The following is a 57671-nucleotide window of genomic DNA, read 5'->3' on the forward strand; positions in this document are numbered from 1 at the left end:
GCGGTCAGACCGCACTCCAGTTTGAACTACCTGACCCCGAATGAGTTCGTGGCAGGATTGCAAAACGATTTATCAACTGAGACCAGAAAGTTAAGTTCTCAGTGGTAGGAAATTCCCGGGCAGGTCAGCATCGCCATTGTCGGCTCTGAGGTTGCCCTTTACCGGAATCTCAAGTTCACCATGGTGACCGAACGCCCAGAAACCCTTGCTCTGAAACGGAGACAGGGTATAGCTCAGGCAGTTGTGGCTGGACAGGTCATACACGCGCCGAGGTGTACCGTGCTTCGCGAGGTAATCCGGCGAGGCACAGATTTTCATGGGGCTATCTCCCAGGCGCCGCGCTCTGAGATCGCTGTCCGCAATATAGCCGACGCGGAAAATCAGGTCCCAGCTGCCATCAAATAATTGTTGAGTTGCACGTGCCGTAGCTCCCGTGCCGTTTTACGTTGTCGCGTCCCCGTCTCTCATAGGCCAAAAGACATCACCTGAATCTTTGGATGCCTTAGCTAAGCTGCCACTTTCAGTCCTGATCGACCGGAAAAATGGCCGCCCTTGGCCTTGGCTATTTGCCGACGGGCAAACGTTCACGCCCAGGCAGCCAGCGCTTATCCGTGATGATCCAGATACGGAATTGGAAGTCATCCTGGCAGGCATGTGTTTTGGCCAAATTCCTGCCTATCTGGCTGAGCCTCATCTGCGGTCAGGAAAGCTGGTTGCTGTTTTGGCTGATCTCGCTCCAGCGCCATGGGAACTGTTCATATACCGCCCACAGCAGGGTCCTGTATCGAAGCGGGGGCGATTGGTGTACGACCACCTTAAGCAGGCTTTCTCAAACCCCAGGCTATTTCCCCAGGGCCTGGGGAAATAGCCAGAGACTCATAGACAACCCTGGTGCGAAGCACGGCGCGGGCACAGCTGATCCAGAAGTGAGCTGCAAGGGCGTGGAAATATGCATACGTGCCGGAAAATGATAGCGACATATTGACATATTTAGATATTGCAAATAATATTAACCCACAACCCGTGCGAGAAACCTTAGGAGGTACCCCCATGAAAGATTCCAGCGATACCTACCATGAGATCTCTGCCCATGCCCCCTTTGGTGGCGATAAGAAATCTGACCCAGGACGGGAAACGCACAACTCAATATTGGAAGCCTACAGGCAAAAGAAGAACATCGCCGTCAGCCTCAACGAAGCACCGCTCGGGCTCTTCAGAGCTCGTTGATCCATGTTTTTTTGACTTACAGAATCGAATATTTTAGATATGCAGGTAAATGAAATGACACACTCAGAACTTTTTAAAACCACTCAGCTGGGCCCATACCCGACTTACAAACCCTAAGCGCTCAGAGCCACGCCCCATAACTCAGGGCGTGGCACAGCGTTTGCTGACCGAGGAAGTTAAGCATGTACCAACCGAGTACGATTCCCTACCAAGAGCATAGGGGATTCAAACAGACCTTCAGACAGGGTCATCTAAGCCTTGGGCTGTTCTTTCCCCTGGAGGCTTTCCAGGGTGACACACCGCGCATGCTGGATCAGGTCGCGCTGGCCAAACGTGCAGAGGCACTAGGTTTTTCGGCACTCTGGTTTCGCGACGTCCCGCTCAGGGACCCAAGCTTCGGTGATGTCGGCCAGGTTTTCGATCCTTGGGTGTATCTGGGCTACATCGCAGCCCATACAACAAAAATCGCACTAGGCACCGCCTCCATCGCCCTTACCTTGCGTAATCCCTTGCACACGGCAAAGGCTGCAGCGAGCATTGATCAGTTGAGCGGAGGTCGTTTGCTCCTGGGAGTAGCCTCTGGCGATCGTCCTGTTGAGTTTCCCGCATTCAGCGTTGATCCGGAAATGCGTGGAGAGACCTTTCAAGAAAACCTCAATGTGATACGCCAAGCCCATCGAACACACTTCAAGCCCATTCGCTGGAGTCATGGCGAGTTACTGGGGGCCGATCTCGTTCCCAAACCTACGACTCGGGAAATACCGCTATTCGTAACCGGACACAGCCGCCAGTCGCTCGATTGGATCGCGCGTGAAAGCCATGGATGGATCAACTATCCACGTCCGCCAAAAATGCAGCGACTCATCGTGGAAGATTGGCGACAGGAAACGGTTAAACAATGTGGCGCTATCTACAAGCCGTTCTTGCAATCGCTGTATATCGACCTGGACGAAAACCCATCCACGCCGCCCTCTCCTATCCATCTAGGATTCCGACTGGGACGTAACCACCTTCTGGCCTTGCTGGATACACTTCAGGAAATCGGTGTAGATCACGTCATCCTGAACCTCAAGTATGGTAAACGTCCCGCAGCAGAGGTTATCGAGGAGCTTGGCAAGCATATCGTCCCTAAATTCGGCGGCGCGCAGGTGCCCGATAGTCCTACCTGACAGGACACTAGGATTTCAGTCCAAGCCTGCCCATCACTGCGAAGGGCAGGCGGGGAGATCATGGCGAAGCCTTGCAATTTGACGCGTGAATCAGGAAGATATCCAGATATCGGAAGAATAGGTATAAGAATTAATGACTATTGACGTCAACGAAGCCCTGAAAGCATTGGCGAACCCGATGCGCTTTACTATCCTTAATTGGCTCAAGGAGCCCAGGACAGCCTTTCCCGAGCAGGAAGTCGACCCAGAAACGGTAGGCGTGTGCGTCAGTATTATCCAAGAGCGCACGGGCCTCTCGCAGTCAACGACATCGCTTTATCTCGCCGCTCTACAGCGCGCGCAATTGGTGACATCGCAGCGGATCGGCCCCTGGACCTACTACAAACGCCACGATGAGAATATCGACGCCTTTTTAAAGGCGCTGCAAGAAAGAATCTAGGTATGCAGACCCAGGAAGTCATGGTGCATTCTTCAGCCCTCATCAGGAGGATGCGCCATGGCTACAGGTCTTCATACTTTGACAGCCGCCAAGTAATACGCCGTCGTAGGCCATTATTTAGCGCCAACCAATGACTAAATTTTTGTTACCTTTCGAGTGCCCGGATACTTTTCGGATGTACGTCGAGGCCCATTGATAAACGAGGTATCTATATGGCACGCATTGTCAGAATTCATGAATACGGTGACGCCAGCGTTCTGAAGCTGGAGGATCTGGAAGTATCGGCACCAGCAGCAAACGAGGTGCAGATTAGTGTTAAAGCTATTGGCTTGAACCGAGCCGAAGTGATGTTCCGCAATCACGCATACCTACAAGAAGCGGAGTTCCCCAGCCGCTTAGGCTACGAGGCCGCAGGCATCGTAACGGCAGTTGGTAGCGACGTAACCGAGATCACTATTGGTGACTCGGTCGCTCTGATCCCACCTTTGGATATTGCTCGCTGGGGCACCTACGGCGAGTTGGCCAATGTACCAGCCCACCTGGTGGTAAAGAGCCCTGAGAACTTGTCCTTTGAAGAGGCTGCGGCGTCTTGGATGCAGTACGTCACCGCCTGGGGAGCATTGATTGAACAGGCGAAGCTACGGCAGGGCGATTTTGTCATCGTTACCGCCGCGTCAAGCAGTGTTGGCTTGGCCGCCTTCCAAATAGCTCGAATGGTCGGCGCCACATCGATTGCGATCACTCGAACTCACGCGAAGAAGCAAGCCCTGCTTGATGCAGGCGCTGCGCATGTCATCGTCAGCGATGAAGAGGATATCGTCGAGCGTGTTATGACGATAACTGCCGGTCAAGGCGCTCGCGTTGTATTTGATCCTGTAGGCGGGCCGTCCTTCGAACCTCTCACGCAGAGCATGGCGCGGGGCGGAATTTTGCTGGTGTACGGCGCACTCAGCTCTGAACCGACACCATTTCCACTGTTTACCGTGCTGGGCAAAAGCCTGACTTTGAAGGGTTATCTCTACGCAGAGATTGTGGCCGACCCTGAAGCCCTGGAGAGAGCGAAGGCTTTTATTCTGCAAGGGTTGAAGTCCGGCGCGTTGCGCCCGATCATCGCAAAGACATTCGCACTTAGCGACATCCAGGATGCCCATCGTTTCCTTGAAGCCAATCAGCAGATCGGCAAGATCGTGGTAACTGTCTGACCAGCAATTATGGGGCTGAGAGCGTAATCCTTCGGCCCCGACTCAAGCCAGCCCTGATGACCGCTATTGGCCGACTCTGTTGAAAAAGTAGCTGCTCCCCCATGCTGTCGGCAGAATTGCTCTGTCCGCTAGCGTGGGGACGGTGAGCCGCCGCGTCGCAACTCCCTGACACCCCGGCCCAGCTTGCGGCGCAGCAGGGCCCGCAGGGTCGCCCCATCCGAATACCCGACCCGTGTGGCGACCTGGTCGACGCTGGCGTTTCCGGTGCGCAAGAGATGGACGGCATGCTCCACGCGCAGGTCCTGGAAATACGACAGTGGTGTCTTGCCCAAAACGCTTTGCAGCCGCCGCGCCAAGGTGCGCTCGCTTGTGCCCGCGGCGCTGGCCGCCTCCGCCAGCGAGAACCCCTGCGCGAGCCGACGTCTGGCCCAGCTCTCGAAGCGCTCCACCATTGGGTCGGCATGCGCAAGGTGGTCGGGAATCACGAACTCGGCTTGCGAACTGCGTGCCTCGACCAGCAGATAGCGTGCCACCAGGGCCGCCAGCGCCGGACTGCGCCCCCGGATGATGTGCAAGGCCAAGTCAACGTGGGCCAAAGCGGCACCCGCGGTAGTGAAGCGTGTCGAGTTCACGATCATGCGTGACTCGTCCAACGTGACGTTCGGATAGCGCTGCCGAAACATCGGCCCCAGCCACCATGACGTCGTCGCACGATGCCCATCAAGCAGGCCACTCTCTGCAAGTAAGAAACTACCGGAGCAGGCGGCACCAAGGTGCGCGCCAGCGGTGGACCACAGCTGTAGCGCGGCGACCGCATCGGGCACGTCGGGGCCTGTGAGCCGAGCCGAGAGCGTGTCAGGCATCTTGTCACCAAACGCGGGCACGAGCACGACGTCTGGTTCCGGCACACCACGCGCAGTGACCACGGGGACCGTCAAGCCCTGCGCCGTTAGGATGCGACGCCGCACGCCCACCAGCGTGAGCTCTATGTGCGCGGGAGCCTGTGGCAGCGAGCTCGACATCGCATTGGCCAAGCCCACTGTGTCAGTGAGCGCCGCAAGCCCCAGATCAAACACGCCATCACAAACAAGGATATGAAGTTTCATGGCAATAATGATATCAAAGTTGTCATTTTTGTCTATATAAATGGTTGTCATGAAGACTTAGACTGCAGGCTCGTCGGTGCTTTCACCTAAACCATTTACCCAAAGGATTACAATATGACCAAGCTCGCCCTGTTTGTTCGCCTCGAAGCCAAACCCGGCCAGGAGGCTGCGCTTGCCGACTTCCTGGCCAGCGCACTGCCGCTCGCCAACGCCGAATCCGGGACCACTGCCTGGTTTGCATTGAAGTTTGGCCCTTCGACGTTCGGTGTGTTCGATGCCTTTGCCGATGAGGCAGGTCGCCAGGCACATCTGAACGGCCAGATCGCCGCGGCCTTGATGGCCAACGCCGCGACCTTGCTCAGTTCTCCGCCCAATATCGAGAAGGTCGAACTGCTTGCAGCCAAACTGCCTGCATGACAACCCGAGGCCGATTTTGACGAATACCTGAAGCAGCCTGGTTTCCCCAAGCCAAGCCCAGGCATGAGCATGTGATGTTGCCGATCTTTTACAGCCCAGAAGCCCCGTAAACAGGGGCCTTTGTTATTTCGTTGCCGATCTGATTGCCGATGTGGCAGGTAAAAATCATTCCCGCAAAAAAAATATAGACCCAGTATTCAAGCGGGTCTTGAGGGATTCAAAAAATTGATTTTGCGGGAAAATTTGGGTATTAAGTTAATGATTTTAAAGCGTTTAGCCCCGGCCTGTTAATCCGCAGGTCCCTGGTTCGAGTCCAGGTCGGGGAGCCAAATAAAAAGTGAAAAGCCCTTGCGGTGTAAAACCGAAAGGGCTTTTTTCTTGTCTCGAAATTCTTGAAAATTTCAAACCATCAACGCTTAATTTCAAGCAGTTCCACCTTGAACTTCAACACCGAGTTCGGGGGAATCACCCCGGGAATGCCGCGCGCGCCGTAGGCCGTGTCTGCTGGGCAGGTCAACGTGGCTTTGTCGCCCACCGACATGGTACTGACACCTTGCGTCCAGCAGGGAATAACACCGCTTAGTGGGAATGTGGCTGGTGCGCCGCGCTTGTAAGAGCTATCAAACACAGTGCCGTTTGTTAACGCGCCCTCGTAGTGAACACTCACGGTCGACGTACTTTTTGGCTTTTGTGCACCTGTTGATTTCCCATCAATGGCCACAACAACGCCAGAGGGAAGTTTGATTTCCTCGGCAGCGGCGGTTGTTGGGAAGAGCAACACGGGTGAGAGAACAGAAATTACAGACCAAATCATTGAATGCTTCATGTTGATCAAATCGCTATTAGAAGTTGGGTAGATAAGGTTAACGCGTTATTTACACCCAAAACAAACCCCCGCAACGTTTTCACGGGCGGGGGCTCGTAACCGATACCTGGAAGCAACGGTTTAAGGCATAAATGATGTGTGTCTTGATTTATTTCTTTTTCTTTGCTGGCTTTGTATTTACTTTGGTCTTCAGACTTTGGCCAGGTGTGAATTTAGGCACTACAGCTGCTGCAATCTTGATGGTTTCGCCTGTGCGTGGGTTGCGACCCTCACGGGCTGCACGTGCGCCGGTTTGAAATGTACCGAACCCCACCAAAACAACCTTGTCGCCATTGGCCATTTGCTGACTCACTGTGTCGATGAAGGCATCCAACATTTTGCCAGCAGCGGCCTTGGAGCATTCACTTTTTGCGGCGATGGCGTCAATCAATTCGGTTTTGTTCATTGTTTATAGTTCCAAAGAGTTAATGAGCGTAGCTAACATGCCATGGAAAACCGCATGTAGCAAGGGGGTTCAGGTTGTTTTCACCTCCCTATGGGCGGTTTATTTTATTGTTTACCCGGCCTGAACGGCGGCGCCTTGGGAAACTGAAAAACACCGGGCGGTATTTCCACCTCCGGCGCTTTTTCGCTGGTCCACACATGGGCCATGGGTTGGAATTCGAAAGGTGGCCCCAGCCTGTCGGCAGCTACACCCAGCAGGCCAGTCAGTGCATCCACCGTGGCATACACAAAATCATTGCAGTGGCTGCATCGGCGGTATTGCTTGGGTTTACCCGAGCCACCTGTCATCTCAATCGCCTTGAATTCGCCTTGTGCGCAGTGTTCTTCGGCTTTAAAAAAAGCGGCCTTTGCATAGGGCATGCCGCTAATGGTTTGGCAGTCACGGCAATGGCAGATCAGCTGCGCAACCGGCGCTTGGGTAAAAGTAACGGCCAATTGACCACATTGGCACTGCGCACGGAAAGTGTTGTTTATCATCATGGTTTGGAAGCCTTGGGTTTATCGCTCAAAATCCAGCACCACTGTGGTGGCATCGCTGTTCTCGGTTCTTCTCAATAAAAACATTCGCATCACGCCGTAGCTTTTGGCGGCCTGCGTTTGGCCCACATAATCGCAAGCGAATTCATGTTTGCTGTCAATCGCCAGCACTGCTGCGAAGGTTTCAGTGACGTACACGCAGCCCTCGGGCGTCACGGGTTCAATTCGTGCGGCGCGGCTAACATGTGCACCCATGGCGGTTTCGCGCAGGGTGATGGGGTCCAGGGTTAAATACACTGGGCCAAGGTGCAAGCCGATTCTCAAGGCCAGTTCGTCGGGTAAACCAAGTGCGGATCGATCAATGCTCGCCATGCTTTCCTGCATGGCCAGTGCGCATTCGGCAGCGGCGGCAACGTGGTTGAACACGGCGAATATACCATCGCCCCAGGTGTTGATGCTGTGTAGTTGCCGCTGGTGTTGCGCTGTTACTTTGGCCAGTCGCCCCATGATTTGTTCTACAAATGCGGGCAGTGCGGCATCGCCAAGCTTGCTGAAACCTTTCACGTCTGCAAACAGCATGGCTTTGCTTTCGCGGCCGTGTTGCCTGGTGATGGCGGCTGCTGCGGAAGGTATCAAGAGCGGGTTTGCGGGTAGTTCTTCCGTGAAACGGGCTTGCTTGCTGTTCACCAAATACTGGGGCAAGCCGGTCAACTTCCATTGTTGCAGGTCGGCCTCGGTGCCTGCCTGGCTGCTGCTGGCAATTTGCCCGTCCCACACGCCAATTTGAGCCACGGTGGTATTCAAGTGCCGCGCATTGAGTATGGCCAGGCCCATGGCAATTTGGCTGCAATAGGCAAACAGTTGTTCGTCTTGCAGGTAGGCGTCGTCGGTGGCCATTCGCACGCTTCGAGCCGAATTCAGGCAGCGCTCGAACCGTGTAGCCCACTGGGGGCCGCACTGTTGCACTGATACTTTTACAAAATCCTCGCGATCAAAAGGCAGCACCACATGAAGGTCTGCGCCGCGTTGAAGCAAACTTTCTGCAAACAGAATGTCGGCGCCTCCCGCTAATGATCCATAGCCAACCCCCACGTTGTACAAGTCGAGCAATTGTTGGATTTTTTCCTTTACGCGTGTTTCCTCGTGGTCTGGAAAACGCCCGGCAGGGCTGATCAAGTGCCCGGTGTAGTGAATGACTGTGGGTGGCGTTGTAAAACCAAGGCTGCTGAAATCATGCCCCAGGCAGGCGCACAGGCGTTGCAATTGCCGCAGGGTGGAGGCCAGCGAGGTTCGGTTTGAACCAATCAGCAATGTGGTTTGTGGCACAAGTGCGCGCGCTGCGCCCAGTTGCCCTTGAATGAGCAGTGCTTCAATGCGCGTGGCGTTGACCCAGTATCGCTCGCTTGGGTCGGCCATGTTGTGTTGTTGATTTTGAAGCTGATCGTGAAGCTGATTTAGCACCACATCAGCCCATTGTGTGGCTTGCTCAAATTTGCCAGAAAACGCGGCACAGGCCGCTGCGTTAATGGCTGGGTAGTAGGCCTGCGGTGAATGGCTGTGCATGCGCCAAGCTTGCTCGTACAGTTGAAACGCGATTAAAAAACTTGCCTTGGCGGCGTCGCCTTTTTGGGCAAAACCCATGTCTTTGTGCAGGCGGGCCAGCAGGCATTGCACGTCAAGGTCTTTGCTGTTGGGCAAACCCATTTCAACAAAGCGGGCCATGGCCAATTGCGAGGCACCTGCATTGGCCAGTGCCAGCAAAGCTCGATGTTGAAGTGCGGTGTTGTCGGCTTGGGTTTGTAGTGCTTGCACTGCTGCATCGTAGGCTTTGAAAAATTCGCCTTTGCTGATCAGGTCTTTAACCTCTTGCAATGTAGTGCTCATGGTTGTTCACCCATGGCCCACCAAATGGCTTGTCCGTTTGCACAACGGGCCAGCAAGTGGCTGCCTGTGTTGTTCAATGCCAGATCGATGGCCTGGCATTGTGGTGCATCCAGGGTTTTGATTCTTCGCAGTGTGCTGCTTTCCCACACATTGATCGAGCCAATTTCATCGCTGCTGATGAGCAGGTCGGTGGCCGGGTGAGATCGCAGTGCCAGAATTCGACCGCTGTGATTGGACAAGGCGCCCAGCGTGTTGCCAGTTTGCAAATCGCGAATTCTGTATTTGGCACCAAAGCGGCGATCGGCAATCCAGGGGGCTCCGCTCAGTTCGGTTTGTATGCCAAAGCCAAAACCGCTTTCATAACCGTCGTTTTCTTGAAATTCAGCCCTGGTGGCAAAGCGTTCAACAGGGGCGCATTGTTCTACATCAAAGGTTTGAATTCGACGGTTTTCCCAACCGGTGCCGTTGGTGAACAGCATGTCGATGTTGAGCACGGTTTGGTCATCCAGAAAGTAGGCCATGCCATCGTAAAACTGTTCGGTGTGTTCAAGCTTGCATCGGGTTTTGCCGGTATTCGCATCAAGCAACAGCACGCCTTGTGTACCCACCAGCAACAGGTGTTTTCCGTTCTTCGACACACTCACCGGGCGAAGGCGATTCAGCTCGGCAAGCCAATCCATGTCAACATTTTGTTTGTAATTCAAGGTGGCTTGCTTGCCCTGGATGGTCCACGCGAACAATTCGCCCTGGGCGTTCATGGCCCAGGCCCGCCCGCCTGCGGGCGACAAGGCTCCCGCCACCAGTGCGGTGTTGGCATTTGATGGGTCAAGGCCAGGAAGCTGAAGGGCGGTATTGGCTCCTTCCCAAGGTTGTTGCACCAACTGCCCCTGGGTTTGCAAAGCAAGAAAACCGGATTGATCCGGGGGCAGTGTGGTTGCAATTGCACTGGTGCGCCCCTGCTGCAATCGTGCTGGAATCGAGAAGCGGTGCAGGGTAACCGTGCCGTTGCCGCCGTGGTTCAGCGACAGCCCCAGAAGGTGCTGCCCACTGCCGCCCATCGCAAGGATGTTGTCGGACAGGCCGCCCTCAGTGCCCAGCTCAGAGTCCATGCTTGCAATCAGTTGTGCATTGATTGGTGACAGTGAGCGATTGAATTCACCGGGTGCAAACAGACGGCTGTCGTCCTGATCAAACACAGGGTGCAAGTCGCCGATAGAGATTGCGCCATTGCGCAATTCATGCAAGTTCTCTTGCAGGTCTTCCCGAAGGGCCGCAGGGTCTTGTCGAAGTGATTTGCCTTCACTGACCACCACGTCATCGAGCGAAAAGTACAAGATGCGGGCTTCATTGCTGGGGTCGACTACCGCTAGGCTATGCCCTCGGTTGGACAAAGCCACACCCGATTCATCGGCCACCCACACTTTGCCCAGGGGCTTGAGTTGACCAATGTCTGGACCCAATTGAAAACCGTGAACTTCTCGCTTCACGCGAATCGCCAGCACGTCGTCCTGATTGCGAAGCACTTGCCGAACCTGCCCTTTGAAGCGACCCAGCAAATGGTTGCTGCTTTGTTGGTGAATCCACACTTCGTATTGCCCATTGGCTAGCGGTGGTTTGCGATACAGCAAGTCGCCATTTGAGAAGGCGCGCAGAAGCTGCACACCATCCATTTTCAGAATGGGTTGTGGCAATACAGTTTGATCCGGCGCCCAGGGATACACCGCGACACCGCTGCTGTGTTGAATCACAATTTGCCGGGCGTTTTCCAGCAATGCGATGTGTTCAATCGCGGCTTGGCTTGCAATGCGGGGTGTGTCCTCCAAAGGGTTGGAGGAGGTGCGAATGCTGAACTGCGAGGGTGTCCACACTGCATGGTGCTTGCCTGAATCCGAAAGGCTGACTGCGTGGGTTTCGCTGTCGGAAAAACTGGCTGTTTCAAGCGGTTCATTCCATTGGTCAAGATTGAACAACTGCCCGCCTGAGGAGAAGCTGTGCAGCATGACCCAGTCGCCTTTCACTTCCAGTGATTCAACCTCATAGGCTCTCAGTTCCTGATTGGTTGACAGTGACTCGGCCTGAAACAGTCGCACTTGCAGGCTGGCCATGGGGTCTTTTTCCAGCCGGGCCGCGTTGGCTTTGGCGGTGTCCAGCATGCTGGACAAGTCGCCTGCCATGGCCAGTTGGTTCAAGCGGTTGCGAAGCGCTGACCTCGCTTCACCTTCGGCTTGAACATGCTGAATGTAGCCAAACGAAGCCGCTGCAATCACGGCCAACAAACTGCCGCCCAGAAAGCCTGCCAGTGTCATGCGCCTGCGGGATTGGGTTTGATCCGACACGGCAATCATCTCGATCAAGTCGGCACCCAAAGGTTTGTCCTTCAGGCTCGATTCTTCCAGCATGGCCTGAGCGGATGCCAGGTCTTTTCCGCGAAGCAGGAGGCTGGGGTCCTTTTTATTGTTCACCCATTGTTGCGCCCGGCTTGTGAGGTCGGTGTGCCGCTTGAGCCATTCTGGGTCCAGGTTGATGCTGCGTTCTATCCAGGCTGCAACGGTGTTGGCATTGTCAGTGTCACGATCCAGCTTGAACCATTGATAAGCATTCAAGGCGGCGGGTATTTGGTGTTCTTCGACCCGGCTGTCGATCACAGGCAACAAGCGTTTGCGCAAACGCTCAGCGCGTTCTACTTCAAACCGACAAGCCAGCGAATCCAGAAAGTGGGGCGTGACCAGCACCACGATGAGTTGCGCCCTAAGGATGGCGTCTTCAATTTCCTCTTGCCAAAGGCTTGCGTAGTCGAGTGCGTTGGTGTCGACCCAGGCATGAATGTTTTTGCTGGCCAGACTTGTGCTGATGGCCTGGACCCATTCAGCATCCTCGCGCGCGTACGATATGAAAATTGGAGTGGTGTTCATATGGACCGAAGCTTGCGAGAGAAAGTCGATGTGGACACAGTGTACCGCTATACGAACTGCCTGAATTGTTCAATTGCATAACTGGCCGCAGGCGACGGCGAGCGGCTGCTCAGGTTGACGATTGCAATGCTGCTGTACAGCGCCGGAAAGTCGACAGTGTTCAGCTTCACCAGGCTGCCATTGTCCAGCAAGGGTTTGGCTGCAAGTTCAGTGGAGGCCGCAATTGTGTTGGTGCTCAAGGCCACTTGATGCAACAGGTTGACGTCGTCACATTCCAGTGCAAGTTGAGGCAGGTTGCGGCTGTTTTGCCCCAGCAACTGAGCCAGTCCAGCCTTAAGCATGTCAGGTAATTTGACAGAGGCTATGCCGTATTCCCAGGCTTCTTCAAACCGGTGGGCTTTGCCAGCCAAAGGGTGCTTGGCATGTGCATACAAATGTCCGTACTGGCGCATCAGGGGCTGAATGTTCAAATAAGGCGCGGCTTTGAGTTCTCCCGTGTCGGCGACGAAGAAATCAATTTCTTCTTTCAACAACAAAGCTAACAGGTTTGCCGGGTTGTCAATTTCAGCACGCACTGAAACCTTGGGAAATTCAAGGCGAATTTTCTCAATGGCCTTCCCCGCCAACGTGACTGCTGGGAAGGGCCCCACGCCAAACACCAGTTCACCCACCTCGCCTTGTTGATAAAGGCCAATGTCGCGCTTCAGCGATTTGGCTTCGAGTACCAGAATTCGAGCACGCTGAATCAGAAACTGGCCTGCCGGTGTGGGGCGTATTTCGCCACCCTTGCGCTCGAACAGAACCAGCCCTGTTTGCTTCTCGAGCGCCTGGATGCTTCGGCTGAAAGCGGGTTGGCTTAGGTGAACCTTTTGCGCTGCTTTGGCGAAGTGGCGCGCTTCGTCGAGCGCCAAAAGATGTTCCAGCTGATGAAGATTGGTCACTGTGATGCACTGCTTGCATTGAAAGTGAATTAATTATGCATTGGACGAATGAAGTCGACAAGCATTACATTGAATACATCGATTAATTCCCGAGGCCGATCATGCAAATTTCGGAATTTCAAAACGTACTGATTTTGATTGCAATTGCAGGCTTTGCCTTGATGGAATTCACCACGCGCCGTTACCAAACCACGGTGAATGCCACGGCGAACGACACCAAGCTGGAGTTGTTCATGTTCATCAGCCTGGTGGCGGTGACCCAACCCTTGGTTATTTTGATCACACAAAACATAGGCGAGGCCTGGTTTGTGCAGTGGCAGGGCATTTGGGCTGACTGGCCCTGGTGGGCCATGTTTGGCGTGTTGTTGTTGGGGGATGATTTAACGCAGTACCTGTGGCACAGGGCTTCGCATTCGCCGTTGTTGTGGCCTTTGCACCGCGCCCACCACTCTGCGCAGTATATGAGTGTGCGCATGACCTTTCGCAACAACTTTTTTTATTACCTGATGATGCCTGGCTTGTGGATTGCCGGTGCCCTCTTGTTCTTGGGTTTTGGCGGCTGGGTGTATGCCAGTTACCTAACCTTGAAGCTGACCATCATTCTGGGGGCACATTGTTCCTGGCGTTGGGACGAACCACTTTACAAAATCAAGGCCTTGCACCCGGTGATGTGGGTGGTAGAGCGCACCATTTCAACACCCGCCACACACTGGGCTCACCATGCGCTCACCAACAAAGATGGCATTGGAAACTACACCGGCAACTTCGGCAACATGCTTTTTTTGTGGGACGTTATTTTTGGAACAGCTCACATTACCCGCAAGTACCCTGAACACATTGGTTTGATGGATGACCGTATTCACGGTCAGGAGCACTGGGCTCATCAAATGTTCTATCCACTTGCCCATTCCAAACGGGCCGATTCGGCCCTGCGGTTTGGTGGCACTATTTACGATGAAAACAAGAATCCAAACTAAGCATTCAGGTAGCTGACCACCATTTCCACCAATTCAATTTCCAGCTCCTCGTCTGTGATGAAAGGGCTGGGTTCACTGATGGCACGGATCATGGTGAACACAATTGCGTTGGCAATGATGAAGCTTCGAATTTGAAGCCGTTCAGGATTGTTGCTCAGCGGGTTCTTCAGCAAGTACATCCGCATGAAGTCCAACAGGGTGTCTTGCAACAGCCGAACCACATTCTGGGTGGGCAGGCGATACCAGTTGCGCACCAGCTCAATAGCCAGGCCATCGTCAGCACGCAAAAATGACATGCCGAAATGCACCGACCGTTGCACCATGTCGCGAAGGTCGGTGGTTTTCTCCAGCACCAGTTTGTTCAAGCCTTCACGAAGATTCAGTGTGACCATATCGAGCAGAGCCTCGATAAGGTCTTCTCGCGAATCGAAGTACTGATACAACGAGCCCACACTGACCCCGGCCAGTTCGGCCACATGGTGCGTGGTGAACTTGTCCATGCCTTGTTCCCGAATGGACTGGGCAGTGGCCTCAACCAGCCGTGCAACCAGTTCCTTGGAACGTTGCTGCTGCGGAATTTTGCGCATGGGCTTTAGAACTTGCCGATGTAAAAGTCTCGTTGAATTTCATCCGCACGCGCCGGGTTGTTGGCGTATTGCGTGAAATCCGATACCCCGGTTTCGCGCAGTACTTCTTCATCCAGCCAGCTGACCTTGGCAGCAAAGCGATCGCGCTGATTGATCAATTCATATGCAGCGTCGGCCATTACCTCGGGCTTGCGCGACACATTCAAACCTTCTTCGCCGCTGAACATGCCCACTGCCGCAGTGGCAATCAAGGTGGCAGGCCACAGGGTTTTAACCGCAATGCCTTTGGCTTTCACTTCCTGCTGAAAACCCATGCTGAGCAAGGTCATGGAATACTTGGTGCTGGTGTAGGGGATAAATGCACCCAGCCAGCCTTCGTCCAGGTTTAATGGTGGGCACAAATTCAGCACGCTGCCCTTGCTGGCTTGCAGGTAGGGCAGGCATTCGCGCATGGTAATTAAAGGTGCACGGGTGTTCAGCGCGTGCATCAGGTCGAATTTTTTGGTCTCGGTAATGCCAAGTTGGGTAATGCCCAAAAACCCGGCGTTGTTCACCAGCAAATCAATGCCACCAAACTGCTGCACCGTGGCTTGAATTGCACGTTTGGTTTGTTCCTCGTCGCGCACATCGGTGGCCACTGGCAGTGCTTTACCACCAGCTTCAATCACTTCCTGCGCAACTGAGTGAATGGTGCCGGGCAGCTTGGGGTTGGGTGTGTCTGATTTGGCTGCAATCGTAATATTGGCGCCTTCGCGCGCCAATCGCAAAATGATTTCCCGCCCAATGCCACGGCTGCCGCCGGTGATGAATACGGTTTTATTCGACCAGCTTCCCATAATGCCCCTGTTTTTTAATTCAAACGGTCGTTCAGTTTAATACGACTTTTTGTTCGTATTCAACTCGCATTGACGGAAACGGGTGGCACGGCCTGTTGAACTTGCCTTTGTTGAAGTTCGGCCACCGCAATTTCTTGTGATTTACGGCCTTGGCGAACATGCCATTTGGCCAGGCCTGGCGTGCATCGGCCCAACACATGCAGGGCAGCCCTTGCGGGCACAGCCAATAAGGCAATGAAGGGACCAAAGGGAGCGCGTAGCCGCAATTTGCGGAACATGCGCGGGCCCAGCAAATACCACGATGAACTCAAGTGTTTTTGATGGGCATAAGCCCTGCGCAGGTTTTGAAAATTGTTGTAGCCTCGGCTAAGCGGCTCACCTGCCAGTGCGGTGGCCAGGCGGTGGGTAGATTCATCGGGTGGGGAGTGGGTGAACAAAAACCGCCGCAACTGAATGAGCGCCTGTGCCTCGGTGTCAACCAGCCATTCTTCTTTCACGCCCATTTGCCAGCCGATCAACTTCCACAGTTGCATGACTGCTTTTGAATTGCGAGGTGTGACCACAATGCCCATTTTGCGAAGACCCAGCAACATGACGGCACTGAAGCCCAGGTAAGTGGCGGCCATGTCCACCTGGTTAATCGGAAGCCCCCATTGTGTGGCATCCCATTGCGAACTGTGCTGCAACTGCCTGCGCACCAGTGCATGCATCCATCGAACGCGCAGCGTGGACATGGCACCCGGGCCCCCTGCATGGTTGGCGTGGGGGTTGACCACTTTCAGCCACCATTGCGCTGTGCTGGCCAGCCGGGGGGCTGCGCCTTTTTCCAGTTCGCCGGTCAGTATCAGGGTTTTGTTGAAAGCCACCATCAAGTAGCCGCCCATCAAGGCCATGTCGCGCAGCACATCGGTGGCAGCGCGCCCGGTGCTGTGAATGAATTGCACGCCTTCCTCGATCAAGGCCCAGTCTGCCCAGTCCGGGTTGGTGCAGGTGAACTGCAACAAGGTTTGAAGTGCATCACTGCCCTGACAGGCCAGTGGATTGTTCAACTGCAGGGCTTGGTGAAATTCCCGCCAATCGGGGCGGTCTGGCGACGCTTTGATTCGCGCCTCAATGTATTGGTCCATCACAGGGTCACCTTCAAACAAACCTTTGTGCAAATCAAGGTACTGTTGCTGGCTTGGGGCAAATTGCCCACCCAGCAGCTGTTTGATGGGCCAGGGTGTGCGCACCTGGGTCAGTTCAAATGGCCGAAGCCGGCTGGGATGAGGATGCGCAGAGGTGGTCATGTGGCTGAGGCATGCTGTGACGATGCCTCAGACTAAAGCGAATTTTTAGTCGCATTCAAGTCGCGTTTTGAAACCAGCGTTTGTTCATGGCGATCATGTCGAATTCATAGCGATAAAACACATAGCCCTGTGCAAACAAATCCTGCTCAAGTGCCTGTAGTTCTGCGGCGCTCAGGTTCACAATTTCCAGGTTGATGATGCTTGGTTTGAACTTCGAGAAATCGAGTTGCTTGAATACGGTGTAGTCGTAGCCTTCGGTGTCGATCTGGAATACATCGATCTGGCTTAGGTGGTTGCGTTCAATCAAGGCCATCAAGGGCATGCATTGCACGTTTTCAATGGTGACATATTGCTGATAATTCTTCAGCTTGGTGTCGCTGAAGGTGGACATGCCTTTGAGCCAGTCGGGCAGTTTGTGTTTCACAATGACCTCGGGCGCAATGCGATACAGCGGCCTGGTTTCCACCTGCTCTGTAATGGCCACGTTTTCGAATGCCAGCCCGGTGCAGCCCTGGTAGTTGTTGCGTGTGCGTTCCAGCATGTCGGGCAGGGGCTCAACCAACACGCCGTGCCAGCCAAAGTTGCGAATGAAGGGGTGAATGGGATCGTAGCTGACGCCGTCCATCGCACCCACTTGCACGAATTGAACTGGCTTTTTTTGCTGACTAATGGCCCAGAAAGCATCGTTGGGGTTGGAGTAGGGCAGCTGCCCGTGGCGCTGTTGCAATTCGCGTTTGTAATCCGCATATGCACCAGCGGCATGCTTCTGGTTGGTGACCACCCAGGTCAGCGCGAGTTCGCCGTGATTCACATCCATCAATCGATCGGGGGCCGTGCTGCCAAACCGAATTCCCCAATTGTGTTTGTACGCTTCATGGTGACATGCCGACAAAGCAATTTGATCGAGAAACCAAAGTGATTTGCCCTTGTGCAAATTGTCGTCAATGAAAGCCACCACCTGGGAAATGTAACGCTGTGCGGCGGGCGTGTTGTTCAGATACACCAAGCCAGCTGCAACCTGTTCCCAAAACGGTGCTGCCTTGGGTTGGCAAACAATTACATCATTGTTGTTGGCCAATTCGCCCAGGGTGGAAGCCCAGGGCTTGCGCCACAGGGCATCGGCATCAATCAGAATGATGGGTGCGTTTAAATGCGCGAGCAGGGCCTTGCTGGCTGCAAAACGACGGGTTGCAAACTCCACCACCTTGGTGGGCGACTTCAAATCGATTGTTTCTTGGGTGGCTGTAATTTCAAGTTGCGGATACTTTGCAGCCAAATCGTGCACGCCCTGCACAACGCTGGCGTTGGGTGTGTACAGGTGAAAATGAACCAGCAAATCGGCCTGGTTGTGTTCAAGCACCGAGTAAACCAGGGCCAGTGCATGTTCATAGAAGTATTTGTCGTCGCAGGCAATCAGAACAGTGGGTTTGGTGCGCTGTGTTTTTGCTGGTTCGATAAGCCATGCATAAGGGAATGCCGCTTCGGTGTGCACAGGCGGCGTGGCCAGGCTTGCAAAATCAACGGGTTCATCCGGCAGGGCACCCAGTTTGTACATGCAGGCCATGCTGAGAAGTTTGATCAGCGAATTGCTTTGATGTGCGCCTGAATCTACCAGCTTCAACAGGTAGGGTAGTGCTTCTTCGTAACGTTCTTCCATGGCATAAACCATGGCCACAATTTGTTGCAGGTGCGGCGAAGTGTCGACCACCTTTTCGTTTTTGCGCACCAAGGCCATGGCTTCATCAATTTCGCCAATGCGATACAAAATCTGAATGGCGTTGATCAGGTACTTCACGCTGGGTACTTTTTGCAGTACACGCATCAATCCATCGCGAATGCCTTTTTTGTACGCGGCGGGCATGGGTGTTTGAATGCCGTTGCGATGCTTGTCCATGGACAAATGCGATTGCGCAATCAGCATGACCATTTGTTTCAGTGCCAGGTCTTTCGCCGCTGGCAAACCCGATTGCACGGTGTGAAGGGTTTCAGCACACAACACAGGGTCGCAGGCATTGGTGTCGATCAGGGAAATCAATGTTTCTTTCGGTATTTTTCCAAACTCATCAAAGAAATAGGTTTTCACCAGACTGTCGCGATAGTACTGGTGCATTTCCTGGCTGCGTTTGAATTCCGTCACGAGGGGCTCCTGTGGCCTTTGGGGTTGAAACAATTCAAGCAAAAGGATAACCGCAGGGTAGCCGCACTGAAAACCGGAGAAAAGGGGGAATGTTGGGTCAGTGCGCTAGTTCAGCAGTTGAGCTGTGATGCGACGTGCAATCGGCGCTAGCATGTAGATCGCCGGTACCGCAGCCACGTAGCCGATCAGGTATGTTTTCCCCCAAGTGGTCAGAAAATTATGACTGAAGCCGAAATTGCTGGCGGTGGTGACAAAAGTAACAATACCCACCATGAGAAATCCCATGATGATTGCAAAAACAAGCTGGAACAATTTTCCGGGTTGGGTTTGGGGCACGGCGTTCATGGTGTGGCTGAATCGATTTTGGATTCGGGAATTTTAGCGGCAATTGTGGGTTGTTACCCTCAGGGTAAACACCCTCACATTGATTGGGCGTTTGGCTTTTTTATTGGGTTTAGTGTTTATGGTATTTCGCGTTGCCCCGGAAAATCGGCATGCGGCGGTGTTTAACACCAGCAGGCATGTGTTGGTGGATGCGTCGGGAGCGGGGCAGGGGCGCTACTGCATGGCAGCGGTGTGTATGGAGAACGGCGAAGTGCTGCATTTGTACAGTGCACCCTGTGAAGCATTCAGCTCAGTGCTGGCCGAGCAGGAGAGCATTGAATGGGCCTTGGGGCTGTGGTCCAATGCCTTGATTTGGAATGACTGCATACCCGCGATTGAAGCGGTGTTAAGCCAGCAACCCGCATTGGCCGGGCGATTGTATTGGCCCACACCCCGCATGCGAAAGCCCTTTCACGACATGGCACACCTTTTGTCGGTGAAAGCGCGGGGTTTTTCTGAACCGAGGCAATGGATTGTTGAAAACTCAGGCAACTTCATTGCTTTGGGCGTTGCTGAATAGCGTGTTCAATCCACCAAAGCTTGAAGCTTAAGTTTTCACCACGCCCGGGTCGGCCCGCTCAATAATTGCTTTCACATTCATGCCTTTGGGCAAGGCGCCATAATTGTGATGGCCCTGCGCTGCCAGGCGGCTTGCACAGAAAGCTTCGCTAACCGCAGCCGGTGCATGGCGTACCAACAAGGATGCTTCAAAGGCCAGGGCCATTTGATCCACCATGGTGCGCGCGCTGTACTGCAAGCCATGCAGGTCAGCCGGGTTCAGTTGCATGAATTGTTTGTTCAGTCCGTCCAGGTATTGATCCAGAATTGAATTGCCACCACGCGCCTTGTTCAATTCCGCATTGAAGGCCATCAGCACCGCGGGTGTTTTGCCAATGGCACGAAGTACATCAAGGCACTGCACATTGCCGCTGCCTTCCCAAATCGGGTTGATGACGCTTTCACGGAACAGGCGCGGGTAAATCGAATTTTCCATCACGCCGTTGCCGCCAATGCATTCCATAATTTCATAGCTGTGCTGGGGTGCGCGTTTGCAAATCCAGTACTTGCCCACCGCAGTGGCCAGCCGGGCCAGTTGGGCTTCGTGTTCATCGCTGTCTTTCATGTCCAGTGCGCGCGCCATTCGCATTGAAAAGGCCATGGCACCTTCGTACTCCAGTTGCAAATCGGCCAACACGTTTTGCATCAGGGGTTGGTCGATCAACTTGGCACCAAACGCGGCACGCTGTTTGCAGTGGTGAATGGCATTGGCCAGGCCAGCGCGCATCAAGCCCGCCGATGCGCCCATGCAATCAAAACGGGTCAGGCTGACCATTTCAATGATCGTGGGCACGCCACGCCCTTCATCGCCAATCAACCAACCCTGTGCACCGCGAAATTCCACTTCGCTGGATGCATTGGATTTGTTGCCCATTTTGTCTTTCAGACGAATCACATTCAAAGCGTTTTTGGTGCCATCGGGCAGCCAGCGTGGCACGGCAAAGCACGACACGCCTGCGGCCGTTTGCGCAAGAATCAAAAACACATCGCACATGGGGGCTGACAAAAACCATTTGTGGCCCACCAGCGAATACAGTTGCCCAGCGCCCGGCTGATTCACCGGTGTGGCCAGGGTGCTGTTGGCTCGCACATCCGAGCCACCCTGTTTTTCAGTCATGCCCATGCCCACGGTGATGGACTGTTTTTCATCAATCGGCAGATTGCGTGGGTCATAGCCACGGTTCAAAATTTTCGATTCAAAAATTGCAGCCACTTCGGGTTGCAGGCGAAAGCTGGGTACCGATGCAAAAGTCATGGTGACAGGGCAACCATGGCCAGCCTCCACCTGGCTTTGCATGAATGCCTTGGCACCACGCACCACATGCGCGCCCTCACGCGGGTGGGTCCACGGCTGGCTGTGCAGTCCTTCTTCCAGCGCCGATTTCATCAACTCATGGTAAGCGCCGTGGTAGCGCACGGCATCAACCCGGTTGCCGAAGCGATCGTGGGTGTCTAACTCCGGTGTGTATTTGTTCGCCAGAAAACCCAGCTCAAGGTAGCCAGGTTGGCCACATTTTTCGCCAAACGCAGCAATCTCGCTCACGCCCCAGGCTCCACCTTCTCGCTTCACACCTTCCAACAGTGCGGCATCGGTTGTAAACAGGTTGTAGCTGTGCAATTCACTGGCCACGTTGTGTACTTGGTGGGTTTCACCCACGATTGGGCTGGCTTGTAATTCTTTGGCGGTTTTCATGGCATTCATCCCTGTCATTCTTGGTGTATGCCCTAATAATTACTCAAAAGTGGCAATAATGCAAATAGATGTAATTAGTTGAATTGCTCTTCGCCTACTTTGTGCTGGTTTTTTGTACAGCGCTATGGTAGAACAAAGGTGTGCTCACCACGGAGAAACACCATGGCAACAACGCATCAAGTTGAAATTGATTTGAACACCCTTGTGATGTTGGTCAATGAAGTTGCCAAGGAGGACCCGCTGGATTACGGGGACCTGGCTGTGGACGAAATGGCCTTGCGCCATTCTTGCTGCCTGGGGGCGTTGAACATTCTCCAAAATGCGGCCATGTTCAAGGCCGAAGATCTCATTTATGTGCTGCTCAGCTCCATGGCGAAACTGATTGAGGAAAATGTGCTGCTGCATGCCCAGAACGTGGAGCGGGGTGAGCAAATACGCAGTGAACTGGTGGTTCAAATACTGGACCGCGCCAAGCAAGGGCGCTGACCGGCTGGTTCGATAAATCACTCAAGTTTCTGAATGGACTGCCGTTATCTGAGTTACAGATACGGAGAAAAACAATGGATGTTTCCCCCGCAGCCATGGTGAATGCCACGGTACAAATGCAGCAAGCGCAATCGATTCAACAGGGTCAAATTGCGGTGTTCAAGAAAACCATGGACATTGCCGAGTCGTCGGTGGCGCAGCTCATTCAGTCGATTCCCCAGCCACCACCTTTGGCCACCAGCGGCAATTTGGGTACTCGCCTGAACGTTTACGCTTGAGGTTTTTTGGCGAGAAGCCTTAGGCTTTGGTGGCCAGCATCAAAAAGCTTTGTTTTGCAGCTTGTTCCAGTTGTTTGCGGCTAAGGCTTGGGTCGTTGTCCTGGGCCAGCTGTGAAACCAGCCCATGGATTTGAACCACAATCATTGCAGCCCGCAGCTTGCATTCCGCCTTGCTGATCTTCGGCTCCAGGCCATAAATCAATTTAAAAATCTCTTTTCGTTCCCGGGCGTACACCGCCTCGACCAAACGCGCTGCAAACGGCAAGCGGTTTGACAGGGCATAAATTTCGGCCAACACACCGAAGGTCTCGGGCCTGCGAATTTCAATCAAAATCAAATCAATAATGGTTTTGAATCGCTCAAGCTGGCTTTTGTCGCTCATCGCGTTCATCACTTGGGCTACTGCAGCTTGGTAATTGTCCATCACATAACTCAGCAAGGCTTCCACCAGCGCTTCTTTGTTGGTGTAGTAATGCTGCACAGTGCTCAAGGAGATACCCAGCTGCGTGGCCACACCGCGCATGCTCAAGCCGGCATAGCCTTCGCTGGCCAGTATGGCTTGTGCGGTGCGCAATATTTCCTGCGATCGAATTTGACCTTTGTCAGTGGTGGCGTGTGTGCTCATGGGCGTTACTTTAACTCAGATAGTGCACCGAATATTGACAAATCGGTCACCTGACCTATAATCATTTCACTGCAACCGGTCGGTTGACCTATAACTTTGAGAGTGTGAAGAGACAAATGAGATACCCCAAGCCCAGCTGGATGAATTCAGACCTAGAACTGTACCGCACGAACATTCGCCGTTTCGTTGAAACCGAGATCAAACCCAACCAACACAAGTGGGCCGAGCAGCAGCACGTAGACCGTGAACTGTGGACCAAGGCTGGTGAAATGGGCTTGTTGTCTGCGGACATTCCCGAAGAATACGGCGGTGCGGGCGGCGACTTCACGCACATGGCTGTGTTGTTTGAAGAACTGGCGTACAGCGGCGACCGTTCCTTCGGTGTGCATGTGCATGCGATTGCAGCGCAGTACATTTTGAACCACGGCACTGAAGATCAGAAAAAGTACTTTCTGCCCAAAATGGCCAGCGGCGAGATGATTGGTGCAATCGCCATGAGTGAGCCCGGTGCAGGTTCAGACTTGCAGGGTATTCGCACCACTGCCGTGAAAGACGGCAACCACTACGTAGTCAACGGTTCCAAGATTTTCATCTCCAATGGTTACCTGGCCGATGTGATTATCCTGGTGGTGAAAACAGACCCCAACGCCGGCGCCAAGGGCACCACCCTGTTGTTGCTTGAGACCAAGAAAGCGGAAGGCTTCAAGGTGGGACGCATTCTTGAGAAGCTTGGCCAAAAAGGGCAAGACACTTGCGAGTTGTTCTTTGACAATGTGCGCATTCCAACCCAAAACGTATTGGGCGCCGAGGGCATGGGCTTTATGCAGCTGATGGTAGAGCTGCCATACGAACGCCTGATGCTGGGCGTGGGTGCCATGGCCGCCATTGAAATGGCCATTGAAATTACCCTGGAATACACCAAAGAGCGCAAGGCTTTTGGCAAAACCATTTTTGAGTTCCAGAACACCCGATTCAAAATGGCTGAACTGAAATCGCAAGCAGTGGTGGCCCGCGCATTCATTGACAGCTCCATTGAAAAGCTGGTGGCGGGCAAGCTGGATGCAGCCACGGCATCCATTGCCAAACTGCATTTGAGCGAGCTGGAGTGCAAGGTCATTGATGAATGCCTGCAGTTCTTCGGCGGTTATGGTTACATGATGGAATACCCGATTGCGCAAATGTATGCGGATGCCCGTGTGCAGCGTATTTACGGGGGTTCCAGCGAGATCATGAAGGAAATTATCGCCCGCTCTTTGTAACAAATCTTCGCTGTAGATAAACCCGCCTTTGGGCGGGTTTTTTTTTGTTTGTGCTCCCCCGCAAGTAGGGGGATCCCCCTTTTTCAGACACCATTTTTCGTCCGTTCCTGCCGACAATTCTTTCATGGCATTGAGCTAGCCCATTGGGGTGGTTCAATTCTCTCTTGGCCAGATCACACGGTATCTCTTCGGTTCCCGGATCACGCAGTTGACCAACGGTTGCCTTCATGACGCACAACCGACCCTTTCATCTGGGCGATTTGTGACGCAAAAGCCATTGCAAGAACACTTCTATTTGTGGGAACTCAAATGAAATTGACGCTGAAAAAATTACTCCTGACCGCATTCGTGGTCACCTCGATTCTTACTGCCGCTGTGGGCGGTCTTGGTTTGTACAACATGAGCCAGATCAATGACGCATCGCGTGCGATTTACGACCGCGAGTTGATGGGACTTTCCTACATCAAGGACGCAGGAATTCACCGCGCTGCCGCTGCGCGTGACTGGCGAACCATCCTGATTGCAAAAGATGAAGAAGCGCGCAAGAAAGCCCGTGCTGGCCTGGAAGGGCGTTTTACAAAACTGGAAGAAGTGATTGAAAAGGCAGACCCGCTTTTCATCTCGCCAGAGGGGCGTGAGCTGATCAAGCAGGTTCGCGAGAAGCACAAGAACTGGTTGAGCGCCACCCGTGCCTTGGCCGACGCCGCTGAAAAAGAACCTTTCTTGACGCTGCCTGCAGAATTTATGGCAACCTGGAAATTACAGGGTCAGCATGCGAAAGAAACCGATGAGTTGTTTGATCTGCTCACCGAGAACAAGGAAGAAAATGCGCTGAAGACTGTGGGATTCATTGACAGCCTTTATGAGTCTTCAAAATGGACTCTGACTGTGTTTGTGTTGTTTGCCTTTGCGGCAGGTGTGTCATTGGGCTTTTTGATTACCCGCAGTGTGATGCGACAAATCGGCGGAGAGCCTTCCTATGCAGGTGATTTGGTCAAACGCATCGCCGAGGGTGACATGACAGTGGACATTCAACTGGCCAAAGGCGACACCACCAGCTTGCTTCACGACATGAAGAAAATGACTGAACGCCTGGCTGGTGTAGTTACCGAAGTACGCGCCAGCTGCGACAGCCTAGCCACCGCAAGCGAGCAGGTCAGTGCCACTTCCGGCAACTTGTCCAATGCAACCAGCGAGCAGGCCGCCAGTGTTGAAGAAACCACTGCATCGATTGAGCAAATCAGTTCATCGATTACCCAGAACTCGGACAACTCGCGTGTTACTTCCGATATTTCGACCAAGGCCGCGCGTGATGCAGAAGAAGGTGGCAAAGCCGTTGCAAGTACCGTTGAAGCCATGCGCAGCATTGCCGACAAGGTCATGATTATTGACGACATTGCCTACCAAACCAACTTGTTGGCCTTGAACGCGGCCATTGAAGCGGCCCGTGCAGGCGAGCATGGCAAAGGTTTTGCCGTGGTGGCCACTGAAGTACGCAAGCTGGCCGAGCGCAGTCAGGAAGCGGCCCAGGAAATTGGGAAGTTGGCCGAGTCGAGCGTGGATGTTGCCGAGAAAGCAGGTACTTTGCTGAACAAAATTGTGCCGGACATCAAACGCACCAGCGATTTGGTTCAGGAAATTACTGCGGCCAGCGATGAGCAGAAATCCGCAGGTCAGCAAATCAGCCTGTCGATGACTCAACTCAGCCAGATTACCCAGCAAAACGCCAGTGCCAGTGAAGAATTGGCAGCCACTGCTGAGGAAATGAATGACCACGCAGCGCAATTGCAAAACCTGGTTGCCTTCTTCAAAACGAACAGCCAGCAAATGAGTCGCCTGAATAAGCAAGGCAAGTCCACGCGACCTGCGCACAAGGGCAATTCCTCAAATGCAGTTGCAAAAGCTGATGATGAATTTGGCGAGTTTTAAGACGCAGGCAACTGCCCGGAGACGGTCATGAACTTCATGAAAAAATGGTTTGCGAGTCGCGGTAAGTTGAGTGCAGATTCTGCGGAGTCAAGGCTTGCTGCAACTTCCGAGGCCCATGCGAAAGCACAGGCCTTGATTGAAACAAGTGAGCTGGACCTCAGGGAACTGGCTGAGCGATGGGCGCCCACATTGTGTTCGCAGTTGAGCACAGCCAATGGCCAAATGGAACAAGGTGTGGTGAAGTTGACTTCGGCTTTCTCATCGATTCACGAGCGCTTGAATGAAACCATGAGCCTGGCCACTGAAGCTGTGGGCATTATCGGCCAGGCCGGCGGAGCAGATCAAAGTTTGATCAAGCAGTCGCAGTCCAGCCTGGAGGCCATGCAGCAAAAGATCCGCCAGGCTTTCCTCGAGAAATCGGAGTTGATGGAAGAGGTGAAAGGCTTTATTGCCTCCACCGAGGAACTCAGCAAAATGGCTTCAGCGGTGGAAGACCTTGCTGCCAAAACCAATTTGTTGGCCTTGAATGCAGCCATTGAAGCTGCTCGTGCCGGTGAAGAAGGGCGTGGGTTCTCCGTGGTGGCCGATGAAGTAAGGAAGCTTTCAAATCAGTCTGCGCAAACCGGGCAACAAATTCGTACCCGCATTCAACAAATTGCGGTTGCAGCAAGAAAAGCCAGTGAAGGTGCCATTCGCATGGAGGTTTCGGATCAGGCTTTGCTTTCTGATTCAGACCAAACCTTCAAGCAGGTTATCGAACAGTTTGAGTCGGTCACTCGCCCTTTGCAAAGCGCAAGCGATGGCATTGTCAAAAACACCGGCTTGGTCAGCAATGAACTTGGCGCCGCAATTGTTCACTTTCAGTTTCAAGACCGCGTCAGCCAGATTATTGGCCATGTCGACCACAGCTTGAAGCAATTCGGTGAGCAATGTACCACCGGGCTTGATGCAATTTCCGTTGGCGAGTTGATGCACACGCTTGAGAGTGGTTACACCATGGCCGAAGAGCGCCAGAACCACGGCAGTGGCGCTTCAAACAAAGCGTCCCAGCCGTCCGGAAAAACAGACAGTGATGAACTGACTTTTTTCTGAATCAGGAGAAATGAACATGAGTAAAACAGTATTGGTAGTTGATGATTCCACTTCACTGCGACAGGTGGTGGGCATGACCTTGAAGTCTCAAGGGTTTGAAGTGATTGAAGGTTGCGATGGCAAAGACGCATTGACCAAGCTGGACGGGCGCAAGGTGCATTTGATTGTGAGCGACCTGAACATGCCAAACATGGATGGTTTGAGCTTTGTGCGGGAAGTTAAAAAGATGCCCGATTACAAGTTTGTGCCCATCATCATGCTGACCACTGAGACCGACGACACGCTGAAAGCCCAAGGGCAGGCTGCAGGTTTGAAAGCGTGGATGGTGAAACCATTCAAGCCCGAGCAAATGCTGGCCGCTGTCAACAAGCTGGTGGCTTGACCGCCACACGCCACAGGAGGGCGAAACATGGAACAGACTATCACCGGGCAAGCGCAGGTATTGCACTTCAGTGCATTCACGATTGCACAGGCCAGCAGCAACCTGAACCTGATCTCCGTTGCACTTGAAACGGCAGAAACGTTGTTGCTTGATCTTTCTGCATGTGAGGAAGTGGATACCGCCGGGCTTCAGTTGCTTGCTGCAATTCGGCTCGATCCGATGTATCAGAACAGAGTGAACTGGACAGGGTGCAACGCGGAGTTTCAGGCCAAGGCCGAGCGACTTGGTTTGAGCGATTTGTTGGCACCTGCCAAGCGAGGTTTAAATGAGTACTGAAATTGATCTTGATTCCATCAAGAGTGTGTTTTACACCGAGGCTTACCAGTTGTTGGCTGATGTAGAAAATCTGATTCTTCAGTTGGAGAAAAGTCCTGAAGACCTGGAATTGCTGAATGCTGCGTTTCGCGCCATTCACACCATCAAAGGCAGCGCAGGCGTATTTGGTTTTGCAAACATCACCCACTTTGTTCACGATCTTGAAACCGTGTTGGACCGTGTGCGAAATCAGGAACTTCAATTTGATTCTGCCTTGGGCAATCTGGTGTTGGCCTGTTGCGATCAAATTCATTCCCTGGTTGCAAGTTTGGAAAGCGGTGTAGACACAAACGATCTGGATGAGAAAAGCATTGCTGAACAATCCGCGCTGACCCGACAGTTGAAGGCGTACTTGCTGAATGAGGCGACAAGCCCCGTGGCAACCGGATTGCGCGCGTGGCTGATTCAGGTGGAACTGGGTGTTGACACATTTCGCGATGGTTTTGACCCACATTCCATTTTTAACTACCTTGCAAAGTCGGGGCAGTTCAAATCCATGGAGCCCCAGTTACAGCACATTCCCAAAGTAAGCGAGTTTGATCCGGAAACCTGCTTTCTGGGTTTCAATGCCCAGTATGAAACTGTGCAATCGGAGGCAGACATTCTGGATGCCTTCGAGTTTTTGCCGGAAGAGTGCAGGGTGTCAGTAACGCCCATGAATGCGGAATGTACCGTGCCTGCAGTTGCCGCGCCGGTTGCGTCAGTCGGCACAGAAGCCAAGGCAGTGGCCAAGAAAGTGCCAGCCAAGGCAGCAACATCCACCATTCGGGTGCAGTCGGACAAACTCGATGCACTCATTAACCTGGTGGGTGAATTGGTAATTGCCAATGCCGGAACGGTTGAACAGGCCAGAAAGGCACAAAATTTTGCGCTGCTGGAAGCCACCTGTGCAGTGGGTGCCTTGATCGAAGAAATTCGGGATGGCGCCTTGGGTTTGCGCATGGTTGAAATAGGCGAATGCTTTCAGCGTTTTCAACGTGTGGTACGCGATACCGCACAGGCTTTGGGCAAGGATGTGGACCTGATTATTCAGGGCGAGGAAACCGAGCTGGACAAATCAGTGGTTGAAAAAATTAGCGACCCCTTGATGCACCTGGTGCGCAATGCCATGGACCATGGCCTTGAAACACCCGACGAACGTTTGAAGGCAGGCAAGCGGGACAAAGCCACATTGACACTCAATGCTTACCACGACGGTGGGCACATTGTGATCGAGGTCCGTGACAACGGACGTGGTTTGGTGCACGAGAAAATTCGTGCCAAAGCGATCGAGAAGGGCATTGTATCGGCCACTCAAACGCTCACTGAATCTGACATCAACATGCTGATTTTTGCGCCTGGTTTCTCAACCGCAGCGGCAGTCACCGACATTTCTGGCCGTGGCGTTGGCATGGATGTGGTCAAGCGAAACATTGAAGCCCTGCGTGGCACGGTGAATGTTCGATCCACAGAAGGAGTTGGCACCACATTTGAAATTCGCCTGCCACTCACTCTGGCTATTATTGATGGTTTTCAGATTGCCGTGGGGCAAAGTGTGTATGTGATTCCGCTGGCCTATGTGCGCGAATGCGTAGAACTGACTGGCCAGGGCAGCAACAGTGATGCCGTGGATTTGAGCTACGACCTGCGCGGCGAATATTTGCCCTGCATACGTTTGCGCAAGGTATTTGGAGAAACAAGCGAGAAGCCCAAGCGCGAGAACATCATCGTGGTGAGCCACGGCGGAATGAAAGTGGGCATCGTTGCAGACCGCCTGTTGGGTGAATCCCAAACTGTGATCAAACCCTTGGGTGGTCTGTTTGAAGGCAACCCGGCCGTGAGTGGCGGCACGATTATGGGCAACGGCGAAGTGGCACTGATTGTTGACATTCCGAAACTGGTGGGTGAAGTGGGGCAGTCCATTACCCGTAGTTTCATGGTTCAAAACTGAATTTGAGGGAATTTTGAAATGAATGCTGAAATCAAGCAGTACCTGACTTTTCAGGTGAATCAACAAAAGCTGGGCGTTGAAATTTTGCGCGTCAAGGAAATTATTGAACATGGCAACATTACCCTGGTGCCCATGATGCAGGCTTGTATCAGTGGCGTCATCAACCTTCGAGGTGCAGTGGTCCCTGTCATCGACTTGTCCTCACGGTTTGGTCAGGGAAAAACCGCAGTGAACCGTCGCACCTGTATCGTGATTCTTGAATCAAGTGTTCAAGATGAGTCTCAGGTGATCGGTTTTATGGTCGATGCGGTGAATGCGGTGGTTGACGTGTCCAGCGATTCAGTGAATCCGCCTCCGCAGTTTGGTTCAGGTGTAAATACCGATTTTCTCAAAGGTGTTGGTCGAGTCGGTGAAGAGTTTGTGCTACTTTTGAATGTAGAGCGCTTGATGGACTTTAATATCGATCAGGACGCATTAACGCAGGCATCGGCCGCTATTGAAGAAGAAGCAAGCGCCAGCGCCTGAATATTTTTTGGGAAATTCTAGATGATCCGATACGCGGCTTGTGCCTTGATGGTGTGCATGAACATTCATTCGGCACAGGCCGGGCGTCCCATTGAAACTGACGATGCGTCGGTGACCGCACACAGAACCTGCCAACTTGATTTCTGGACAGAAACTGCCCTTGAAGTTCGACAAGACAATTTCAATGGAGGCTTCAATTTCCTGGGCAACAGCGAATTCAGTCTTGGGCTTGTCGCTGTTCATGGCAATCAGGAAGATCAATCCCTGGTTGCGCTTGGTTACAAACACATTCTTCAAGATTTCACTGAAAACTCAACGGGATTTGGCTTGGCGGCCAGTCGGGAATGGGGGCGCTTGAAATTCAATGATGAATCGTCGCAGGAAACGCTGCTTACAACCATTGCCTCGGTGCCCCTGCATGGCACCGATTTGCTGCTTCACTTGAATTTGGGTTACTTGCAATACAGCGACCAAACCCAAAGCGACAACAGTGTCTTCAAAGCGGCAGCACTGGATTATTCCTTCAATGAGCGGGTCGGGTTTTCTGTTGAAACCTATTCAGGTGTGAATGACAGTTTAAGTTGGCGCGTCGGTGCCCGTTACACCCTCATTCCCGATTTTCTGCAAGTGGATGCCAGCTACGGCAGCGACTATGGCACTTTTCAAGAGGTCAGGGCCTTCACGATTGGTTTCGGAATTACGCCGGGTTTTTGAATCACTTAAATATTTTTCACCACCATCAGTGCCGCCACAATGATGCACATCACGCCAAATGCTTTTTTCAATTGCGCACTTGGCATTTTGTTTGAAATCAAGCGCCCGCCCAACATACCGCACAAGGCGGCGGCAGCAAAAGTGATGCCAATTTCATAATTGAAAGCCCCTGCACTGGCACTGTTCAATACCCCAAAGGTGGACACAATCGCAATTACTGCCAGGGAAGTGACAGTGACCGATTGAACGCTTAAGTTGGTAAATCGCTGCAAGGTGGGCACCAGCACAAAGCCGCCACCCACGCCCAGCAAGCCTGATAAAAAGCCCGCGACCGCACCCGAGAAAACAAGTGCGCGCGCACAAGGCCAGGTCCAGATAAACCGCCCGGTTTCAGGGCTGCGTATACAGGGGCATTTGCTTTTTTCAGCATCGGGTGGCGCATCAATCACATTCATTTCTGAATTGGCTGCGCCCCGAAACGCATTGAAAGCCACCCACAGCAATACCACGGAGAAAGCCAGTCCCAGTGCCTTGGTGTCCACCTGCTGGGCAAGCCAAAAACCCACAGGGGAGAGGAGCAAGCCCACAAAACCCATCAATGCGGCTGCTTTGTAGCGCACCTCACCTGCACGCAAACCCAGCACCGCACCCAGCGTGGCAGCAAGGCCCACGGCCAGCAAACCAATGGGTGATACCTCTTGCACTGGCAGCCCGGTTGTAAACACGAGAAGGGGAACAGCCAGCACGCCACCACCAGCGCCAGTCAGCGCCATGACCAAGCCCACCAACAAACCCAAAGCCAGCGTACCAATCATGAAAATGCCTGCTTCAAAATTATTCCCTTTGCGAATTGCACGATGCAACATTGTGCCTTGCCCGGCTCTCGCGCCACGTTTCTTGCAGCGCAAACATGCAAGAGAGTCTATTATATGCGTTGTTGCGCATATGTAGAGGATTGGGGTTAAAAGATGATTTTCAAACAGCTTTTTGAACCGGTATCCAGCACATACACCTACCTGCTGGGCTGCGAGGAAACAGGGCAGGCCGTGTTGATTGACCCGGTGGTGTCTGTGATGGACCGAGATCTTGCGATTTTGAACGAGCTCGGTTTAAAACTCGCCTACACCTTGGACACCCATATTCATGCGGATCACATTACTGCGGCGCTTGAATTGAAAAACAAAGTGGGTAGCAAAATTGCGGCCCCGGCGTTTGATCGCTTGCCATGCACAGACCATGCAATAGAGGAAGGAAAACCATTTGTTGTGGGCGGTGTGCAAATTGAACCCCTACACACGCCCGGTCACACCGACGGTCACTTTTCCTATCGCTTGGGTGAACGTGTATTTACAGGGGATGCCTTGCTGATTGATGGTTGCGGTCGAACCGATTTTCAAAATGGCGATGCCCCCACTTTGTACAAAAGCGTGAAAGAGAAACTGTTCAGCTTGCCCGAAGAGACTTTGGTGTACCCGGGGCATGATTATCAAAACCGCCGGGTTTCCTCAATTGGGCAAGAGAAAAGCCGAAATCCTCGTTTGGGCGATGAAAAAAGTCTTCAAGAGTTTATTGAAATCATGCATAAACTGAATTTGCCTTATCCGAAGTTCATTGATTATGCGGTGCCTGGCAATCGTTTGTGTGGCGTGTGTCCAAGCCATTTGCCCGAGGAGCTTGAAAAATATTGTCAACAGATTACAGAAAGTAAACAAGGTTGAATCTATGATTGTGTTGTTCAGTGCCTGGTGTTTTTGTAGTGAATAACCTTGTATGCTCTTGTTTTGCACTTTGGTTTTTCACATCGAATGTTATTGAATCACGAATCAAGCCAACTCGTTTTAATTGATTATCAAGAAAAGCTGATGCCGGCCATACACCAGGCCGACGAGGTTTACAAAAATGCCTTGATACTGGCCACACTGGCCAAAAAGCTGCGCGTGCCGGTGTTTGGTACCGAGCATGTGCCCGACAAAATAGGTCCGTTTATTCCTGCCTTGGGTGCATTTTGTAAAGCAACAATGCGCAAAACCCACTTCAGTGCTTGCCCTGAAGGTTTGATTGATTTATTGACCAGCAAAGCACCTGCAGGCAACGCTCGCAGTTTGCCCAAACATTTGCAAAAGAATACCCAGGAATCAGAGCGCCCCAGTATTGTAATTGCGGGTGTTGAGGCCCATGTGTGTCTGCTTCAAACTGCACTCGATTTGCTGAATGAAGAAATGGAAGTGTGGGTGGTAACCGATGCTTGCGGCTCGAGAACAGATAGAAACCGTGATGCCGCGTTTGATCGCTTGGCTGGTAATGGTGCTGAATTGGTGACTACCGAAATGGTGGTATTTGAATGGCTGGAAAGTGCGGAAAATGAGCATTTTAAATTTGCACTTGACCTTATTAAGTAATCAATTTAATTTCACGTTTGTGATTAATAATAAATTTAATTACAATCGGGCTTGTTAATAAACTTCTTTAAAAAGAAAAAATGAAAAAACTAAACCTATCTGCTTTAAGTGCTTCTGAACTTCAACAATTGAAATCAGACATTGAAAAAGAATTGAATGAACGCAGTTCCAAATTGCAAGCCATTGAAGAAGTCAAGAAACTTGCTGCTTCAAAGGGTTTGAAACTTGAAGAATTGTTTGCTGAATTGGGTGGCGCAAAACCCAAGGGCAAGCGTGAACTGGGACCCGCGCCTGTGCGTTTCCGTCACCCCCAGGATTCCTCATTAACTTGGTCTGGTCGCGGCAAGCGCCCAAACTGGATGAAAGAAGCCATGGCCAAGGGCATGACAGAAGACCAAATGCGTGTGTAATGTCCACGTCAAATAAAAAAAGCCGCTGGTGAAAATCAGCGGCTTTTTTGTTTCACGCTTGCCTGATTACCCACCCAAGCCGCGCATCAGGTCTTTCTTCAAGTCGGCAACATCCTCAAGGCCAATCGCCAAACGAATCAAACCTTGCTTGATACCGGCAGCTTCACGCGCTTCCGGGCTAAGCCTTCCGTGCGTGGTAGTGCCCGGGTGAGTAATCGTGGTGCGAGTGTCACCCAGGTTGGCAGTAATCGACATCAACTGGCTGCTGTCAATTACCTGCCATGCTTTGGCGCGTGCATCGTCTTCATTCGCTGCTTTCACCTCGAACGACACAATGGCACCGCCTGTTTTTTGCTGCTTCATCGCCAATTTATGCTGCGGGTGGCTTTTCAGCCCCGGGTAGTACACCTTACTTACCGCAGGGTGTGCTTCCAGCCAGGTGGCTATTTCAAGTGCAGCAGCCGATTGCGCCAGCATGCGAATGTTCAATGTTTCCAGCCCTTTGAACAGCACCCAGGCGTTGAACGCCGACAGCGTTGGGCCGGCAGTGCGCAGCACAGGCAGAATTTTGTCTTTCAACAAGTCTTTGGGGCCGCAAATGGCTCCGCCCAGCACACGGCCTTGGCCATCGAGGTATTTGGTGGCGGAATGAATAATAATTTCCGTACCAAAATCGACTGGCTTTTGCAGGGCAGGGGTGCAGAAGCAGTTGTCCACCACGTTGTAAATGCCGTGCTTTTTGGCCAAGTCGCTCAGCGCCCTCATGTCCAGAATCTCAGTAAGCGGATTCGAAGGCGTCTCGCTGTAAAACAGCTTGGTGTTTGGCTTGATCGCCTTTTCCCAGGCCTCAATGCTGGTGCCATCCACAAACGTAGTTTCAATACCGAAGCGCGACAGAATGTTCACGAACAACTGCACGGTGGCACCAAACAAGGCTTTGGACGCAATGATGTGGTCGCCCGCATTCAACAAGCCCATGCAGGCCGTGGTAATGGCTGCCATGCCGCTGGATGTGGCCAGGCAGTATTCCGTGTCTTCCAGCACGGCCAGGCGTTGTTCAAACATTTGCACGCTGGGGTTGGTAAAGCGCGCGTAGACATTGCCCTCTTCGGTGCCAGCAAAACGTGCGGCAGCCTGTGCTGCGTTGTCGAACACAAAGCTGGATGTCAAAAACATCGCCTCAGAATGTTCACCAAATTCAGTGCGGTGGCTGCCCGCACGAATGGCCTGGGTGGCTGTGCCCCAGTCGGCGGGGTTCGCCTTGGGTTTCTTGTTGCTCATGATTGCAATCCTTGCGCAATTCGAGTTTGTACAGTTTGCTTGCCCAGCAAGTTCATTACCTTGTCAATTGAAGGCGTTTGCGTAATGCCCGTCAACATCAAACGCAGTGGCATGGCCAGTTTTGGCATTTTCAAGCCGTGGTTTTTAATGGTGGCTTTCACCAAACCATTGAGCGCTTCCACATTCCAGTCCACGCTGTTCAGGCCGTCATTGAATTCAGCCAAAGCGGCACGCACACCTGCTTCTTCCAGCATGGGCGCCAGTTCCTCTGCGCTCACATGTGGCACTTTATAAAACAGTGCCGCTTCGTCACGCAGTTGCACCAAGGTGGAAGCGCGCTCCAGCACCACATCCAACACATCGGCCAGTTTCGGGCCTTCAAATGCATTCACACCGTCTTGTTCCAAGCGTGTTTGCAAATCAGAAAGCAAGACCTCTTTCGGCGCCTGTTTCATGTAATGGGCATTCACCCATTTCAGCTTTTCCGGATCAAACTGTGCGGCCGATTTAGATAGGTTCGAAGAATCAAACCATTCAACCAACTGCTCACGGCTGAACAATTCGTCATCGCCATGGCTCCAGCCCAAGCGAGCCAGGTAATTGATCATGGCATCTGGCAAAAAGCCTTCTTCGTGGTACTGCACCACACTGACCGCGCCATGGCGCTTGGACAGTTTTTCGCCGTCATGTCCCAATATCATCGGCAGGTGTCCGTAAATTGGCTGCTCACCACCCAACGCCTTCAAAATATTGATTTGGCGCGGTGTGTTGTTGATGTGGTCATCGCCACGAATCACGTGGGTAATCTTCATTTCCCAGTCATCCACCACCACACAGAAGTTGTAGGTGGGTGTGCCGTCCTGGCGGGCGATAATCAAATCGTCCATTTCCTCGTTGTTGATGGAAATGGGACCTTTCACCAAATCGTCCCAGCTCACAGCGCCGCTCAGCGGGTTTTTGAAGCGCACCACGGGCTTGATGCCCTCGGGTGGCGCGGGCAATACCTTGCCAGCCTCGGGGCGCCAAGTGCCGTCATAACGAATACGTTGGCCACTTTCCCGTTGCTTTTCACGCATTTGATTCAGTTCGTCTTGCGTACAGTAGCAAAGGTAGGCATCGCCTTTTTCAAGCAGTTTGTCGATCATGGCCCGGTAACGGTCCATGCGTTGCATTTGGAAAAAAGGGCCTTCGTCGTAATCCAGGTTCAACCAGGCCATGCCGTCCATGATGGCTTGAACAGCTTCAGGCGTAGACCGCTCAACATCGGTGTCTTCCACGCGAAGAATGAACTGCCCTTTGTGGTGGCGGGCAAAAGCCCAGCTGTACAAAGCGGTTCTGGCGCCCCCCAAGTGCAAATAGCCTGTTGGGCTGGGTGCAAAACGGGTGCGAACTGTTTGATTTTGGCGATCTGTTGACATGGATTAGTGACTTTTTTTCAAAGAACTCATATTATAAGTTCAAGTAAATTCTTAAGTTATGGCAATGCACACATTCGACCGGCGATCATTTCTAAAAACGATTAGCACTTTGGCCGTCATTGGCTCGGTGGACACATTCCTGAATCGCGGTGTTCTGGCCGCGGGTTCCGATCTGGTTCCACCTCCCGATCTGTTCGATCCGGGACTGGTTGACCTTACCTTTTGGCTGCAACCGCGCACCCTTGAAATGGTACGCCCACAATCGGGCGAGCGCTTGAACATAACCTACTGGAAAGACGGACATCTTAACCCAATCGCCTATGAGCAGATTTGTGGTTTGCTTCGAGACGTGCAAGCAAATCAGGTTTTCCGCATGGACACGCAAATTATCGACACCTTGTGGGCTGCGCAGGCTTTTGTGCGTCGATACGGCTTTGTGGCGCCAGTTGAAATTACCTCGGGTTATCGCAGCCCGAAAACCAATGCCCGCTTGATCGAGCAAGGTTTGCCCGCTGCCCGCAATTCTTTGCACCTGAAAGGGCAGGCTGTTGATTTCCGTTTGCCCGGCCTGCACCCCAAGGTACTGGGTGAGCTGGTTGAAGGTTTCCGTGCTGGTGGCGTGGGCTTCTACTTCCGTGTGGGTGCAAAAGGTGGCTGGATTCACGCCGACACTGGTCCGGAGCGTGTTTGGCGTGGTTAAATAAGCCATCTAAAAAAACAACAGTGCGAGGGTGGTTTTTTGGCAGTTCTCCAGCGTTTCGCAAAAGCAGTTCAGTGGGGTGGTGGTTTTGTTGTGGCTGTGGCTTTGGGGCTTTCCCTGGCTGCGTGTAGCAAAGCACCCAACAATCCCTATGTTGAAACGGCTGCCGACCAAGAACTCGACACCCTCTACACCGCCTTCACTGCCCGTCCCAAGCACCTTGACCCTGCCCAGTCCTACACGTCCGACGAAGCAGAATTCACCTACCAAATTTACGAGCCGCTGTTTCAGTACCATTACCTGAAGCGCCCCTACCAGCTTGAGCCCTTGGCCGCCGTAGCCATGCCCACCCCGGTGTATCTGGACGAGGCTGGCAATGTGTTGCCCGACGATGCGCCCCTGGATGCCGTTAAAACCAGTGTTTACACCATTCAATTAAAGCCGGGCATTCAATACCAGCCGCACCCCGCTTTTGCCAAAGACGCCCAAGGCAATTTTTTGTACCACCAACTTGGCGACGAAGCCCGCAATTACAGCAGCCCCTTGCAGTTTGAGCAGCAGGGCACACGCGAATTGACTGCACATGACTATGTGTACGAAATCAAGCGGCTGGCCAGCTCGCGAATTGTGTCGCCAATTTTGGGGCACATGGGCGATTACGTGGTCGGTTTGGGCGAATTGTCCAAAACCCTGCAAGAGCACGACAAGGCACTGAAAGAAAAAATCCAGAAAGAAGCCGGCAACGCTTTCCCGCCAGCCACCGCAGATTTGCCGTGGCTTGATTTGCGCCAATTCGATTTGCCGGGTGCCAAAGCCCTCGATGATCACACGCTTGAAATTCGCGTAAACGGCAAATACCCGCAGTTTATTTACTGGTTGGCCATGCCGTTTTTTGCCCCCATTCCATGGGAGGCCGATGCGTTTTACAGCCAAAAAGGGTTCATAGAAAACAACCTGGTATTGGATTGGTGGCCCGTGGGCACCGGCGCCTACATGTTGACCGAGAACGACCCGAATTCCCGCATGGTGTTGTCGCGCAACCCCAACCACCGGGGTGAACCTTACCCGTCTGAAGGTGAGCCCGGGGATGAAGAGAAGGGTTTGCTGGCCGATGCTGGCAAAACCATGCCTTTCATTGACCGCGTGGTGTTCACACGCGAGAAAGAGGGCATTCCGTACTGGAACAAGTTTTTACAAGGCTATTACGACACTTCGGGGGTTAGTGCCGACACTTTCGACCAAGCCATTCGCGCCAGCGCTGACGGCGATGCAGCCCTCACCCCGGAAATGGCTGAGAAAGGCATTCGACTTGAAACCTCGCTGTCGACCAGCATGTTTTACTTGGGCTTCAATTGGCTAGACCCTGTCGTGGGGCCAGGCAATTCCGCCAAAGATGCAGAGCGCGCCAAGTTGCTTCGTCAAGCCATTGCAATTGCCATGGACTGGGAAGAGTTTTCCCAAATTTTCACGAATGGCCGCGCCGTGCCCGCCCATGGCCCAGTGCCTCCGGGCCTGTTTGGTTACGAGGAAGGCGAGGCGGGTTACAACACGCAGGTGTACAACATTGTGGATGGAAAGCCAGTGCGCAAGCCAGTTGAAGATGCACTGGCCTTGCTGAAGCAAGCGGGTTATGACAATGGCATTGACCCCAAAACCGGCCAACCCTTGACCTTGGCACTGGACACCACAGGTGGTGGCCCAGGCGACAAAGCCCGCTTCGATTGGTACCGAAAGCAATTTGCGAAATTGAACATTCAACTGGACATTCGGGCCACTGACTGGAATCGTTTTCAGGAAAAAATTCGCAAAGGCAATGCGCAAATTTTCTTCCTTGGCTGGAATGCGGATTACCCCGATCCGGAAAACTTTTTGTTCCTGCTGTACGGCCCGAACAGCCGTGCGAAAACGGCTGGTGAAAATGCCTCGAACTATTCCAATGCACAGTACGACGCCATGTTTGAACGCATGAAAACCATGCCGAACAACGAGGAACGCGCTGAAATTATTTCGCAAATGACCGACCTTGTTCAAGACGATGTGCCCTGGTTGTTTGCATTTGTGCCGCAGCAGTTTGGTTTGATTCACGAGTGGTACGGCAACGTGAAACCCAACGACCTGGCCCGCAACAGCATCAAATACAAAACAATCGACACCGCCAAACGCGATGCTGCCCGAAAGGAATGGAATCAGCCTGAGTGGTGGCCAATCCCCGTGTTGCTGATTGCACTGGTCCTGTTCATTTGGCCAGCCTGGGCAGCCTGGAAGCGCCGAGAACAAGCCATGGGGCTGCGTGAAGACCTTGCCACCTTGGCACACCACAAAGGGGGCGAACGCTGATGGGCAACTATTTGCTTCGCCGTGTGCTGTACGGCTTGTTGGTGTTGTTGGGCGTGAACCTGATCACCTTTGTGCTGTTTTTCCAGGTCAACAGCCCTGATGACATGGCACGCATGGCATTGGGTGGCAAGCGGGTAGCGCAAGAATCGGTGGATCAATGGAAGCGTGAAAAAGGCTACGACTTGCCCCTGCTGGTCAACAGCGAAGCCGAGGGCGCAGGCAAGTTAACCGAAACAATTTTCTTTCAAAAGTCGGTGCCCATGTTTGTGGGTGAATTTGGAAGTTCTGACGATGGCCGCAACATTGCCAATGAAATAGCAAAACGCGCCGGGCCCAGTCTGGCTTTGGCAGTACCCGTGTTCATTCTCGGTTTGTTCCTCAACATTGTGTTGTCCTTGTTGCTGACTTTTTTCCGAGGCACTTATCTGGATTTGACTGGCGTGGTGTTGTGTGTGCTGGCCATGTCCATTTCCGGCCTGTTTTACATCATTGGCGGGCAGTACCTGTTTTCCAAAACGCTGGCGCTGGTGCCCATTTCCGGATACGACGCAGGCGTGGATGCCTGGCGGTTTTTGATTCTGCCAGTCCTCATCGGTGTGGTCAGTGGTTTGGGTGGCGGCACACGTTGGTACCGCACTATTTTTCTCGAAGAAATCAACAAGGACTACGTGCGCACCGCACGTGCCAAGGGCTTGTCTGAAGTGCAAGTGCTCGGGCGCCATGTATTGCGCAACGGCTTGATTCCAATTCTCACAGGTTCCGTCACAGTCATTCCTCTTTTGTTCATGGGCTCACTGATTTCGGAGTCCTTCTTTGGCATTCCCGGCTTGGGCAGTTACACCATCGAGGCCATTCAATCGCAAGACTTTGCGATTGTGCGCGCCATGGTGTTCATTGGTTCCGTGCTTTATCTGGTGGGTTTGATTTTGACTGACATTGCTTACACCATCGCGGACCCTCGGGTTCGTTTGGCTTAAGGAGAGCAGGTCGATGATGCCTACTTTCTTGCTCACTGATGTGTTGATCTGGCTGCTGGTATTTGGCGTGCTGGCCTATGCTCGCAGTGTGGTTAAAAGTCCGCTTTCCCGTGCCTCTTGGGGCTTGGTGTTTCAATCGAAAATTGCCAGCGCAAGCCTGGTGGTGTTGCTGTTGGCAGTGGTCATCACTTTGCTCGACAGTATTCACCTTCGCCTGAATGCCGAGCAGCAAAGCCGTTATGCCAGCCCGATTATTTCTGTGCTGGATGTGGCCTTGGGCCCATTGGCCTATGAGCGTGAAAAATCCTATTCCGCGCCTTTGGCCACCCGTGCACTGAGCAAGGAAACCATGGAAGTGGATGGCAAGCCGGTGCGCGATTACGCCCGTTTGCAGTTTGGTGGTGCGCACTTGCAAGATGAAAGCCTGAAAGGGCAAGACCTGTTGAAGCGTGCTTACCAAGGTGCGCTGGGCGGTGCCGTGTTGTGGGCTTTTTTCCTGGCAGCGCTGTGGACTATTCGCCGGGCCATGGCCGATGCTGAACATCAAAATACCATCAGCGTGTTCACAGGCAGCGGGGCCTATCAGGCAGTGGTGTGGACCTTGTTTGTGCTGTGTATTCTGGGTGGCGTGCTGTGGAAGTGGGCCGAGGCCTACCATGTGTTGGGTACCGACAAGGTGGGTGTGGATGTGCTCTACATCGCTCTTAAAGGCCTGCGCACAGCCATGCTGATCGGTTTGCTTACCACCTTGCTCACTTTGCCCGTGGGCATTGCAATGGGCTTGGCCGCCGGGTACTTCCGGGGTTGGGTGGATGATGTCATTCAATACATCTACACCACCCTGAATTCAATTCCATCCGTGCTGCTGATTGCCGCAACGGTATTGATGTTGCAGGTTGCACTGGATGCCAACCCCGAGGCGTTCGCGTCCTCGGTTGAAAAAGCAGACCTGCGCCTGTTCTTCCTGTGTGCCATTTTGGGGCTGACCAGTTGGACAGGGCTTGCACGACTAATTCGCGGCGAAGTACTTAAAATGCGCGAGCAAGACTACATTCTGGCAGCAAGGGCAAGTGGTGTGTCCAGTGCAAAAATTCTGTTCTCGCATTTATTGCCCAATTTGATGCACCTAATTTTGATTGCCATGGTGATGGACTTTTCCGGCTTGGTGCTGGCCGAAGCTGTGCTCAGTTACGTAGGTGTGGGCGTGGACCCCAGCACCTTCAGTTACGGCACCATGATTAATGCGGCACGTCTTGAACTAAGCCGCGAGCCCATTGTGTGGTGGAGCCTGGTGGCCGCTTTCGTATTCATGCTGTTGTTGGTGCTTTCGGCCAACCTGTTTGCCGATGCAGTACGCGATGCCTTCGATCCCCGCGCGCGTCAGTTGAAACAATCTTTGGTGAGGGTGTAAGCGTATGAGTTTGCTCAACATCCACGGACTTACAACCCGCCTGGCCAGCGAAGCCGGTTGGGTGCATGCGCTCGACGATATTTCACTGGCCATTGAAAAAGGCCAAACCTTTGCCTTGGTGGGCGAGTCGGGTTGTGGCAAGTCCATGACAGCCCTGAGTATTGCTCGACTGTTGCCAGACAGTGGCGCAATTGTGGCCGGACAAGTGAGGTTAAACGAGAGTAGTGCAGGTGCAAATTCAAACAGCACCGATGTGTTGCGCATCAGCGAAACCGCCATGCGCACCTTGCGCGGCAAGCGCATTGCCATGATTTTCCAAGAGCCGGGCACCAGCCTGAACCCGGTGATGACTGTGGGTGATCAGCTGACCGAAATCATTTGCCTGCACACAGGCGTCAGCAAAGCACAGGCTTTGAAAGAGGCCGAGGAATGGCTTGCCCGGGTTGGTATTCCTGAGCCGCAAAAACGCTTGCAACAGTATCCCTTTGAAATGTCGGGTGGGCAAAAACAGCGGGTCATGATTGCCATGGCCTTGAGCGTGAAGCCCGATCTGTTGATTGCCGACGAGCCAACTACGGCACTGGATGTGTCCATTCAGGCCCAAGTGCTCGACTTATTGAAAACCCTGCAACGCGAGCAGGGCATGGCCATGTTGCTGATTACGCACGACTTGGCGATCGTGAAACAAATGGCCGACACGGTGGGGCTGATGTACGCCGGCCAACTGGTTGAAAAAGCCAGCACTGCCGAGTTTTTTGCTGCACCCCGTCACCCTTACGCACATGCCTTGGTCAAGTCGCTACCTAGCCAGGCCCAGCGTGGGCAGGCTTTGTATGCATTAGAGGGGCGAGTTCCCTCGCTGGTCAATCCAAAGCCGGGCTGTCGCTTCGCTGCCCGCTGCATGCATGCTCAGGAAAATTGCAGCCAAAGCACGCCGCAACTGCTCGCAGCCACTCAAACCCATGCGGTGCGTTGTTTCTACCACGCCGATTTGTCTTTCACAAAGCCAGGCACAGGCAGCACCAACTTTGGCAGTGCTCATTTTTCAGGAACCAGCGCCAGGGCGGTGTTGCAAACCGTGTCCCTGTCGGTCGCCTATCCTGAAAAAGGTGGTTTGCTGCGCAAACACTTCAAACCTGTCCTGAACAAGCTCGACCTCACCTTGCTGCAAGGCCGCACTGTGGCTTTGGTGGGCGAATCCGGGTCGGGCAAAACAACAGCGGCTCGTGCCTTGTTGGGCCTGTTGGGCAGCAATGCAAAAGTGGGGGGCGATGTGTTGATGGAAAGCCGCCCGCTGAGCCAGTGGGCCGAGCGTGGCCCCCAAGGCTGGCGCTCGAAAATTCAATTTGTGTTCCAGGACCCCTTTGCCTCGCTGAACCCGCGCCATCGAATCGCTGAAATTCTGGAAGAACCTTTGCTTAGTTTGCGTCCCGATCTGGATGCGGCAGCTCGAAAGGCGCGAGTGCTCAAGGTGATCGACCAGGTCAGCATGCCCGAAGAAGCCTTGGCCCGTTTTCCACATGAATTCTCGGGTGGGCAGCGCCAGCGCATTGCAATTGCGCGCGCTCTGGTTTCAGAACCCAAAATTTTGATTTGTGATGAACCCACTTCCGCACTGGATGTATCGGTTCAGGCGCAAATCTTGAATTTGCTAAAACGCTTGCAAACCGAAACTGGCGTGGCCATGCTGTTCATTACGCACAACCTGGCGGTGGTTCAGTATTTGGCTGATGAGGTGGTGGTGCTAAGGCATGGTGAGGTGGTTGAGCGGGGTTCGGCAGAGCAGTTGTTTGCCAACCCGCAACATGCCTACACCCGCCAGCTTATCGATGCTGCGCCCGTGCTGTAAAACCGTATCAGGATTCCCAACTGCCCGGTTTTGGCGTGTGAGGAATGCTCAATTTCATGCCGGGCTTGATCAGCTTTTTTTTGCCCAATCCATTTTGCTGTTGCAAGGCCTTTACGCTTACATCAAACCGCTGGGCAATTTCTCCCAAGGTGTCACCCTTTTTCACGGTGTAGCTGCGTTGGGGTTTTGGCGGCTTGTACTGTTTCAGGCTGGCCTGAATTTTTGCAGTGTACTCAACAGGCACCAGCAGTGTATTGCTGTGGGCCGCGTACAAAACAGGCTGGTTCAAGCCGGGGTTCAGTTTGCGAATCAACTCAAGTTCGACACCGGCCAGTCGTGCAATCTCTCGAAGGTCAACATCCGAGCTGCGTTTGATTTCTGCAAAGTAAGGTTTGTTTGGAAACTTCGGCAAGGTGGTTCCGAAGCGTTCCGGGCTTTGGATCAGGTTTTTAAGCGCCTGCAGTTTTGGAATGTAGTGTCGTGTTTCAAGGGGTAACTCAAGGTTGTCCAGCGTCGGCTCCAGGCCTGCCTCTTGGGCTTTTTTAATTGCCCGCAGTATCGAACCCTCTCCCCAGTTGTACGAAAGCAAGGCCAGGTGCCAGTCGCCGTGCATGTCGTACAGATAAGTGAGGTAGTCCAGCGCAGCGCGGGTAGACGCCACTAGGTCACGACGCTCATCCACCCACTTGTTTTGTTTCAAATCAAACTGACGTCCCGTGCTCGGAATAAACTGCCACAAACCCTCGGCCGCCGATGGGGAACGTGCGTGTGGGTTGAACTGGCTTTCGATGAAAGGCAGCAAAGCGAGTTCCGAGGGCATGCCACGCTTCGCGCATTCCTGGGCAATGAAATAAATGTAGGGCTCCGAACGCAACAACATGGTGTTGACCATGCGTTTGTTTTTGATGAGGGCACGTTCCCGAACCTTTACGGCCTGCGTTTCAAGGTCAGGTATCGAAAAGCCTTTCCGAATGTCGGCCCACACATCACCCGGTTCCTCGGCAAAGTCCAGTGTGATCAGGTCCAGCGGGCCGGACATCTTTAATTCAAGGCCCGGGTTGGGGGCCACCAGGCCGAACAGTTGAACTTCCTCGTTGTCAGCGTTGAATGCAATTTCGGCTTGTTGCGCATTGGCCAAGGCCAAGCCGGGCCCAGCGACAACACCCGCCAGAATGGCAAGCGTTGCCTTGAAACGACCGACAGTGGCCGTTTTGGCAGAAGGCTTGATTCCATTTTTGAACGAGTCGGATTTCAAAGAGCTTGGGTGCCGGGCAGGGCAAAGAGCGAGACGAAAGTGCATCCTATGTTGAAGTTTTGTGTAGGTCAATCGAGAGTTGACCCACGCCCCAGCCCGGGTGATACCACTTGAATTATTTCAAATAAGTGTGAATGTGAAAAATTGTTAACTGATTATTGCAATCAGAATTTGTCTTTGGCCTCACGTATTTGTTTGAATTCAATGGGGTTTGCTGCATTCATAAACAAATTGCTGAGCCGCTCGACACCCAGCGTTGTCGGAATAGTGCTTAAGCCTTGTTCCCGGATTCTGCGTACTTCAATTTCCCGGGCTTCAATATTTTTGGAGCCGGGTGAATAAGCCCGCGCGAACCGCAAATTGGATTCGGTGTACTCGTGCGCACAGTAAACGCGGGTGTTTGCAGCAAATTGATTGAGTTTTTGAAGTGATTCGAACATTTGCTGAGGGCTGCCCTCGAACAAGCGCCCGCAGCCACCGGAAAACAGTGTGTCGCCTGGAAACATCCACACCTCGTCGCTCTTCATGGTGTCTTTAAGCTCGATCACGTAGGCGATGTGGTCCAGGGTATGGCCCGGTACTTCCAGAACTTTTGCGACCAGGCAGTGCACATCCACAGTGTCGCCCTCCCGGACTGGGCGATTGATTTGTGCAACCCGTCCGCTGCCCGGGCCATAGACCGGCAGGTCTTTGCCTGCTTTGCTCAACAGCGCATCAATTCCCCCCACGTGGTCCATGTGGTGATGGGTGATCAAAATACCGCTAAGATGATAGCCATGGGCATCCAGAAAATCCTGAACCGAATTGGCACAACCCGGGTCTACCACCATGCAGGCTTTGCTGGGTTCATGCACGATCGCCCACAGGTAGTTGTCCTGAAAGGCCGGGATACCATAGACCGACCAATTCGAAACTTGAGAAGACTTGAATGATTCCATCTGAACCCCTGAACGACTTGAGTACACAACAAGCCCAAATGTTAGCACTCGATGCCTGGCTGAACACGCCAGCGGGCCGGTACTTCACAAGCCGTGAGCAGGCCTGGATCGATTCAGTGGTGCCCGACCTGTTTGGTTTTCGGGCCGTGCAATTGGGCACCCGGCTGGTCGATGGCTTGAAAGAAAGCCGCATACCCCACAGGGCTTATGTGCAGCAGGGTTTGGTGGCCAGCAAACCCGATGGGGTGGAAGTGATTACGCCCGATTGTTTTGCCGAGTTTGAAGAATTGCCTTTCGAGAGCCAATCGCTCGACATGATCGTGCTGCCTCATGTACTTGAATTTTCCGAAGACCCGCACCAATTGCTGCGAGAAGTTGAGCGGGTATTAATGCCGGAAGGGCGGGTGGTGATCACTGGTTTTAACCCCATGTCGTTGTGGGGCTTGCGGCATGCCGCCCTGAAACGCTGGGCGCCTGTGTGGCCGAAAGGTTGTGAGCCCATTCATTTAAGCCGCCTGAAAGACTGGTTGAAGCTGCTTTCCTGTGAACCCGAGTTTGGCCGTTTTGGCTGCTACCGTTTCCCGGCCTTCACCGAAAGTGGCTTAAGCCGCATGGGATTCATGGAGCATGCAGGTGATCGCTGGTGGCCGGTGTGTGGTGCCGTGTATTTTGTATGTGCGGTAAAAAGGGTGCGTGGCATGCGGCTGATCGGCCCGGCATTCAAAGACAAAAAAGTATCTTCACGCCAACTGAAACCCATGGCCAATAAGGCGCTGAATAAAACACCTACAATAGGCGACCGAGGATAAGGCCAACAGGACTGAATTGTGAGTGAACAAAGAATTGCCAGCGTCGTGATGTATGCCGACGGGGCGTGCAAAGGCAACCCGGGGCCAGGTGGCTGGGGTGTGTTTTTGCAATCGGGTGACCATGCCAAAGAATTGTGCGGCGGTGAATTGAACACCACCAACAATCGCATGGAATTGACGGCTGTCATTGAAGGTTTGAATGCCCTGAAAAAACGTTGCAGCATCGACGTGTACACCGATTCGCAGTACGTGCGTAAAGGAGTATTGGAGTGGATGCCCAAGTGGAAAATGAATGGCTGGAAAACCTCGGACAAAAAGCCGGTGAAAAATGCCGACTTGTGGCAAATCCTGGATGAAGCCAGCTTGCGTCATTTGGTGCGCTGGCACTGGGTGAAAGGCCATTCCGGCAACCCCGGCAACGAGAAGGCAGATGCCTTGGCAAACCTGGGCGTAGAAAAGGCGATGAAACAATGAGATATGTAGTTCTGGATACGGAAACAACTGGCCTGGAAGTTCGGCAAGGCCACCGCATTATCGAAATTGGTTGTATTGAGGTGAATGGACGGCAGGTAACGGATCACCATTTTCATCAATACATCAACCCCGAGCGCGAGGTGGATGAAGGCGCTTTTCAGGTGCATGGTATTTCCGATGAGATGCTGGCTGACAAGCCCAAGTTCAAGCAAATTGCCAAAGATTTTCTCGATTTTGTGCAAGGCAGTACCCTGATCATTCACAACGCGGCATTCGACATCGGGTTTCTGGATGGCGAACTTGAACGCCTTGGTATGGGCAAGATGGCCGATTACGTCGACGGCGTAATCGACTCCCTGGGCATGGCGCGTGAAATGTTTCCAGGCAAACGCAACAACCTGGATGCACTTTGCGACCGCTTGGGTGTGAACAATGCGCACCGTCAATTGCACGGCGCCTTGCTTGACTCGCAAATTCTGGCCGAGGTTTATTTGGCCATGACACGCGGGCAGGACAGCCTGGTGATCGACCTGAATGCACAACATGATGATGACGGCGTGGAGCGAATCAAACTCAGTGCGCTGAATTTGCCCGAACCAGAGCCGACTGAAGAAGAATTGGCCCTGCACCAAGCCTATTTGGCAGACATCGAGAAAGCGGCCAAGGGGCCAAGCGTGTGGAGCACGATCAGCCAGACCACGGACGAACAAGCAGCTTAAGGGAGGTACGCCATGAAAAAGGCGATTGCATGGGGCGTAGGCATTGTGGTGGGGGTGCCTATTGTGTTGGCAGCCACTGCAGCAATCTTGGTGAATACCATTGACCAGCAAGCCTTGCTGAACAAGGCCAGTGCGGTGGTCAAGGAAAAGCAGCAACGCGACCTCGCCTTCACTGGTCCTGTGCAGCTCAAGTGGTTTCCTTCCATTGGTGCCGACCTCAACGGTGTCACGCTCTCTGAATTTCAAAGCACAGATCAATTCCTGAAAGCTGACAAAGTCAGTATTTCACTGGCTTTGCTGCCCTTGCTCAGTTCTGAAGTGGTGGTCGATGCGGTTCAAGCCAGCGGTGTGACCGTGAACGTGGTGAAAAATGCGGATGGCAAGTTCAACTTCGATGATTTGAGCAATCCCGAGAAAAAAGACGAACCCCAAGCCGAGCCTGAACCAACTCAGCAAGCCGGTGAGCAGGCACTGAATTTCTCGGTGGATTCGATCGCGCTTGAAAACCTGAATGTGAGCTACCAGGACAAGCAGGGCGGGTTGGAAGCTTCGCTGAACAATTTTGCGGTGCAAAGCGGCCGGATTGAACCGGGCGTGCCCACTGACATCGCACTGAAAGGCAATGTGAAAGCCAACAAGCCACAAGCCGATTTGAATATTGATTTGAACACCCGCCTGGAGTTTGGCTTGGGTGAAAACCTGTATGCCAATTTTGAAAACCTTAAATTTGCTGTGTTGGGGCAACTGGATCAACAGCAAGCCGATGTGAATGTGCAGGCGAGCACGCTGAATGTGAACCCGAATACCTTGGAAGTGAAGGCCCAGGCTTTGGATGCCAAGGCCAAAGGGCAATTGCCCGGTGTGGGTGCTTTCGATGTCAGTTTGAATTCGCCCTCGCTTGAACTGAGCGAAACAGTCGCTCGAGGTGAAGCATTCAATTTCAAGGCAGATTTAAAGCAAGCCACACGCAGCATCAATGCCACGCTCGATTTAACCGGGCTGCAGGGAAATTTAAAACAAGCTGTATCGGCCGCCTTGAACACCACGGTGAATTTGGTGGAGGGCGAGCGTACCGTGAACTTGAAGCTGGCCAGCCCCATGAGCCTGAACATGAAAAGCCAGTTGATCGAGTTGGCTGCATTGAGCGGGCAACTGAATGTGAAAGACCCTGCCTTGCCTAAAAAAGAGGCCAGCATGCCCTTGGCAGGAAGACTGTCAGTCAACAACACCGAGAAAACCGCCGAGCTGGATTTGAATTCGAAATTTGAAGCCACCAGTTTCGATTTGAAGGCAGCGGTAAAAGATTTCGCCAAGCCCGCAATTACTGCAGTGCTGAATGCGGACAAGCTCGACATTGATGCATTGCTGCCACCCAAAAAAGCGGCGGATGCCAACAGTGCGGGCAAGCCTGCGGAAACCGCCAAGGACACGCCAGTTGACCTCAGCCCGCTGCGTAGCCTGAATTTGGATGTGACCGCCAATATTGGTGAATTGAAGGTGTCCAATCTTCAGGCTCAGCAAGTGAAAACCAAAGCAGTTGCGCGCGGCGGCAAGCTGACCATTTCGCCGCTGGATGCACAGCTTTATGGCGGCTCAACCAAGGGTGTGATCACTGCCGATGCAAACACCCAAACCGTGACCGTGAACCAGAACATGACCGGTGTTCAGGTTCAGCCTGTGATCAAGGCGTTGCTGGACAAAGACATGGTTGAAGGCAAGGGCAATGTGGGCATCAATATTCGCACCACCGGCAATACCGTGAACCAGATGAAAGCCGCGCTGGATGGCAAGGTGTCTGTCAGTTTGCAAGACGGTGCGATCAAAGGCATTAACCTTGCCGAGAAATTCAGAAATGCCAAATCGTTGTTGACTTCGGGGTCCAACGCCACCGAGAAAACAGACACCACCAAAAAAACCGATTTCAGTTCACTGGCAGTGAGTTTCGACATTGCCAATGGTGTAGCCACATCCAACGATTTGAATGTCATGGCGCCTTTGTTCCGAATTGGAGGTGCCGGGCAAGTGAACCTGGTCAAAAACAGTCTTGATTACCTGGCCAAAGCCTCGGTGGTCGCAACCAGCACAGGCCAGGACGGCAAAACGCTTGATTCTGGTTTGAATGGTGTGACTGTGCCAGTTCGTTTGTATGGCCCGTTCACAGGCGTGCAATGGGAGTTGCAATTCAAGGAACTTGCCAAGGAAGCCGCCAAGGCCAAATTGCAACCCAAAATAGATGAGAAAAAAGAAGAGTTGAAGGGCAAAGCCGAGGAAAAAGTTAAAGACGCTTTGAAAGGCTTTCTGAATCGCTAAAAGGGGCCCCATGGGGGTAGGTGCTTTGCAGGTCAATAGTTTGTTACCATCAAGGCAAATTATTCTTACCACGGTGCCCCTTGTCCGAACCTGCTGACTTGCCAGTCATTGAGCTAAGTTATGCCATCGAGCTTTTGTCGAAAAAGCTCGAAATTCAGCCCACTGAAGCTGAACAATTAATTCGACTTGCAAGACTGGTTCGATTGCCCCGTGGTGACACCCTGTTCGAACAAGGCGACGCCAGTCTGCATTTTTACCTTTTGTTACAAGGCCAGCTGAAAGGGCAGCGTTTTCGTCCCGACGGTTTTCAAGACCTGACCCTTTCTTTTTTCCCCGGTGAAATGATTGGTGAGCTGGGTTTTTTTGACCAGGCGCCACGCACGCTTACCATTTCTGCCCGTCGAGACAGTGTTTTGCTTGAAATTGACCAAGCTGCCCTGGAGCAGTTTGGTGAGTTCAGTCGCTCGGTGTATCACCACCTGATCCGAATGCTCGTTTCCCGGTTCAAGCGTGAATTGGGCTACAGCGGCCCCTTGAAGCAACACCAATTCATTTTGTTTCAGTCTTTTGTTCGCCCTGATGGGTTCAACACCCAAGCCATTGAAGGTTTTCAGTCGGCCATGGCCCGGCATTGCGAGTTGCGTCGCTGGAAGCAGCTCAGTGACGTAACACCGTCTGCTTCGGTCAGTGCCAAAGACTGGGTGGTTGAAATGATCGAGACGGAACCCATGGAGGCATTGGACGACCGTTTGATCGAAGAACTCGATTGCATGGTGGTAATGCTGTGTGCAAGCACTCTGAATGATTCACGCAGTTGCGAATTGTTGAAAGCCCAGTTGAAGTGTGCCGACGACGATTTGCCTGTGTGGTTTGTGCTGGTTCACGAAGCTGCCTGGGTTGAGCAGTCGGTGGTTGAGCGCATACGCAGCAATTTTGGCAGTGGATTCAAGCTGTTGCATGTGCGGCGTGGTTACCATTCAGACAACGCACGCGTTGCACGGCATATTCTGGGTCTTACCTTGGGTTTGGTGCTGGGCGGTGGTGGTGCCCGTGGATTCGCGCATGCCGGTTTTTTTCAGGCGCTTGAAGAGGCGGGGGTGATTGTTGATTCTGTGGGCGGAACCTCCATGGGTGCGCTGGTCGGTGCGCTGATTTCCTCGGGGCGCTCGGCCGCAGAGGTCAGCAAGGCGCTGGCCATCAGTTTCAAGAAAGGTTTGCCATTCAAACTGACGGATTACTGGATTCCCAAACATGGTTTTGTCAAAAGCAAAGCAGTTGACGAGGTATACCGCAATGCGTTTGGAGACCTGTTGATTGAAGATCAGCCCATTCCATTTTTCGCCATCAGCTGCAATTTGACCACGGGCAACCAGTTTTTGTTTGAGCAAGGCCCTTTGTGGAAGGCTGTGCGCGCCAGCACCTCCATTCCTGTGTTCTTTGAGCCTTTCATGGCCGGCAGGCATGTGATGGTAGATGGCGCACTGGTCAACAATGTGCCGGTCGACTGCATGCGGGCCCGGGGTGCGCGACGAATTTTGACCGTGGATGTGGGGCTTGAGGAAGACATCACCGCCCACATGGCTGCCGAAGGCAATGCGCAAATGCCCACCATGATGAAATCGCTGATGCGTGTGATCGAATTGGGGGGTATCGAGAAATCAAGACAAGCCAAAGTCATCAGTGATCTGTATGTTCAACCCCCCATTGAACAGATCGGCTTGATGGAGTTTGAGCGCAGAGAAGAGATCGTTGCCTTGGGTTACGAGGCTGGGCGTAAGGCAATTCCGGATATACTGGGTTTGCTTCACAAAACTACATAACAACGCAGTCGTCATTTTTACGAGGCTTTGATGCAAAAACACTCTACCGTAGAGGTGTTGGGTTGCAGCGGCAGTATCGGTATTCCCGGACAAGGAACAACAAGCTTCCTGATCGACAGCGACATTTTGATCGACGCGGGCACTGGCCTGTGCGAGCTTGATTTTGCCCGTCTTGAGCGAATTGAGCATGTCTTCATCACACATTCCCATCTTGATCACATCTGTGGCCTGCCTTTCCTGATAGATACGGTGGGTGTTGGCCGTGAACGCCCTTTGAAGGTGTACGCCACCCCCCCCACAATCAAGGCCTTGCGGCAACATATTTTCAATGAGGAAATATGGCCTGACTTTACAAAAATTCCGAATGCAGAAAACCCGGTACTGGAGTATGTTGAAATACAGCCGGAAGAAGAACTGGTGTTCGGTGAGCGCAGAATTACCACTGTTGAGGTGGATCATACGGTACCTGCCGTGGGCGTTTTCCTGACAACTCCCACTGGTGGGTGGTGCTTCTCTGGAGATACGCACCAAACAGACCGGTTATTCACCCTTATCAACCAGACAAAAAAGGTGGATTATTTCTTTATTGAGGCTGCTTTTCCTGACAAGGAGAAATGGCTTGCAGATTTGGCCAAGCATTTGTGCCCAAGTTTGTTGTTTGGTGAGCTTCAAAAATTAAACGCAGCATGTGAAATCTGGATCAGTCACCTGAAACCCAGAGAGCACGACCAGATTCAAAAAGAGTTACAGCAGTATCCGGGAACCCAGCCGCTGCGCATTCTATCGGCCGGAATGATTTTTAACATTTAACGGTTACACAACATTTCTATGACATTCAAACTTTCCGCAGTCGCCTGTGCAGTGGTGCTGTTGGTCAATTCGCATTTGCAATTTGCGCATGCGCAAACTTCGCCTGACAGTGCGCCCGGTTCCCAGTCCAACAGCGACCCATATCAAGAACCCAGCTTTGCCGTGTCCGGGTTTGAAGTAGTGGGGCCAGAACTGGTTCCGCGCGAGCAGGTAATGGCTGTGCTCAGCGGCTTCTCGGGACGGGAAATAACTTTTTCCGATTTGCGGGCCGCAACCGTTGCGGTAGAGCAGTTGCATGCCGAGGCAGGTTACGAAGTTGTACGCGTGTTGATTCCGGAACAGGAAATCAATCCTGGCGAGAAACTCAAGCTGCAAATTGTGGACGCCCGGCTTGATGTGGTCACTGTGGCGGGTAACGACTACTTCACCTCAGAATCCATTCAAGAAAGTTTGGTGGTGTTGCAGCCTGGTGCCTTGATCAACACCGTGGACATGGACAAAAACCTGCGATTGATCAACGACAACCCGGCAAAAATTGTTCGCGTACGCCTGGAGCCCAGCGACAAACCCGGCTTGGTGGATGCAAAGGTACAGGTGTCCGATCAAAATCCCTTGGCAGCCTATTTGACTCTCGACAACTCAGGCACCAATGCGACGGGTGACTTCCGCATGGGCCTTGCCCTGCAACACAACAATGCATTCAACAAAGGCCACATGGCCTCGTTTCAATATGTCACTTCTCCGGGCCGTTGGTCCGATGTTGAAGTGTTCGGCTTGAATTACAAAGTACCCTTTTATGGTTTGAACTCATTGCTGGAAATGGCTTATAGCGATTCCAACGTCGATGCAGGAAACTTGAGTGTGGGGTCCAGTTCTGTGTCGGTGGCAGGTGCCGGTACCACGGCGGCTATTCGTTGGGTGAAGCTGTTGGACCGCTTGGCCGGTTTTGACGCAAGGCTCACGTTTTCCCATGAAATCAAGGAATTTGTAAGTCAGGTACAACTCAACGGTTTTGGCCCCAGTTTGGTGCCGGAACTGGAAAGCAGGCCGGTGGGCGTGTCTTATTCCATGACCGAGGCGCTGGACTCCCGCCAGCGGGCATTTCAAATTGGCTACTTCAAAAATTATGTAACTGGTGGTAACAATTCCACCGCGCAGTACCAAATGACCAACCCGGCCGCAGAGGCCAATTTCGATGTGATTCGGGCCAACGCCAGTTGGTCTGAACAGGTCATGCCCGGCTGGCGCTTGACTGCACAGCTGGATGCGCAGCACACCGATTACTCATTGATTCCCGGTGAGCAGTTTGGCGCGGGTGGCGTTTATTCCGTACGTGGTTTCGAGGAGCGTGTCATTTCTGCAGACCGGGGTACACGGCAGTCGCTCGAGTTGATGGGTCCGAATGTCAGCAAAACTTTCGGCACATTGTTCGAACGTTTACAGTTTGTGGGCTTTGTGGATGCGGCGCAGTTGAAATTCAACAACCCGGTTTTTGGTTCGCCTGTTGAACCACATTTGATGTCCTACGGTGTGGGCGCGCGTTTCGCTTTCTCCCCCAAACACCAGTTTCGAGTTGACATAGCCAAGGTTGTGTCAGGCGTGCCTATTCAACCGCATGGTGATGTGATGTTGCACGTCACTTTTGCCACTTCCCTGTAAGGAAAGACACCATGAAATCCAATCGTCTTTCAAGCCCCCGTTTGAATACCCAGTTTCGTCGCAAGGCCGTGGCTTTGGGCGTGGCCATGGCCATTGCCAGTTCAGCGTATGCCAACCCCACCGGCATGTCGGTGGTTGCAGGGCAGGCCACCGCGCAAACCATTGGCAACCTGATGCAGATTACCAATACGCCAGGTGCCATTCTGAATTGGCAGCAGTTCAACATTGATGTGGGGCAAACCACGCAATTTATTCAGCAAAATGCAGCCAGCCAGGTATTCAACCGCGTTACGGGCGGCGATGTGTCACAAATTCTTGGCACCCTTCAAAGCAACGGGCAAGTGTTTTTGATCAACCCGGCCGGCGTGTTTTTTGGCCAGGGTGCCGTGGTCGACACAGCAGGCTTTTTGGCCAGTACCTTGGCCGCGTCCAACACCGATTTGTTGAATGGGCATTTGAAATTCAGCGATTCCACTGGCACAGCGGGTGGCATTGTGAACCAAGGTAGTTTGACGACACACTCGGGCGGCTCTATTGTTTTGTTGGCCCCCAGCATTGAAAACAGCGGCATTATTCATGCCGAGGGCGAGGTGCTTTTGGCTGCAGGCCACAGCGTCACGATTGTGGACATGCGGCACCCCACTATCGGCCTGACTGTTGCTGCCAAAGACGGCGACAAAGCTGTGAACCTTGGTCAAATCATCAGCAAAAATGCATCCCTGTTTTCGCATTTGGTGAAAAACAGTGGTGTGGTTGAAGCCACGGGTGCACAGGTGGGCGAGGGTGGTGTTGTTCGTTTCATCGCTCAGGGCGATGCATTGATAGGCGGGCAGGTTCTCGCTGAAAGCGCGCAGGGTAAAGGTGGTGAAATTGACATTACTGGCGAACGCGTGGCGGTGCTGAGCGGTGCCCGAATTTCTGCGGATGGCGCCACAGGTGGCGGTACCGTGCATGTGGGTGGTGGCTGGAAAGGGCAAGACGCCAGCCTGGCCAATGCGCAACAAACCGTGGTGCAGGCCAATGCCCAAATTTCTGCCAACGCCACAGCCAATGGCAATGGCGGTGAAGTGGTGGTGTGGGCTGATGGGCACACAGCTGTAGATTCTGAAGTGCAGGCCAAGGGCGGTGCTTTGGGTGGCAATGGTGGTCGTGTAGAAACCTCAGGCAAGCAAAGCCTGGCAGTCAGTGTGGCTGCGAATACATCGGCAGCCAATGGTGAGGCAGGGCAGTGGTTGATCGACCCAGCTAACCTGACAATTGTGGATCAAATTCCGCAGGGTGGATTCGACCTTGAACAAAGCCAGCAAAGTCCATTTTTCTCCACAGACGACATCAACTCAACCTTCTCTCCCACTGAATCATTTTTGCTCAACAGCACGGTGGTGGCGGGTTTGGAGAACAATGGTTTTGTGCAAATTTACACATCCGGTACACAACCCGGAGACGGTAATCTGACCATCTCAGCCCCGATTCTGATCGATGAGAATTTTACGCAGAGTTCGGGAATCAACCCTTTGCTGTTTCTTGAGGCCAAAGGCGAGATCAATATCGATGCAGCGGTGGGTTTGAATCCCGGTCAGCTGGCGTTTGATGGCTTTGATTTGAACTTAAGCTACGACATTGCCAAACCGGTTTACATCGATGCCCCGCTTTTTTTGGGAAATTCCGGCAGTTTGATTTTGTCGCCCTATGATGTGGGTACTGCCATGCCCACCAACACACCGGGACAGTTGCCACTTGATGGGGTGAACTTGCTTTCCGGCATGAACAACACCGGTTCAAGCGGCCCCTTGTTACTGAATCAAATTACGACAACAAGTGCCATCGCCACCGATCCCATGACCGAACAAAATTTGAATGTCGGGCCTGGAAAAACAATCAAACTGAATGTTCTGGGCGCAAATCTTCAGGTCAATCAACTGAGTTTGTTCGGCATCGAGACCACGCCTCTCACCGACATTCGGGTTGGGGTCGACAATTTCGATCTGCCGTCTCCAATTCAAGGCAATCTTCAGTACAACCAGTTAGATGCCAACAACCTGACCGTGGATGCTGGCAGCACGGTGTCTACATTCACCCTATTTGATCCCGAAGTGTCATTTGATTTGAATCCAAGCACCAACTTGAATCAATTGACCTCTAGCGGCAATGTGAACTTCAACGGTGGCTTTAACCAAATTGCTGAAATTGATACCAATTCAGGTACCCTGAATTTCCTGAGCAGCGAGGGCAGCAGCAGTTCACCTTTCGGTTTCTATCAAATTGGCGATATTGATGCTGGCACGGGAACTACCATTAATTTGGTGGGATCCAGCCTGTCCTACCAAAAGGCGGTGCTGAATGGAACCTTCAATGTGATGCCTGGCGAATTTGGTTCTTCTGCCTCATTGAATGCGATTGACACTGATCTGAATGGAAGTATCAATTTTGCCCCGGGTTTTGCTAATGCAAGTTTTCAGGCGCTCGGTATGGGCGCCAATTCACGAATCAATCTGTCGGCGGGTTCCTATCTTGAGTTGGGAAGGGCATTCGCATCGTCCTCATCGGGTGTAACACCAACCGTTCCACCCAAGCAGCAAGGCGCTTACATTTCCAGCACACAAGGCCAATTTGTTGCCCAACAGGGTGCACGCATCGTCATGAACGGGGCTGCCTCGGATGACTTTTTCTTCTCAGAGCCTCCCCTCCAAACTGCAAGTTTTCCAGGTTTCCCATCGGGTGGTGCAATTGTAGACATCACGGGTCTGGATGGTCGCCTGGACGCGCCGGTCACAATTGAAGTCAATGGTTTCCTGAATTCCATTCAAACCGGTACCGAGAATTTTGACTTCAATTCTGAAAGTGGTCTGGAAACACCCATCAACACCCTGGTGATTGAATCAGCCAACATTCAGGTGAATGCAGGTGGTGAAGGAAGTTCACTGAGAATTGGTGA

52 protein-coding genes and 2 pseudogenes (1 of these 54 running past the window's edge) are annotated in these 57671 nt (G+C 52.9%); 34 read left to right on the forward strand and 20 right to left on the reverse strand.

The features are described from left to right. Positions 1-90: 90 nt before the first annotated feature. Positions 91-420, reverse strand: a pseudogene (locus FCS97_RS09635) (LysR substrate-binding domain-containing protein); the annotation flags it as partial. A 7-nt stretch (positions 421-427) separates the two neighbouring features. Between FCS97_RS09635 and FCS97_RS16840 the strand changes: the two are divergent. The 5 genes and pseudogenes from FCS97_RS16840 to FCS97_RS09660 all read left to right on the forward strand — a co-directional run. Further along, a pseudogene (locus FCS97_RS16840) lies at positions 428-868 on the forward strand (LysR substrate-binding domain-containing protein); the annotation flags it as partial. Positions 869-1050: 182 nt separating this feature from the next. Continuing rightward, entirely contained in the window at positions 1051-1227 is a 177-nt protein-coding gene (locus tag FCS97_RS09645) for a hypothetical protein (RefSeq protein WP_212746472.1), read from the forward strand. Between the two features lie 182 nt (positions 1228-1409). Further along, positions 1410-2396 (forward strand): LLM class oxidoreductase, encoded by a 987-nt coding sequence (locus FCS97_RS09650; RefSeq protein WP_138518241.1) that lies wholly within the window; start codon positions 1410-1412, stop codon positions 2394-2396. Positions 2397-2529: 133 nt separating this feature from the next. After that, positions 2530-2835, forward strand: coding sequence for an ArsR/SmtB family transcription factor (locus FCS97_RS09655; protein ID WP_138518242.1), 306 nt, complete (start codon positions 2530-2532; stop codon positions 2833-2835). Positions 2836-3047: 212 nt separating this feature from the next. Next, the gene (locus tag FCS97_RS09660; protein WP_003291522.1) at positions 3048-4037 is read left to right on the forward strand and encodes a zinc-dependent alcohol dehydrogenase family protein; all 990 of its coding nucleotides are present in this window, start codon (positions 3048-3050) and stop codon (positions 4035-4037) included. 128 nt (positions 4038-4165) lie between these two features. Here FCS97_RS09660 and FCS97_RS09665 read toward each other — a convergent pair whose 3' ends face one another. Further along, the gene (locus FCS97_RS09665; protein ID WP_138518243.1) at positions 4166-5194 is read right to left on the reverse strand and encodes a GlxA family transcriptional regulator; all 1029 of its coding nucleotides are present in this window, start codon (positions 5192-5194) and stop codon (positions 4166-4168) included. Between the two features lie 63 nt (positions 5195-5257). On the opposite strand from FCS97_RS09665, the gene FCS97_RS09670 reads away from it, so the two are divergent. After that, positions 5258-5560: a putative quinol monooxygenase gene (locus FCS97_RS09670; RefSeq protein ID WP_007182542.1), complete on the forward strand. Its 303-nt coding sequence runs from the start codon at positions 5258-5260 to the stop codon at positions 5558-5560. A gap of 409 nt (positions 5561-5969) precedes the next feature. Here the strand turns inward: FCS97_RS09670 and FCS97_RS09675 are convergent, their stop codons facing one another. The 6 genes from FCS97_RS09675 to FCS97_RS09700 form a co-directional block, all read right to left on the reverse strand. Beyond that, positions 5970-6374 (reverse strand): FKBP-type peptidyl-prolyl cis-trans isomerase, encoded by a 405-nt coding sequence (locus FCS97_RS09675; RefSeq protein WP_236550883.1) that lies wholly within the window; start codon positions 6372-6374, stop codon positions 5970-5972. A 160-nt stretch (positions 6375-6534) separates the two neighbouring features. Then, positions 6535-6831, reverse strand: a complete 297-nt coding sequence (locus FCS97_RS09680; protein ID WP_138518245.1) for an HU family DNA-binding protein — start codon at positions 6829-6831, stop codon at positions 6535-6537. A 104-nt stretch (positions 6832-6935) separates the two neighbouring features. Next, positions 6936-7370: a GFA family protein gene (locus tag FCS97_RS09685; protein ID WP_138518246.1), complete on the reverse strand. Its 435-nt coding sequence runs from the start codon at positions 7368-7370 to the stop codon at positions 6936-6938. An 18-nt stretch (positions 7371-7388) separates the two neighbouring features. Then, positions 7389-9251: an adenylate/guanylate cyclase domain-containing protein gene (locus tag FCS97_RS09690; protein ID WP_138518247.1), complete on the reverse strand. Its 1863-nt coding sequence runs from the start codon at positions 9249-9251 to the stop codon at positions 7389-7391. Further along, positions 9248-12163 (reverse strand): TIR domain-containing protein, encoded by a 2916-nt coding sequence (locus FCS97_RS09695; protein WP_138518248.1) that lies wholly within the window; start codon positions 12161-12163, stop codon positions 9248-9250. The genes FCS97_RS09690 and FCS97_RS09695 overlap by 4 nt, the downstream gene beginning before the upstream one ends. 47 nt (positions 12164-12210) lie before the next feature. Next, entirely contained in the window at positions 12211-13104 is an 894-nt protein-coding gene (locus tag FCS97_RS09700; protein WP_138518249.1) for a LysR family transcriptional regulator, read from the reverse strand. Positions 13105-13205: 101 nt separating this feature from the next. Here FCS97_RS09700 and FCS97_RS09705 point away from each other — a divergent pair, with 101 nt between their 5' ends. Further along, complete coding sequence (locus FCS97_RS09705) at positions 13206-14081, forward strand: sterol desaturase family protein (protein WP_138518250.1); 876 nt, start codon at positions 13206-13208, stop codon at positions 14079-14081. Here the strand turns inward: FCS97_RS09705 and FCS97_RS09710 are convergent. The 5 genes from FCS97_RS09710 to FCS97_RS09730 form a co-directional block, all read right to left on the reverse strand. Further along, positions 14078-14668: a TetR/AcrR family transcriptional regulator gene (locus FCS97_RS09710; RefSeq protein WP_138518251.1), complete on the reverse strand. Its 591-nt coding sequence runs from the start codon at positions 14666-14668 to the stop codon at positions 14078-14080. The two genes, FCS97_RS09705 and FCS97_RS09710, sit on opposite strands and share 4 nt — an antisense overlap. A gap of 5 nt (positions 14669-14673) precedes the next feature. Continuing rightward, positions 14674-15504 (reverse strand): SDR family oxidoreductase, encoded by an 831-nt coding sequence (locus FCS97_RS09715; protein ID WP_138518252.1) that lies wholly within the window; start codon positions 15502-15504, stop codon positions 14674-14676. Positions 15505-15563: 59 nt separating this feature from the next. Beyond that, positions 15564-16793 (reverse strand): oxygenase MpaB family protein, encoded by a 1230-nt coding sequence (locus FCS97_RS09720; RefSeq protein WP_138518253.1) that lies wholly within the window; start codon positions 16791-16793, stop codon positions 15564-15566. Between the two features lie 55 nt (positions 16794-16848). After that, on the reverse strand, positions 16849-18930 hold the full coding sequence (locus FCS97_RS09725) for an FkbM family methyltransferase (RefSeq protein ID WP_138518254.1): 2082 nt from the start codon (positions 18928-18930) through the stop codon (positions 16849-16851). A gap of 105 nt (positions 18931-19035) precedes the next feature. Beyond that, positions 19036-19275: a DUF2798 domain-containing protein gene (locus FCS97_RS09730; protein ID WP_138518255.1), complete on the reverse strand. Its 240-nt coding sequence runs from the start codon at positions 19273-19275 to the stop codon at positions 19036-19038. Positions 19276-19393: 118 nt separating this feature from the next. Between FCS97_RS09730 and FCS97_RS09735 the strand changes: the two genes are divergently transcribed. After that, the gene (locus FCS97_RS09735; RefSeq protein ID WP_138518256.1) at positions 19394-19834 is read left to right on the forward strand and encodes a hypothetical protein; all 441 of its coding nucleotides are present in this window, start codon (positions 19394-19396) and stop codon (positions 19832-19834) included. A 27-nt stretch (positions 19835-19861) separates the two neighbouring features. Here the strand turns inward: FCS97_RS09735 and FCS97_RS09740 are convergent, their stop codons facing one another. Next, positions 19862-21565: an acyl-CoA dehydrogenase family protein gene (locus FCS97_RS09740; protein WP_342776963.1), complete on the reverse strand. Its 1704-nt coding sequence runs from the start codon at positions 21563-21565 to the stop codon at positions 19862-19864. Between the two features lie 162 nt (positions 21566-21727). On the opposite strand from FCS97_RS09740, the gene FCS97_RS09745 reads away from it, so the two are divergent. Then, a complete protein-coding gene (locus FCS97_RS09745) occupies positions 21728-22051 on the forward strand; it encodes a hypothetical protein (protein WP_138518258.1) in 324 nt (107 codons plus the stop codon). Between the two features lie 74 nt (positions 22052-22125). Then, positions 22126-22329, forward strand: a complete 204-nt coding sequence (locus tag FCS97_RS09750) for a YjfB family protein (protein ID WP_138518259.1) — start codon at positions 22126-22128, stop codon at positions 22327-22329. A gap of 19 nt (positions 22330-22348) precedes the next feature. On the opposite strand, the gene FCS97_RS09755 is transcribed toward FCS97_RS09750, so the two are convergent. Then, positions 22349-22954 carry a TetR/AcrR family transcriptional regulator gene (locus tag FCS97_RS09755; RefSeq protein ID WP_138518260.1) on the reverse strand — a complete coding sequence of 202 codons (606 nt, stop codon included), beginning with the start codon at positions 22952-22954 and terminating at the stop codon, positions 22349-22351. Between the two features lie 116 nt (positions 22955-23070). On the opposite strand from FCS97_RS09755, the gene FCS97_RS09760 reads away from it, so the two are divergent. The 8 genes from FCS97_RS09760 to FCS97_RS09795 all read left to right on the forward strand — a co-directional run bounded on the left by FCS97_RS09760 (position 23071) and on the right by FCS97_RS09795 (position 31160). After that, complete coding sequence (locus FCS97_RS09760; RefSeq protein WP_246066240.1) at positions 23071-24213, forward strand: acyl-CoA dehydrogenase family protein; 1143 nt, start codon at positions 23071-23073, stop codon at positions 24211-24213. A gap of 309 nt (positions 24214-24522) precedes the next feature. Beyond that, the gene (locus tag FCS97_RS09765) at positions 24523-26142 is read left to right on the forward strand and encodes a methyl-accepting chemotaxis protein (protein ID WP_138518261.1); all 1620 of its coding nucleotides are present in this window, start codon (positions 24523-24525) and stop codon (positions 26140-26142) included. Between the two features lie 27 nt (positions 26143-26169). Then, entirely contained in the window at positions 26170-27234 is a 1065-nt protein-coding gene (locus FCS97_RS09770; RefSeq protein WP_138518262.1) for a methyl-accepting chemotaxis protein, read from the forward strand. A gap of 16 nt (positions 27235-27250) precedes the next feature. Then, on the forward strand, positions 27251-27616 hold the full coding sequence (locus tag FCS97_RS09775; protein ID WP_008251063.1) for a response regulator: 366 nt from the start codon (positions 27251-27253) through the stop codon (positions 27614-27616). 27 nt (positions 27617-27643) lie between these two features. Next, complete coding sequence (locus FCS97_RS09780) at positions 27644-27952, forward strand: STAS domain-containing protein (protein ID WP_138518263.1); 309 nt, start codon at positions 27644-27646, stop codon at positions 27950-27952. Continuing rightward, positions 27942-29921, forward strand: coding sequence for a chemotaxis protein CheA (locus tag FCS97_RS09785; protein ID WP_138518264.1), 1980 nt, complete (start codon positions 27942-27944; stop codon positions 29919-29921). The genes FCS97_RS09780 and FCS97_RS09785 overlap by 11 nt, the downstream gene beginning before the upstream one ends. A gap of 18 nt (positions 29922-29939) precedes the next feature. After that, a complete protein-coding gene (locus tag FCS97_RS09790; RefSeq protein WP_138518265.1) occupies positions 29940-30446 on the forward strand; it encodes a chemotaxis protein CheW in 507 nt (168 codons plus the stop codon). Positions 30447-30467: 21 nt separating this feature from the next. Beyond that, positions 30468-31160 carry a TonB-dependent receptor gene (locus tag FCS97_RS09795; protein WP_138518266.1) on the forward strand — a complete coding sequence of 231 codons (693 nt, stop codon included), beginning with the start codon at positions 30468-30470 and terminating at the stop codon, positions 31158-31160. A gap of 5 nt (positions 31161-31165) precedes the next feature. On the opposite strand, the gene FCS97_RS09800 is transcribed toward FCS97_RS09795, so the two are convergent. Next, positions 31166-32026 (reverse strand): sulfite exporter TauE/SafE family protein, encoded by an 861-nt coding sequence (locus tag FCS97_RS09800; protein ID WP_342776964.1) that lies wholly within the window; start codon positions 32024-32026, stop codon positions 31166-31168. 102 nt (positions 32027-32128) lie between these two features. Between FCS97_RS09800 and FCS97_RS09805 the strand changes: the two genes are divergently transcribed. The 3 genes from FCS97_RS09805 to FCS97_RS09815 all read left to right on the forward strand — a co-directional run bounded on the left by FCS97_RS09805 (position 32129) and on the right by FCS97_RS09815 (position 33969). Next, positions 32129-32878 carry an MBL fold metallo-hydrolase gene (locus FCS97_RS09805; RefSeq protein ID WP_138518267.1) on the forward strand — a complete coding sequence of 250 codons (750 nt, stop codon included), beginning with the start codon at positions 32129-32131 and terminating at the stop codon, positions 32876-32878. A gap of 87 nt (positions 32879-32965) precedes the next feature. Further along, on the forward strand, positions 32966-33559 hold the full coding sequence (locus FCS97_RS09810; RefSeq protein ID WP_138518268.1) for an isochorismatase family protein: 594 nt from the start codon (positions 32966-32968) through the stop codon (positions 33557-33559). Positions 33560-33639: 80 nt separating this feature from the next. Continuing rightward, on the forward strand, positions 33640-33969 hold the full coding sequence (locus FCS97_RS09815) for an H-NS histone family protein (protein WP_138518269.1): 330 nt from the start codon (positions 33640-33642) through the stop codon (positions 33967-33969). 66 nt (positions 33970-34035) lie between these two features. Here FCS97_RS09815 and FCS97_RS09820 read toward each other — a convergent pair whose 3' ends face one another. Both FCS97_RS09820 and gltX read right to left on the reverse strand, forming a co-directional pair. Beyond that, the gene (locus FCS97_RS09820) at positions 34036-35250 is read right to left on the reverse strand and encodes an O-succinylhomoserine sulfhydrylase (protein WP_138518270.1); all 1215 of its coding nucleotides are present in this window, start codon (positions 35248-35250) and stop codon (positions 34036-34038) included. Further along, a complete protein-coding gene (gene gltX / locus FCS97_RS09825) occupies positions 35247-36668 on the reverse strand; it encodes a glutamate--tRNA ligase (protein ID WP_138518271.1) in 1422 nt (473 codons plus the stop codon). Before gltX ends, FCS97_RS09820 begins: the two co-directional genes overlap by 4 nt. A 64-nt stretch (positions 36669-36732) precedes the next feature. Here gltX and FCS97_RS09830 point away from each other — a divergent pair, with 64 nt between their 5' ends. The 5 genes from FCS97_RS09830 to FCS97_RS09850 are packed head-to-tail and all read left to right on the forward strand — an operon-like array spanning position 36733 to position 43942. After that, positions 36733-37368 (forward strand): YcbK family protein, encoded by a 636-nt coding sequence (locus FCS97_RS09830; protein WP_138518272.1) that lies wholly within the window; start codon positions 36733-36735, stop codon positions 37366-37368. A gap of 39 nt (positions 37369-37407) precedes the next feature. Next, the gene (locus FCS97_RS09835; RefSeq protein WP_212746473.1) at positions 37408-39705 is read left to right on the forward strand and encodes an ABC transporter substrate-binding protein; all 2298 of its coding nucleotides are present in this window, start codon (positions 37408-37410) and stop codon (positions 39703-39705) included. Next, positions 39705-40682, forward strand: a complete 978-nt coding sequence (locus FCS97_RS09840) for an ABC transporter permease (RefSeq protein ID WP_138518273.1) — start codon at positions 39705-39707, stop codon at positions 40680-40682. The genes FCS97_RS09835 and FCS97_RS09840 overlap by 1 nt, the downstream gene beginning before the upstream one ends. 13 nt (positions 40683-40695) lie before the next feature. Beyond that, on the forward strand, positions 40696-42093 hold the full coding sequence (locus tag FCS97_RS09845) for an ABC transporter permease (RefSeq protein ID WP_138518274.1): 1398 nt from the start codon (positions 40696-40698) through the stop codon (positions 42091-42093). A 4-nt stretch (positions 42094-42097) separates the two neighbouring features. Continuing rightward, on the forward strand, positions 42098-43942 hold the full coding sequence (locus tag FCS97_RS09850; RefSeq protein ID WP_138518275.1) for an ABC transporter ATP-binding protein: 1845 nt from the start codon (positions 42098-42100) through the stop codon (positions 43940-43942). Positions 43943-43949: 7 nt separating this feature from the next. Here FCS97_RS09850 and FCS97_RS09855 read toward each other — a convergent pair whose 3' ends face one another. Next, on the reverse strand, positions 43950-45197 hold the full coding sequence (locus FCS97_RS09855) for a transglycosylase SLT domain-containing protein (RefSeq protein WP_171035257.1): 1248 nt from the start codon (positions 45195-45197) through the stop codon (positions 43950-43952). A 164-nt stretch (positions 45198-45361) separates the two neighbouring features. Continuing rightward, a complete protein-coding gene (gene gloB / locus FCS97_RS09860) occupies positions 45362-46135 on the reverse strand; it encodes a hydroxyacylglutathione hydrolase (RefSeq protein WP_138518277.1) in 774 nt (257 codons plus the stop codon). Between gloB and FCS97_RS09865 the strand changes: the two genes are divergently transcribed. The 8 genes from FCS97_RS09865 to FCS97_RS09900 all read left to right on the forward strand — a co-directional run. Next, positions 46126-46944: a class I SAM-dependent methyltransferase gene (locus FCS97_RS09865; RefSeq protein ID WP_138518278.1), complete on the forward strand. Its 819-nt coding sequence runs from the start codon at positions 46126-46128 to the stop codon at positions 46942-46944. The genes gloB and FCS97_RS09865 overlap by 10 nt on opposite strands. 33 nt (positions 46945-46977) lie before the next feature. After that, positions 46978-47418 (forward strand): ribonuclease HI, encoded by a 441-nt coding sequence (gene rnhA, locus FCS97_RS09870; protein ID WP_212746482.1) that lies wholly within the window; start codon positions 46978-46980, stop codon positions 47416-47418. Continuing rightward, the gene (dnaQ, locus tag FCS97_RS09875) at positions 47415-48137 is read left to right on the forward strand and encodes a DNA polymerase III subunit epsilon (RefSeq protein WP_138518279.1); all 723 of its coding nucleotides are present in this window, start codon (positions 47415-47417) and stop codon (positions 48135-48137) included. Before rnhA ends, dnaQ begins: the two co-directional genes overlap by 4 nt. Before the next feature lie 12 nt (positions 48138-48149). Then, positions 48150-50447 carry an AsmA family protein gene (locus tag FCS97_RS09880; protein ID WP_138518280.1) on the forward strand — a complete coding sequence of 766 codons (2298 nt, stop codon included), beginning with the start codon at positions 48150-48152 and terminating at the stop codon, positions 50445-50447. 80 nt (positions 50448-50527) lie between these two features. Further along, on the forward strand, positions 50528-52267 hold the full coding sequence (locus FCS97_RS09885; RefSeq protein ID WP_171035258.1) for a patatin-like phospholipase family protein: 1740 nt from the start codon (positions 50528-50530) through the stop codon (positions 52265-52267). 30 nt (positions 52268-52297) lie between these two features. Continuing rightward, positions 52298-53077 carry a 3',5'-cyclic-nucleotide phosphodiesterase gene (locus FCS97_RS09890; RefSeq protein ID WP_138518282.1) on the forward strand — a complete coding sequence of 260 codons (780 nt, stop codon included), beginning with the start codon at positions 52298-52300 and terminating at the stop codon, positions 53075-53077. Between the two features lie 18 nt (positions 53078-53095). Continuing rightward, positions 53096-54736, forward strand: a complete 1641-nt coding sequence (locus FCS97_RS09895) for a ShlB/FhaC/HecB family hemolysin secretion/activation protein (protein WP_138518283.1) — start codon at positions 53096-53098, stop codon at positions 54734-54736. An 11-nt stretch (positions 54737-54747) separates the two neighbouring features. Continuing rightward, a protein-coding gene (locus FCS97_RS09900) for a two-partner secretion domain-containing protein (protein WP_138518284.1) crosses the window boundary here: on the forward strand, positions 54748-57671 show its 5' portion. Its footprint extends 2335 nt past the window's final position; only the first 2924 of its 5259 coding nucleotides appear in the window; its start codon is at positions 54748-54750; its stop codon lies off the right edge, out of view.

It is taken from the genome of Limnobacter alexandrii, from assembly GCF_005871185.1.
GTDB classification, from domain to species: Bacteria; Pseudomonadota; Gammaproteobacteria; order Burkholderiales; family Burkholderiaceae_B; genus Limnobacter; species Limnobacter alexandrii.

Excerpts from the sequence above, each read along its gene's own strand:
- FCS97_RS09710 (WP_138518251.1), bottom strand. The coding sequence starts at position 14,668 with ATGCGCAAAATTCCGCAGCAGCAACGTTCCAAGGAACTGGTTGCACGG.
- FCS97_RS09790 (WP_138518265.1), top strand. The coding sequence starts at position 29,940 with ATGAATGCTGAAATCAAGCAGTACCTGACTTTTCAGGTGAATCAACAA.
- FCS97_RS09680 (WP_138518245.1), bottom strand. The coding sequence starts at position 6,831 with ATGAACAAAACCGAATTGATTGACGCCATCGCCGCAAAAAGTGAATGC.
- FCS97_RS09740 (WP_342776963.1), bottom strand. The coding sequence starts at position 21,565 with ATGAAAACCGCCAAAGAATTACAAGCCAGCCCAATCGTGGGTGAAACC.
- FCS97_RS09750 (WP_138518259.1), top strand. The coding sequence starts at position 22,126 with ATGGATGTTTCCCCCGCAGCCATGGTGAATGCCACGGTACAAATGCAG.
- FCS97_RS09865 (WP_138518278.1), top strand. The coding sequence starts at position 46,126 with ATGATTCCATCTGAACCCCTGAACGACTTGAGTACACAACAAGCCCAA.
- FCS97_RS09650 (WP_138518241.1), top strand. The coding sequence starts at position 1,410 with ATGTACCAACCGAGTACGATTCCCTACCAAGAGCATAGGGGATTCAAA.
- FCS97_RS09685 (WP_138518246.1), bottom strand. The coding sequence starts at position 7,370 with ATGATGATAAACAACACTTTCCGTGCGCAGTGCCAATGTGGTCAATTG.
- FCS97_RS09850 (WP_138518275.1), top strand. The coding sequence starts at position 42,098 with ATGAGTTTGCTCAACATCCACGGACTTACAACCCGCCTGGCCAGCGAA.
- FCS97_RS09780 (WP_138518263.1), top strand. The coding sequence starts at position 27,644 with ATGGAACAGACTATCACCGGGCAAGCGCAGGTATTGCACTTCAGTGCA.
- dnaQ (WP_138518279.1), top strand. The coding sequence starts at position 47,415 with ATGAGATATGTAGTTCTGGATACGGAAACAACTGGCCTGGAAGTTCGG.
- FCS97_RS09675 (WP_236550883.1), bottom strand. The coding sequence starts at position 6,374 with ATGATTTGGTCTGTAATTTCTGTTCTCTCACCCGTGTTGCTCTTCCCA.
- FCS97_RS09655 (WP_138518242.1), top strand. The coding sequence starts at position 2,530 with ATGACTATTGACGTCAACGAAGCCCTGAAAGCATTGGCGAACCCGATG.
- gloB (WP_138518277.1), bottom strand. The coding sequence starts at position 46,135 with ATGGAATCATTCAAGTCTTCTCAAGTTTCGAATTGGTCGGTCTATGGT.
- FCS97_RS09890 (WP_138518282.1), top strand. The coding sequence starts at position 52,298 with ATGCAAAAACACTCTACCGTAGAGGTGTTGGGTTGCAGCGGCAGTATC.
- FCS97_RS09880 (WP_138518280.1), top strand. The coding sequence starts at position 48,150 with ATGAAAAAGGCGATTGCATGGGGCGTAGGCATTGTGGTGGGGGTGCCT.
- FCS97_RS09805 (WP_138518267.1), top strand. The coding sequence starts at position 32,129 with ATGATTTTCAAACAGCTTTTTGAACCGGTATCCAGCACATACACCTAC.
- FCS97_RS09660 (WP_003291522.1), top strand. The coding sequence starts at position 3,048 with ATGGCACGCATTGTCAGAATTCATGAATACGGTGACGCCAGCGTTCTG.
- FCS97_RS09895 (WP_138518283.1), top strand. The coding sequence starts at position 53,096 with ATGACATTCAAACTTTCCGCAGTCGCCTGTGCAGTGGTGCTGTTGGTC.
- FCS97_RS09645 (WP_212746472.1), top strand. The coding sequence starts at position 1,051 with ATGAAAGATTCCAGCGATACCTACCATGAGATCTCTGCCCATGCCCCC.
- FCS97_RS09770 (WP_138518262.1), top strand. The coding sequence starts at position 26,170 with ATGAACTTCATGAAAAAATGGTTTGCGAGTCGCGGTAAGTTGAGTGCA.
- FCS97_RS09840 (WP_138518273.1), top strand. The coding sequence starts at position 39,705 with ATGGGCAACTATTTGCTTCGCCGTGTGCTGTACGGCTTGTTGGTGTTG.
- FCS97_RS09730 (WP_138518255.1), bottom strand. The coding sequence starts at position 19,275 with ATGAACGCCGTGCCCCAAACCCAACCCGGAAAATTGTTCCAGCTTGTT.
- FCS97_RS09760 (WP_246066240.1), top strand. The coding sequence starts at position 23,071 with ATGAGATACCCCAAGCCCAGCTGGATGAATTCAGACCTAGAACTGTAC.
- FCS97_RS09795 (WP_138518266.1), top strand. The coding sequence starts at position 30,468 with ATGATCCGATACGCGGCTTGTGCCTTGATGGTGTGCATGAACATTCAT.
- FCS97_RS09670 (WP_007182542.1), top strand. The coding sequence starts at position 5,258 with ATGACCAAGCTCGCCCTGTTTGTTCGCCTCGAAGCCAAACCCGGCCAG.
- FCS97_RS09815 (WP_138518269.1), top strand. The coding sequence starts at position 33,640 with ATGAAAAAACTAAACCTATCTGCTTTAAGTGCTTCTGAACTTCAACAA.
- FCS97_RS09820 (WP_138518270.1), bottom strand. The coding sequence starts at position 35,250 with ATGAGCAACAAGAAACCCAAGGCGAACCCCGCCGACTGGGGCACAGCC.
- FCS97_RS09715 (WP_138518252.1), bottom strand. The coding sequence starts at position 15,504 with ATGGGAAGCTGGTCGAATAAAACCGTATTCATCACCGGCGGCAGCCGT.
- FCS97_RS09705 (WP_138518250.1), top strand. The coding sequence starts at position 13,206 with ATGCAAATTTCGGAATTTCAAAACGTACTGATTTTGATTGCAATTGCA.
- FCS97_RS09690 (WP_138518247.1), bottom strand. The coding sequence starts at position 9,251 with ATGAGCACTACATTGCAAGAGGTTAAAGACCTGATCAGCAAAGGCGAA.
- FCS97_RS09765 (WP_138518261.1), top strand. The coding sequence starts at position 24,523 with ATGAAATTGACGCTGAAAAAATTACTCCTGACCGCATTCGTGGTCACC.
- FCS97_RS09810 (WP_138518268.1), top strand. The coding sequence starts at position 32,966 with ATGTTATTGAATCACGAATCAAGCCAACTCGTTTTAATTGATTATCAA.
- FCS97_RS09785 (WP_138518264.1), top strand. The coding sequence starts at position 27,942 with ATGAGTACTGAAATTGATCTTGATTCCATCAAGAGTGTGTTTTACACC.
- FCS97_RS09755 (WP_138518260.1), bottom strand. The coding sequence starts at position 22,954 with ATGAGCACACACGCCACCACTGACAAAGGTCAAATTCGATCGCAGGAA.
- FCS97_RS09800 (WP_342776964.1), bottom strand. The coding sequence starts at position 32,026 with ATGTTGCATCGTGCAATTCGCAAAGGGAATAATTTTGAAGCAGGCATT.
- FCS97_RS09745 (WP_138518258.1), top strand. The coding sequence starts at position 21,728 with ATGGCAACAACGCATCAAGTTGAAATTGATTTGAACACCCTTGTGATG.
- FCS97_RS09775 (WP_008251063.1), top strand. The coding sequence starts at position 27,251 with ATGAGTAAAACAGTATTGGTAGTTGATGATTCCACTTCACTGCGACAG.
- FCS97_RS09665 (WP_138518243.1), bottom strand. The coding sequence starts at position 5,194 with ATGACAACCATTTATATAGACAAAAATGACAACTTTGATATCATTATT.
- FCS97_RS09830 (WP_138518272.1), top strand. The coding sequence starts at position 36,733 with ATGCACACATTCGACCGGCGATCATTTCTAAAAACGATTAGCACTTTG.
- FCS97_RS09735 (WP_138518256.1), top strand. The coding sequence starts at position 19,394 with ATGGTATTTCGCGTTGCCCCGGAAAATCGGCATGCGGCGGTGTTTAAC.
- FCS97_RS09720 (WP_138518253.1), bottom strand. The coding sequence starts at position 16,793 with ATGACCACCTCTGCGCATCCTCATCCCAGCCGGCTTCGGCCATTTGAA.
- FCS97_RS09845 (WP_138518274.1), top strand. The coding sequence starts at position 40,696 with ATGATGCCTACTTTCTTGCTCACTGATGTGTTGATCTGGCTGCTGGTA.
- gltX (WP_138518271.1), bottom strand. The coding sequence starts at position 36,668 with ATGTCAACAGATCGCCAAAATCAAACAGTTCGCACCCGTTTTGCACCC.
- FCS97_RS09695 (WP_138518248.1), bottom strand. The coding sequence starts at position 12,163 with ATGAACACCACTCCAATTTTCATATCGTACGCGCGCGAGGATGCTGAA.